General features: G+C 44.7%; 59 protein-coding genes, 1 tRNA gene and 1 pseudogene. 30 read left to right on the top strand and 31 right to left on the bottom strand.

Annotated features, from left to right (window positions below):
* Positions 1-260: 260 nt before the first annotated feature.
* From ACR0QN_RS04625 to ACR0QN_RS04645, 5 genes are all read right to left on the bottom strand, one after another.
* Entirely contained in the window at positions 261-983 is a 723-nt protein-coding gene (locus ACR0QN_RS04625; RefSeq protein ID WP_432650025.1) for an N-acetylmuramoyl-L-alanine amidase, read from the bottom strand.
* A 167-nt stretch (positions 984-1,150) separates the two neighbouring features.
* A complete protein-coding gene (gene gdhA / locus ACR0QN_RS04630; RefSeq protein WP_432650026.1) occupies positions 1,151-2,497 on the bottom strand; it encodes an NADP-specific glutamate dehydrogenase in 1,347 nt (448 codons plus the stop codon).
* Positions 2,498-2,694: 197 nt separating this feature from the next.
* Entirely contained in the window at positions 2,695-3,519 is an 825-nt protein-coding gene (rsmI, locus tag ACR0QN_RS04635) for a 16S rRNA (cytidine(1402)-2'-O)-methyltransferase (protein ID WP_432650027.1), read from the bottom strand.
* 3 nt (positions 3,520-3,522) lie between these two features.
* Entirely contained in the window at positions 3,523-4,263 is a 741-nt protein-coding gene (locus tag ACR0QN_RS04640; protein WP_432650028.1) for a tRNA1(Val) (adenine(37)-N6)-methyltransferase, read from the bottom strand.
* A gap of 21 nt (positions 4,264-4,284) precedes the next feature.
* Complete coding sequence (locus ACR0QN_RS04645; RefSeq protein WP_432650029.1) at positions 4,285-6,342, bottom strand: cellulase family glycosylhydrolase; 2,058 nt, start codon at positions 6,340-6,342, stop codon at positions 4,285-4,287.
* A 239-nt stretch (positions 6,343-6,581) separates the two neighbouring features.
* Here ACR0QN_RS04645 and ACR0QN_RS04650 point away from each other — a divergent pair, with 239 nt between their 5' ends.
* Genes ACR0QN_RS04650 through ACR0QN_RS04675 form a run of 6 tightly spaced genes read left to right on the top strand, consistent with a single transcriptional unit; the run spans position 6,582 to position 11,597 of the window.
* Entirely contained in the window at positions 6,582-6,950 is a 369-nt protein-coding gene (locus ACR0QN_RS04650; RefSeq protein ID WP_432650030.1) for a hypothetical protein, read from the top strand.
* Positions 6,951-6,961: 11 nt separating this feature from the next.
* Complete coding sequence (locus ACR0QN_RS04655; protein ID WP_432650031.1) at positions 6,962-7,909, top strand: D-2-hydroxyacid dehydrogenase; 948 nt, start codon at positions 6,962-6,964, stop codon at positions 7,907-7,909.
* A 19-nt stretch (positions 7,910-7,928) separates the two neighbouring features.
* Positions 7,929-8,720: a glutamate 5-kinase gene (gene proB / locus ACR0QN_RS04660; protein ID WP_432650032.1), complete on the top strand. Its 792-nt coding sequence runs from the start codon at positions 7,929-7,931 to the stop codon at positions 8,718-8,720.
* Between the two features lie 15 nt (positions 8,721-8,735).
* The gene (locus tag ACR0QN_RS04665; protein WP_432650033.1) at positions 8,736-9,983 is read left to right on the top strand and encodes a glutamate-5-semialdehyde dehydrogenase; all 1,248 of its coding nucleotides are present in this window, start codon (positions 8,736-8,738) and stop codon (positions 9,981-9,983) included.
* A 10-nt stretch (positions 9,984-9,993) separates the two neighbouring features.
* Positions 9,994-10,803, top strand: a complete 810-nt coding sequence (locus tag ACR0QN_RS04670; RefSeq protein WP_432650034.1) for a hypothetical protein — start codon at positions 9,994-9,996, stop codon at positions 10,801-10,803.
* A gap of 11 nt (positions 10,804-10,814) precedes the next feature.
* Entirely contained in the window at positions 10,815-11,597 is a 783-nt protein-coding gene (locus tag ACR0QN_RS04675; protein ID WP_432650035.1) for an MBL fold metallo-hydrolase, read from the top strand.
* 177 nt (positions 11,598-11,774) lie between these two features.
* On the opposite strand, the gene ACR0QN_RS04680 is transcribed toward ACR0QN_RS04675, so the two are convergent.
* The 3 genes from ACR0QN_RS04680 to ACR0QN_RS04690 are packed head-to-tail and all read right to left on the bottom strand — an operon-like array spanning position 11,775 to position 15,342.
* On the bottom strand, positions 11,775-12,764 hold the full coding sequence (locus tag ACR0QN_RS04680) for a hypothetical protein (RefSeq protein WP_432650036.1): 990 nt from the start codon (positions 12,762-12,764) through the stop codon (positions 11,775-11,777).
* Positions 12,761-13,801 (bottom strand): GerAB/ArcD/ProY family transporter, encoded by a 1,041-nt coding sequence (locus ACR0QN_RS04685; RefSeq protein WP_432650037.1) that lies wholly within the window; start codon positions 13,799-13,801, stop codon positions 12,761-12,763. The genes ACR0QN_RS04680 and ACR0QN_RS04685 overlap by 4 nt, the downstream gene beginning before the upstream one ends.
* The gene (locus ACR0QN_RS04690) at positions 13,798-15,342 is read right to left on the bottom strand and encodes a spore germination protein (protein ID WP_432650038.1); all 1,545 of its coding nucleotides are present in this window, start codon (positions 15,340-15,342) and stop codon (positions 13,798-13,800) included. Before ACR0QN_RS04690 ends, ACR0QN_RS04685 begins: the two co-directional genes overlap by 4 nt.
* Before the next feature lie 191 nt (positions 15,343-15,533).
* Here ACR0QN_RS04690 and ACR0QN_RS04695 point away from each other — a divergent pair, with 191 nt between their 5' ends.
* A complete protein-coding gene (locus tag ACR0QN_RS04695; RefSeq protein WP_432650039.1) occupies positions 15,534-16,505 on the top strand; it encodes a carbohydrate kinase family protein in 972 nt (323 codons plus the stop codon).
* Between the two features lie 55 nt (positions 16,506-16,560).
* Here ACR0QN_RS04695 and ACR0QN_RS04700 read toward each other — a convergent pair whose 3' ends face one another.
* The 4 genes from ACR0QN_RS04700 to ACR0QN_RS04715 are packed head-to-tail and all read right to left on the bottom strand — an operon-like array spanning position 16,561 to position 18,887.
* A complete protein-coding gene (locus ACR0QN_RS04700) occupies positions 16,561-17,001 on the bottom strand; it encodes a GNAT family N-acetyltransferase (protein ID WP_432650040.1) in 441 nt (146 codons plus the stop codon).
* Between the two features lies 1 nt (position 17,002).
* Positions 17,003-17,494 carry a Gx transporter family protein gene (locus tag ACR0QN_RS04705; RefSeq protein WP_432650041.1) on the bottom strand — a complete coding sequence of 164 codons (492 nt, stop codon included), beginning with the start codon at positions 17,492-17,494 and terminating at the stop codon, positions 17,003-17,005.
* Positions 17,495-17,499: 5 nt separating this feature from the next.
* Entirely contained in the window at positions 17,500-17,868 is a 369-nt protein-coding gene (locus ACR0QN_RS04710) for a NusG domain II-containing protein (protein WP_432650042.1), read from the bottom strand.
* Entirely contained in the window at positions 17,865-18,887 is a 1,023-nt protein-coding gene (locus tag ACR0QN_RS04715; protein WP_432650043.1) for an FAD:protein FMN transferase, read from the bottom strand. Before ACR0QN_RS04715 ends, ACR0QN_RS04710 begins: the two co-directional genes overlap by 4 nt.
* A gap of 91 nt (positions 18,888-18,978) precedes the next feature.
* Here ACR0QN_RS04715 and ACR0QN_RS04720 point away from each other — a divergent pair, with 91 nt between their 5' ends.
* On the top strand, positions 18,979-19,764 hold the full coding sequence (locus tag ACR0QN_RS04720; RefSeq protein WP_432650044.1) for a class I SAM-dependent methyltransferase: 786 nt from the start codon (positions 18,979-18,981) through the stop codon (positions 19,762-19,764).
* Here the strand turns inward: ACR0QN_RS04720 and ACR0QN_RS04725 are convergent.
* The gene (locus tag ACR0QN_RS04725) at positions 19,734-20,771 is read right to left on the bottom strand and encodes a LacI family DNA-binding transcriptional regulator (protein ID WP_432650045.1); all 1,038 of its coding nucleotides are present in this window, start codon (positions 20,769-20,771) and stop codon (positions 19,734-19,736) included. The two genes, ACR0QN_RS04720 and ACR0QN_RS04725, sit on opposite strands and share 31 nt — an antisense overlap.
* Before the next feature lie 653 nt (positions 20,772-21,424).
* Here ACR0QN_RS04725 and ACR0QN_RS04730 point away from each other — a divergent pair.
* Positions 21,425-21,676 (top strand): alpha/beta-type small acid-soluble spore protein, encoded by a 252-nt coding sequence (locus ACR0QN_RS04730; RefSeq protein ID WP_432650046.1) that lies wholly within the window; start codon positions 21,425-21,427, stop codon positions 21,674-21,676.
* 51 nt (positions 21,677-21,727) lie between these two features.
* Here the strand turns inward: ACR0QN_RS04730 and ACR0QN_RS04735 are convergent, their stop codons facing one another.
* Positions 21,728-23,293 (bottom strand): AAA family ATPase, encoded by a 1,566-nt coding sequence (locus ACR0QN_RS04735; protein WP_432650047.1) that lies wholly within the window; start codon positions 23,291-23,293, stop codon positions 21,728-21,730.
* Positions 23,294-23,478: 185 nt separating this feature from the next.
* On the opposite strand from ACR0QN_RS04735, the gene ACR0QN_RS04740 reads away from it, so the two are divergent.
* Positions 23,479-24,639, top strand: a complete 1,161-nt coding sequence (locus ACR0QN_RS04740) for an XRE family transcriptional regulator (RefSeq protein ID WP_432650048.1) — start codon at positions 23,479-23,481, stop codon at positions 24,637-24,639.
* A gap of 116 nt (positions 24,640-24,755) precedes the next feature.
* On the opposite strand, the gene ACR0QN_RS04745 is transcribed toward ACR0QN_RS04740, so the two are convergent.
* The 3 genes from ACR0QN_RS04745 to ACR0QN_RS04755 form a co-directional block, all read right to left on the bottom strand.
* Positions 24,756-25,406: a vWA domain-containing protein gene (locus tag ACR0QN_RS04745; protein WP_432650049.1), complete on the bottom strand. Its 651-nt coding sequence runs from the start codon at positions 25,404-25,406 to the stop codon at positions 24,756-24,758.
* Between the two features lie 79 nt (positions 25,407-25,485).
* Positions 25,486-26,490: an O-acetyl-ADP-ribose deacetylase gene (locus ACR0QN_RS04750; protein WP_432650050.1), complete on the bottom strand. Its 1,005-nt coding sequence runs from the start codon at positions 26,488-26,490 to the stop codon at positions 25,486-25,488.
* Between the two features lie 27 nt (positions 26,491-26,517).
* Positions 26,518-27,810 (bottom strand): ATP-binding protein, encoded by a 1,293-nt coding sequence (locus tag ACR0QN_RS04755; protein WP_432650051.1) that lies wholly within the window; start codon positions 27,808-27,810, stop codon positions 26,518-26,520.
* 242 nt (positions 27,811-28,052) lie between these two features.
* Between ACR0QN_RS04755 and ACR0QN_RS04760 the strand changes: the two genes are divergently transcribed.
* Together ACR0QN_RS04760 and ACR0QN_RS04765 are read left to right on the top strand one after the other, a co-directional pair.
* Entirely contained in the window at positions 28,053-28,910 is an 858-nt protein-coding gene (locus tag ACR0QN_RS04760; RefSeq protein WP_432650052.1) for a TerD family protein, read from the top strand.
* 15 nt (positions 28,911-28,925) lie between these two features.
* Positions 28,926-29,630 carry an AIM24 family protein gene (locus tag ACR0QN_RS04765; RefSeq protein WP_432650053.1) on the top strand — a complete coding sequence of 235 codons (705 nt, stop codon included), beginning with the start codon at positions 28,926-28,928 and terminating at the stop codon, positions 29,628-29,630.
* 86 nt (positions 29,631-29,716) lie between these two features.
* Here ACR0QN_RS04765 and ACR0QN_RS04770 read toward each other — a convergent pair whose 3' ends face one another.
* From ACR0QN_RS04770 to ACR0QN_RS04790, 5 genes are all read right to left on the bottom strand, one after another.
* On the bottom strand, positions 29,717-30,127 hold the full coding sequence (locus ACR0QN_RS04770) for an HI0074 family nucleotidyltransferase substrate-binding subunit (protein WP_432650054.1): 411 nt from the start codon (positions 30,125-30,127) through the stop codon (positions 29,717-29,719).
* Positions 30,114-30,404 carry a nucleotidyltransferase family protein gene (locus tag ACR0QN_RS04775; RefSeq protein WP_432650055.1) on the bottom strand — a complete coding sequence of 97 codons (291 nt, stop codon included), beginning with the start codon at positions 30,402-30,404 and terminating at the stop codon, positions 30,114-30,116. The genes ACR0QN_RS04770 and ACR0QN_RS04775 overlap by 14 nt, the downstream gene beginning before the upstream one ends.
* A gap of 122 nt (positions 30,405-30,526) precedes the next feature.
* Positions 30,527-30,799: an acylphosphatase gene (locus tag ACR0QN_RS04780; RefSeq protein WP_432650056.1), complete on the bottom strand. Its 273-nt coding sequence runs from the start codon at positions 30,797-30,799 to the stop codon at positions 30,527-30,529.
* 16 nt (positions 30,800-30,815) lie between these two features.
* On the bottom strand, positions 30,816-31,886 hold the full coding sequence (locus ACR0QN_RS04785; RefSeq protein ID WP_432650057.1) for a HipA protein: 1,071 nt from the start codon (positions 31,884-31,886) through the stop codon (positions 30,816-30,818).
* A gap of 330 nt (positions 31,887-32,216) precedes the next feature.
* Positions 32,217-32,351 (bottom strand): hypothetical protein, encoded by a 135-nt coding sequence (locus ACR0QN_RS04790; RefSeq protein WP_432650058.1) that lies wholly within the window; start codon positions 32,349-32,351, stop codon positions 32,217-32,219.
* Here ACR0QN_RS04790 and ACR0QN_RS04795 point away from each other — a divergent pair.
* The 5 genes and pseudogenes from ACR0QN_RS04795 to ACR0QN_RS04815 all read left to right on the top strand — a co-directional run.
* Positions 32,331-32,540, top strand: coding sequence for a hypothetical protein (locus tag ACR0QN_RS04795; RefSeq protein ID WP_432650059.1), 210 nt, complete (start codon positions 32,331-32,333; stop codon positions 32,538-32,540). The two genes, ACR0QN_RS04790 and ACR0QN_RS04795, sit on opposite strands and share 21 nt — an antisense overlap.
* 239 nt (positions 32,541-32,779) lie before the next feature.
* Entirely contained in the window at positions 32,780-33,244 is a 465-nt protein-coding gene (locus tag ACR0QN_RS04800) for a hypothetical protein (RefSeq protein WP_432650060.1), read from the top strand.
* Positions 33,245-33,261: 17 nt separating this feature from the next.
* Positions 33,262-33,570: a hypothetical protein gene (locus ACR0QN_RS04805; RefSeq protein ID WP_432650061.1), complete on the top strand. Its 309-nt coding sequence runs from the start codon at positions 33,262-33,264 to the stop codon at positions 33,568-33,570.
* A gap of 74 nt (positions 33,571-33,644) precedes the next feature.
* A complete protein-coding gene (locus ACR0QN_RS04810) occupies positions 33,645-33,839 on the top strand; it encodes a hypothetical protein (protein WP_432650062.1) in 195 nt (64 codons plus the stop codon).
* 589 nt (positions 33,840-34,428) lie between these two features.
* Positions 34,429-34,608: pseudogene (locus tag ACR0QN_RS04815) on the top strand (transposase); the annotation flags it as partial.
* Positions 34,609-34,670: 62 nt separating this feature from the next.
* Here ACR0QN_RS04815 and ACR0QN_RS04820 read toward each other — a convergent pair.
* Positions 34,671-35,090, bottom strand: a complete 420-nt coding sequence (locus ACR0QN_RS04820; protein WP_432650063.1) for a hypothetical protein — start codon at positions 35,088-35,090, stop codon at positions 34,671-34,673.
* A gap of 4 nt (positions 35,091-35,094) precedes the next feature.
* A complete protein-coding gene (locus tag ACR0QN_RS04825; RefSeq protein WP_432650064.1) occupies positions 35,095-35,856 on the bottom strand; it encodes a hypothetical protein in 762 nt (253 codons plus the stop codon).
* A 325-nt stretch (positions 35,857-36,181) separates the two neighbouring features.
* Here ACR0QN_RS04825 and ACR0QN_RS04830 point away from each other — a divergent pair, with 325 nt between their 5' ends.
* From ACR0QN_RS04830 to ACR0QN_RS04840, 3 genes are all read left to right on the top strand, one after another.
* Positions 36,182-36,952: a MobA/MobL family protein gene (locus ACR0QN_RS04830; protein ID WP_432650065.1), complete on the top strand. Its 771-nt coding sequence runs from the start codon at positions 36,182-36,184 to the stop codon at positions 36,950-36,952.
* Positions 36,953-37,172: 220 nt separating this feature from the next.
* A complete protein-coding gene (locus ACR0QN_RS04835) occupies positions 37,173-37,316 on the top strand; it encodes a hypothetical protein (protein WP_178726174.1) in 144 nt (47 codons plus the stop codon).
* Between the two features lie 116 nt (positions 37,317-37,432).
* Complete coding sequence (locus ACR0QN_RS04840) at positions 37,433-39,133, top strand: recombinase family protein (protein WP_432650066.1); 1,701 nt, start codon at positions 37,433-37,435, stop codon at positions 39,131-39,133.
* A 60-nt stretch (positions 39,134-39,193) separates the two neighbouring features.
* Here the strand turns inward: ACR0QN_RS04840 and ACR0QN_RS04845 are convergent, their stop codons facing one another.
* The 5 genes from ACR0QN_RS04845 to ACR0QN_RS04865 form a co-directional block, all read right to left on the bottom strand.
* Positions 39,194-41,224 (bottom strand): diguanylate cyclase domain-containing protein, encoded by a 2,031-nt coding sequence (locus tag ACR0QN_RS04845; RefSeq protein WP_432650067.1) that lies wholly within the window; start codon positions 41,222-41,224, stop codon positions 39,194-39,196.
* Between the two features lie 178 nt (positions 41,225-41,402).
* Complete coding sequence (locus ACR0QN_RS04850) at positions 41,403-42,662, bottom strand: M14 family zinc carboxypeptidase (RefSeq protein ID WP_432650068.1); 1,260 nt, start codon at positions 42,660-42,662, stop codon at positions 41,403-41,405.
* Entirely contained in the window at positions 42,632-43,429 is a 798-nt protein-coding gene (locus tag ACR0QN_RS04855) for a GNAT family N-acetyltransferase (RefSeq protein WP_432650069.1), read from the bottom strand. Before ACR0QN_RS04855 ends, ACR0QN_RS04850 begins: the two co-directional genes overlap by 31 nt.
* A 12-nt stretch (positions 43,430-43,441) precedes the next feature.
* Positions 43,442-44,791, bottom strand: coding sequence for an MATE family efflux transporter (locus ACR0QN_RS04860; protein WP_432650070.1), 1,350 nt, complete (start codon positions 44,789-44,791; stop codon positions 43,442-43,444).
* A gap of 140 nt (positions 44,792-44,931) precedes the next feature.
* Positions 44,932-45,237 carry a hypothetical protein gene (locus tag ACR0QN_RS04865; protein ID WP_432650071.1) on the bottom strand — a complete coding sequence of 102 codons (306 nt, stop codon included), beginning with the start codon at positions 45,235-45,237 and terminating at the stop codon, positions 44,932-44,934.
* 220 nt (positions 45,238-45,457) lie between these two features.
* On the opposite strand from ACR0QN_RS04865, the gene speD reads away from it, so the two are divergent.
* The 8 genes from speD to prfB all read left to right on the top strand — a co-directional run bounded on the left by speD (position 45,458) and on the right by prfB (position 53,152).
* Positions 45,458-46,267 (top strand): adenosylmethionine decarboxylase, encoded by an 810-nt coding sequence (speD, locus tag ACR0QN_RS04870; protein ID WP_432650072.1) that lies wholly within the window; start codon positions 45,458-45,460, stop codon positions 46,265-46,267.
* 17 nt (positions 46,268-46,284) lie between these two features.
* Entirely contained in the window at positions 46,285-47,751 is a 1,467-nt protein-coding gene (locus ACR0QN_RS04875; RefSeq protein WP_432650073.1) for an aminotransferase class I/II-fold pyridoxal phosphate-dependent enzyme, read from the top strand.
* 40 nt (positions 47,752-47,791) lie between these two features.
* Entirely contained in the window at positions 47,792-48,646 is an 855-nt protein-coding gene (gene speE / locus ACR0QN_RS04880) for a polyamine aminopropyltransferase (RefSeq protein WP_432650074.1), read from the top strand.
* Positions 48,630-49,496, top strand: coding sequence for an agmatinase (speB, locus tag ACR0QN_RS04885; protein ID WP_432650075.1), 867 nt, complete (start codon positions 48,630-48,632; stop codon positions 49,494-49,496). Before speE ends, speB begins: the two co-directional genes overlap by 17 nt.
* Positions 49,497-49,499: 3 nt before the next feature.
* The gene (locus ACR0QN_RS04890; protein ID WP_432650076.1) at positions 49,500-50,855 is read left to right on the top strand and encodes a chloride channel protein; all 1,356 of its coding nucleotides are present in this window, start codon (positions 49,500-49,502) and stop codon (positions 50,853-50,855) included.
* Positions 50,842-51,384 carry a nitroreductase family protein gene (locus tag ACR0QN_RS04895; protein ID WP_432650077.1) on the top strand — a complete coding sequence of 181 codons (543 nt, stop codon included), beginning with the start codon at positions 50,842-50,844 and terminating at the stop codon, positions 51,382-51,384. The genes ACR0QN_RS04890 and ACR0QN_RS04895 overlap by 14 nt, the downstream gene beginning before the upstream one ends.
* Positions 51,385-51,405: 21 nt before the next feature.
* A complete protein-coding gene (locus ACR0QN_RS04900) occupies positions 51,406-51,870 on the top strand; it encodes an NUDIX hydrolase (protein WP_432650078.1) in 465 nt (154 codons plus the stop codon).
* 154 nt (positions 51,871-52,024) lie between these two features.
* Positions 52,025-53,152: a peptide chain release factor 2 gene (gene prfB / locus ACR0QN_RS04905; RefSeq protein WP_432650079.1), complete on the top strand. Its 1,128-nt coding sequence runs from the start codon at positions 52,025-52,027 to the stop codon at positions 53,150-53,152.
* Between the two features lie 212 nt (positions 53,153-53,364).
* Here prfB and glmS read toward each other — a convergent pair whose 3' ends face one another.
* Entirely contained in the window at positions 53,365-55,203 is a 1,839-nt protein-coding gene (gene glmS / locus ACR0QN_RS04910; protein WP_432650080.1) for a glutamine--fructose-6-phosphate transaminase (isomerizing), read from the bottom strand.
* Positions 55,204-55,430: 227 nt separating this feature from the next.
* Between glmS and ACR0QN_RS04915 the strand changes: the two genes are divergently transcribed.
* A complete protein-coding gene (locus ACR0QN_RS04915) occupies positions 55,431-55,730 on the top strand; it encodes a hypothetical protein (RefSeq protein ID WP_432650081.1) in 300 nt (99 codons plus the stop codon).
* 331 nt (positions 55,731-56,061) lie between these two features.
* On the opposite strand, the gene ACR0QN_RS04920 is transcribed toward ACR0QN_RS04915, so the two are convergent.
* Positions 56,062-56,145, bottom strand: a tRNA-Leu gene (locus ACR0QN_RS04920).
* A gap of 172 nt (positions 56,146-56,317) precedes the next feature.
* Here ACR0QN_RS04920 and ACR0QN_RS04925 point away from each other — a divergent pair.
* Positions 56,318-56,905 carry a helix-turn-helix domain-containing protein gene (locus ACR0QN_RS04925; protein ID WP_432650082.1) on the top strand — a complete coding sequence of 196 codons (588 nt, stop codon included), beginning with the start codon at positions 56,318-56,320 and terminating at the stop codon, positions 56,903-56,905.
* Positions 56,906-56,978 lie beyond the last annotated feature (73 nt).

Genomic DNA, 56,978 nt, shown 5'->3' on the forward strand with positions numbered 1-56,978 from the left:
AGTTTCTCCAGCGGATCGCCTAATTCTGTTAATTTCTTGTATCGGTTCTCCTCATCAAAGAACCCTATCTGTCTTATTTTCATATCTCTATTTTACCACTTTTTTTCTTTTTTGTACAGGGGTTTTTAGATGTTACCTATATATTTTTATTATATCATAATGTCTCATTTTTTTCAATAGATAAAATGCAAATTATGCAAAAATGCGCCGCAGGTCAATGTCCCGCAGCGCATTTCACATTTTAAAAACACATTTTTTACTCAGTTTATAAATTCGTTCAGTCCCGAGAACAGGGTGTATGCCACCTGCTGCTGATAAGCTTCGTTTGTGAGCTTGGACGCTTCCTCGGGATTTGAGAGAAATCCGCATTCTGCCATCACCGCAGGGTTGTTGCAGAAATAGCACAGATACAGCTCTTTTCCGCAAAGCTTTGTCTCTCTCATATTTTCAGGCTGGAGATTTTGGACAAACTTGTTTTGCAGTATTAAGGCAAAGCGTTCGCTTTCCGGATTTGTAGCGGAATAAAACATCTGCGCACCGCTGAATTTAGGGTCGGTATATGTATTCTGATGAATGGACAGGCAAACAGCGTCGGGAAATTTATTGAAAAGCTCAAGCCTGTTTTCCATATCCGACACCTTCTGATTGCGCACTCCGGTAACCCCGCTGTCGTGAATGGAAATATCCCTGTCACGTGTTACGGCGGTGTCGTAGCCGTACAGCCTGCACATATCACGGACGGAAAGCATTATATTCAGGTTTATGCCCTTTTCCGTTATGCCGTCTGCGGTGGAGCAGCCGCCGTCCATTCCGCCGTGTCCGCAGTCAAGCACGATTATCCTGCCGCCCATATCAGCTTCTCCCGTATTTACGTACACAGCGCTGTCAATTTTTTCCACAGCATAATGTATCATAGCCGCCGAAGCCAGAACTGCCAGAGCAGAGAAAACCGCTGTCCTGTATCTTGAAAATTCAAATCCCATATAAAAGCCCTATCCTTTCCTATAATCAGCCTTGTTCCGGAATTTGTCCGGACTATCTTAATAATTATTATGACGGGACCGGTGAAATAATGCAAAAAATCCCTTTACAGCAGATGACCGCTGTAAAGGGATCTATCAGTTTATATTACAGAAAGCGTGATCTAAAATCAAACGCAGCCCTGAGCCTTCATAGCCTCAGCAACCTTGAGGAAGCCTGCAATGTTTGCGCCTGCCATATAGTTGCCTTCCATACCATACTCCTTAGCTGCGCTCTCGCAAGCCTTGAAGATGGAAACCATAATGCCGTGAAGCTTAGCGTCAACCTCTTCGAATGTCCAGGAAAGTCTCTCGCTGTTCTGGCTCATTTCGAGACCGGAAGTTGCAACACCGCCTGCATTAGCAGCCTTAGCGGGACCATAGAGGATACCATTTGCAAGGTAAGTATTGATAGCCTCGGGAGTAGAAGGCATATTAGCGCCCTCGGATACACACCAGCAGCCGTTCTTTACGAGGATCTCAGCGCTCTCGCCGTCGATCTCATTCTGAGTTGCGCAGGGAAGAGCGATATCGCACTTGATAGTCCAGATGCCCTTGCAGCCCTCAGTATATGTTGCCTTGGGATGAGTAGCAACGTACTCCTTGATCCTCTTTCTCTCAACTTCCTTAAGCTGCTTTACGCAAGCGAGATCAATTCCGTCGGGATCGTAGATGTAGCCGTTGGAGTCGGAAAGTGCAACTACCTTTGCGCCGAGAGCTGTAGCCTTCTCTGTAGCGTAGATAGCAACGTTTCCGGAACCGGAAATAACAACGGTCTTGCCCTGGAAGGACTTGCCGTTAGCCTTGAGCATTTCGTCTGTGAAGTAGCAGAGACCATAGCCTGTAGCCTCTGTTCTTGCGAGAGAACCGCCGTAGGTAAGTCCCTTACCTGTGAGAACGCCTGTGAACTCGTTGCGGAGTCTCTTGTACTGACCGAACATATAGCCTATCTCTCTTGCGCCGGTACCGATATCGCCTGCGGGAACGTCGGTGTCTGCGCCGATGTGCTTGCAGAGCTCAGTCATAAAGCTCTGGCAGAAACGCATAACCTCTCCGTCGCTCTTGCCCTTGGGGTCAAAGTCGGAACCGCCCTTGCCGCCGCCCATGGGAAGGGTGGTAAGGCTGTTCTTAAATACCTGCTCGAAGCCGAGGAACTTGATGATACCGATATATACGGAAGGGTGAAGTCTGATACCGCCCTTGTAAGGACCGATAGCAGAGTTGAACTGTACTCTGAAGCCACGGTTTACCTGAACCTTGCCGTTGTCGTCGACCCAGGGAACACGGAAAACGATCTGTCTCTCAGGCTCAACGAGTCTGTCGAGAACGCCTGCCTCAACGAGGTCGGGTCTTCTGTCGATAACAGGCTCAAGGGTTTCGATAACCTCTGTAACAGCCTGAATAAATTCGGGCTCGCCCTGATTGCGCTTCTTTACTGTCTCGAGTAAATCAATAAGATACTTGTTTTTTAACGCCATTGTTAAAAACCTCCCAAATAAATTCAACTTATGCCAAATCTCCCTTTCGCATAAAGCCTGAAACTATTATAACATTATTTTTTTCATTTTGCAAGATTAAAAATGCAATTTTGCAAAAAAATTCTTTCATATTTTTTGAGCATTTTCAACAAAAAATGCTGACAAAGCTTTATCTTTGCATTTATCCGCCCGAAAAATTACATCAGAGCGGAATATATATCGTTCTTTTTTATTCCCGTCACCGAGGCAGCTTCTTTGCACGCATCGGTAAGCTTTATGCCCTTTTCGGTAAGCTCCTTTGCAAGCTTTACTGCGTCCTCAAGGGTGTAATCTTTCTCCGAATTATCCTCCCCTGCGCCCTCTACTACAAGGACATATTCACCTCTGGGCGAATTTGTCTCATAGTAGCTTATAGCCTCGGAAAGGGTCGTCCGCATTACCTCCTCGTGAATTTTTGTAAGTTCTCTGCATATGGATATCCGCCTGTCTCCGAAGTATTTCAGCATATCCTCAAGAGTAGTTCTCAGCTTATGGGGAGCTTCGTAAAATATCAGGGTATGAGTGTCCTGCGCCACAGCTTTAAGATGTGCAAATCTCTGCTTCTTTGTGACGGAAAGAAAGCCTTCAAATGCAAAACGTGATGCGGGTATGCCGCATACTGCCGCCGCAGTTGCCATTGCGGTAGGCCCCGGTACCGCTTCTACGGGAATGTCAAGGTCACGACACATTCTCACCAAGTCCTCCCCAGGGTCGGAAATGCAGGGCATTCCTGCGTCTGTGACAACTGCGCAGCTTTCGCCGTTTTGGAGTCTTTCTATTATATTATCCGACACGTGTGCTGCGGAATGCTCGTGGTAGCTGAGAAGCGGCTTTTTTATCTCAAAATGATTGAGAAGCTTCACCGTTACTCTTGTGTCCTCGGCACAGATAAAATCCACCTCCGACAATATTCTCACCGCACGGTATGTTATATCTTCAAGGTTGCCGATAGGCGTACCCACAACATAAAGCTTTCCCGACACAGCTTACTCCCCTTTCACCGAATTTTCCGAATAATGACCGTATATCGCCGCCAGCTCGGGACTTACGCCGCCCGTACCGCTGATGTAAAGCTGAGGCATTACCTTCATAAATGCGCCGCCGCCCTTTCGCCCCTCAATAAGAAAAAGCCAGGGGGCGCTGTCGGGTGACTTGGACACGAACCTGAGATTTTTCGGCTCGATACCGTTTGAACGCATTGCCGCAATAACGTCCGCAAGACGTTCGGGGCGGTTGCATATGCACAGCCTGCCGCCGAATTTCAGAAGCCTTTTTGCAGCGGCGCAGACATCGTTTATATTGCAGAGTATCTCGTGCCTTGCTATCTTGTGAGCATCAAGCTCGCTTTCTATGCCTGCTTTGTACGCTTTATATGGCGGATTGCAGGTCACAAGGTCGCATATGTCAAGAGGGGCTTCCTTTGTGAGTGATCTCAGATCCATATGCAGAGGGTAAACGTCCTCAAGGGAGGAGCGCTCTACCGTCACTTTAAACTGCTGTATCGCCTGCTCCTGGATATCTATTCCGTAAACCTTTTTAGGCGCATATCTGAGCTTTTCAAGAACTGCGATTATCCCGCAGCCCGTGCCCAGATCGCAGACGATATCCTTGTGCCTTGCCCTTGCAAAATCCGCAAGGAGAAATGCGTCCGTTCCGAAGGTATGCTCCTCGGTAACGCATATCTCGCAGCCGTCTCCAAGCTTTTCAAATGTATCAAATCCGCTCATATGTGAAGCTCCCGAATTTTTTTATTTGCCCAAAGCCTTGCCGTTTGAGCCTAAGGGTATCTCGTGGTCGAGACCTACGAATTTGCCGTCCTCCTGCCAGAGAACTTCCTTTACAAATTCGTATTTTTCATTGTCCCATGTGGTGAAATCGTCCTTAACAAGTCCTCCCGTATCTCCCGAGTTGGCATTGAAGCACCAGAAGGTGTGATTGATACGATTTTCCTTGATAAACTGTCTGAGGTAGGTCATCCACTTGAGATTGGGCTGGGTCATAAATCCGCCCCATTCGCCGATAAGAAGAGGTGCGATATTCTCGTCCTGAATGTAGAACCAGTTGTCGTACCAAGCGTCCCTGTAAAGGGATTTATAGGTATAGTCCCCCTTGAACCACTCCTGCTGATATACAGCGGGACCGTAATCGTGGGGTGAGTAGACAAGCTTGTTCTGATATTTGCCAAGGTCGATGGGGTCATTCTTTACTCCACGAAGATTGCCGCCCCACCAGGTTGAATAATAATCTGACGGGTTTGTAGAACTGAAATCACCGTTGCTCATGATGTCGGAAGGATATATCTCAATGCCCTCAACCATTACGAGAACGTTGGGATTTTTGCTGAGAACTGCCTTTGCAGCCTTTTCTGCCACGTATTTCCAGTTATCGCTGTCCTTGCTGTTGTCCCACTTTGCTCGGGGGCTTTCGTTTGCCTTGCCGTGAGGTTCGTTTTTCAGGTCATATGCGATAATGGTATCATCGTTTTTATAACGCTCTGCCATCCAGGAAAGTGCGGCGAGGTAGTCTTTCTCAGTCACATTGCCCTCATACCACATATTTTTCATATGACCCATAGCGTCGGTCTTTGCGCTGTGGATATCTATCATTATCTTGATGCCGTTGGCTCTGCACTGACCTATGACATAGTCAAATATCTCAAGGCTGTTCATATCCACAAGATAAGAGTTTGTCGCATGATTGAAATTTGCGGTGGGATAATTTCCGTCAGCCCAGTTATTGATAAGCTCCGCAGAAATGGGCACTCTCAGAAGATTGAATCCGTGGTCGGCAATGGACTTTATAGATGTGTTGAGGTCGCAGGTCCACAAGCCGTCAAAGGTATTTGTGCCTGTATTGTAGCCGAACCAGTTCACACCTGTGAGCCATACCTCCCTGCCGCTGCTGTCAACTATTTTATTGCCCTTTACCGAAAGCCAGTCGTCGGTGGTGGGAGCAGGAACATCCTTTGCCTGTACTGGTGCGTCGAGAGGAGTACCGTTTGAATTTGAACCGCTGCTGCCGGATGATGATGCGGCAAATGCGCCCATTGAGCAAACAAGCTTAGCCTTGTCCGTATCAATGTCCCCGGGGTTTTTGAGTATCATTCCGAAGGTCCCTTCTCCTCCCGATGAAATTGTTTTGTTATGCTCAACGGGGGTGACGGTCATCTTGCCGCCTTTAAGCTCAATACCGCAGTTCCAGGACTGCTCAACTGTTGCCGATTTTCCCACATAAATTGTTGCTGTCCAGCCCTCAACGCTTCCCGAGGACTTGTTTTTAACGGAGCCGTCTATCTGAGAATAATCCGCTGTTCCGTCATTCCAGCCGTTGGGGACGGATATTACAAGCTCCACGTCCTCGGAAGCCTTTTCTTCCGAAGCAGACCCCGTCTCGGTCTTTGTGCTTTGTGTTGCAGAAGATGTTTCCGCAGGCGGCTTTGAGGTAGTATTTACAGCCGTTGTCTCGGCGGTCTGAGCAGGCTTGTCCGTTTCCTTATGTTTCTCTGTTGACTTTGTAGTCTGAGTTTGTTCGCTTTCGGCAATTTTTAAAGAATCGGCGGTAACTGTAGAGGCTCCTCCCCCTCCGTAGGGGTCGTAATCATCGGCAAATGGGTCGTAATCCTCACCGAAGAAGTCCTCTTTTTCGTCAGCTTCGCCGCTTGTTTCTGAGCTTTCGGATACTTCGGAAGCTGTGACTGTACTTGTTTCCGACAACTCGGGTATAGGTTCAGATTTTTCTCCGCAGGCGGTCAATGACAAACATATTATCATAGCCGCCGATATCCTTTTTAAGCTGAATTTATTCATACTGACGTCCCCCTTATACGGAAAATTTTATGTTAAAAATATTATATCACTTTTTTCTTTTTCCGTCAACCGTTTTTATTTTTGGAAGTATATTTTTATACGCTGCCGCTGTGAAGTATTTATGAAAAAATTTTCCAAACATCTATTTTTTTACATCAAGGCTATTGAAATGCCTCTCCGATTGTGCTATACTATAAATATTATTGCAAAATTGCATTTCTGAAAGGACGCTTGTTTTTATGATGCAACATTCTATAATATTCCCCCTGCCCCTCAGTATCCATATCGGCTTTGTAATTATCAGCGTTATCCTGCTGATACTCTGCTACAAAAAGCGGAAGTACACTTATGAGCTGTATATGCTGGTGGGTATAATCTCTACTCTGTTTGTATATGTATGCAAGGAAAAGCCATATTTCTACATTTTAGGGCTTGAGGAAATGATACTGCTGGTGCTTACGATAGTTGATATGGCAAAGGTATCAAAGGCTGCTGCGGCGGCGGAAAAGGCTCAGAATGAAGCCGCTGAAAAAGCGGAGGAAAGTGACGGGGAAAAAGCTGTTTCCGAGGAGACTGACAGCAATGACGATACCGATAAAAGTGAATAAGGAGAATTGCTGTGAAGATCATTCTGCTTGAAGAAAAGACCGTTTCTCAGGGCGATGTTTCTCTTGACGGGTTCAAGACTCTGGGTCAGGTGACCGGTTATCCTCTCACCCCTCAGGACAAGGTTGCCGAAAGGGTGGGTGACGCAGAGGCGGTCATTATCAACAAAACCGTTTTTACACGTGAGATCATGGAAAAATGCCCTAACCTCCGATACATCGGTCTGTGTGCTACGGGATTTAACAATGTGGATATAAAGGCGGCGGCAGAGCTTGGCATAACAGTCTGCAATGTTCCTGCATATTCCACCTCGGCGGTGGCTCAGCAGGTGTTTTCCTATGTGCTTCATTTTGCAAGCCGCACGGCTGATTACAATGCCGATGTTCAGAGCGGCGGCTGGGTGCGGTCGGACACATTTTCATACTTCACCATTCCCACCTTTGAGCTTTCCGGAATGACTATGGGAATTATTGGATTCGGCAGCATTGGCTCGGCGGTGGCTCGTATTGCAAGGGCATTCGGAATGAATGTAATTGCTTCGACCCGTACTCCAAAAACAGCGGAGGGCGTAAGCTTCGTTTCGACCGAGGAAGTATTTAAGTGCGCCGATTTCATATCGCTCCATTGTCCCCTTACCGAGGAAACAAAGGGGCTTGTGAATTTGGAAAGGTTACGTCTCTGCAAGCCGACCGCTTACATAATAAACACTTCAAGAGGTCCTGTGGTGAATGAAAATGACCTTGCAGAAGCGCTTAGCAGCGGCGTTATTGCGGGTGCGGGGCTGGACGTTGTGGAAACTGAGCCGATGAAAGCAGACAATCCCCTGCTTGGAGCTAAAAACTGCATTATCACTCCCCACGTGGCGTGGGCGCCTGTTCAGACAAGAGAACGTCTCATCGCCGCAGCTGTTGATAATCTTCGGAGCTTTATTGACGGTGCTCCCAAAAACAAAGTAAACTAACGAAAGACAGGTTTTATATATGTTTGATATCAGCACTAAAAAAAGAATAGTTATCAAGGTGGGTACTACCACCCTTACCCACAAAACGGGCAGGCTCAATATCCGCAGAATGGAGAGACTCGTCAAGACTCTTGCGGACATTCAGAACAGCGGTCGTGAGATAATTCTTGTATCCTCGGGAGCTATCGGTCTCGGAATGTCTAAAATGGGTCTGAGAGAAAGACCCACCGACACGCCTATGAAGCAGGCGTGTGCCGCTGTGGGTCAGTGCGAGCTTATGTATATGTATGACAAGCTTTTCGGTGAATATAATCTGAATGTGGCTCAGATACTGCTTACAAGATACATTCTTGAAACTCCCCGAAAGAATAATGTTGAGAACACATTCTACAAGCTTATCGAGCACAACATCATTCCCGTTGTAAACGAGAACGACACCGTTGCTATTGATGAGCTGGAGCTTGCGGTGGGCGAGAATGATTCCCTTGCGGCTCACGTTGGAATGTTCTGCCACGCAGACCTGCTTGTAATTATGTCGGACATTGACGGATTTTTTGACGGTGACCCACGCTCAAATCCTGACGCAAAGCTTATTCCAGTTGTTGAAAAAATCGATGATAAGATAAGGGCGCTGGCAGGTGACGCTGTTTCGGGTCTGGGCAGCGGAGGTATGATAACCAAGATAAATGCTGCCGAGATAGCTATGGAAGCAGGCTTTGATATGGCTATCGTCAACGGAAGGAACCCCGATATTCTTTACGATCTTTTTGACGGAAAATCCGTGGGAACGGTTTTCCTTGCAAACAAATAAGGGAGGACTAATGCTATGACTTACATTGAAACTTTAGGCGCAAATGCTGCCGCCGCAAAGAAGTCGCTTATCTCCGCAGATACCGTGAAAAAAAATGCTGCTCTTGCAAAAATTGCCGAGGCGCTTGTAAAGCGTTCGGACGAGATAATCGAGGCAAATGCCGCCGACCTTAAAGCTGCCCGTGAAAATGGTATGTCCGTTTCTATGCAGGACAGACTTATGCTCAACGAGGACAGGATAAAGGGCATTTCTTCGGCTATCGAGGAGCTTATCAAGCTTGAGGACCCCATCGGAAAGGTGGACAGCGGTTCTGTTCGTCCCAACGGTATGAGAATTACAAAGGTGAGAGTTCCAATGGGTGTTATAGGAATGATCTATGAGTCACGTCCCAATGTTACTGCTGACGCTGCAACTCTCTGCCTTAAAACAGGCAATGCGGTCATTCTCAGAGGCGGCAAGGAGGCGTACAACTCCAACAAATGCATATGCAACATTATGCGTGAAGCCGTTGCCGAAGCCGGCTTTCCCAAGGATATAATCCAGTTCGTGGACGACACCACAAGAGAGGTAACCACAGAGCTTATGAAATGCAGCAAGTATCTTGACCTGCTCATTCCCAGAGGCGGTGCGGGACTTATCAAGGCTGTTACTCAGAATGCCACGGTTCCCGTTATCGAAACGGGTACGGGCAACTGCCACATTTACATTGACAAGAGTGCAGACATAGAAATGGGCGTTAACATCACCGACAACGGAAAGACCCAGCGCCCTTCGGTATGCAATGCACTTGAGACCCTGCTTGTTCACAAGGATATTGCCGAAAAATTCCTCCCTGCGGTTAAGGCAAGGCTTGACCAGCATAATGTGGAGCTGAGAGGCTGTCCCGAAACTGTTCGTATTCTCGGTGACTGCGTTGTTCCTGCCACCGAGGAGGATTATGCGACGGAATTCGGCGATTACATTATGGCTGTTAAGGTCGTAAATGACATTGACGAGGCTATTGAACACATCGGAAAATACTCAACGGGTCACTCGGAATGTATCGTTACAAATGACCTTGCTAATGCGGAAAAATTCAAGACAGAAGTAGACTCCGCCTGCGTTTATGTAAATGCTTCAACAAGATTTACAGACGGCGGTATGTTCGGCTTCGGCGCTGAGATCGGCATTTCCACTCAGAAGCTTCACGCAAGAGGTCCTATGGGACTTTACGAGATAACATCAAACAAGTACCTGATCGACGGAAACGGTCAGATCAGATAAGGACAGGACTATGAAGAAAAAGGATAAACGCTCCGAGGAAAAGAAAAACGGCGATATCATTGATATGCTTGACTCCGCTCTTGACGAGGATATTTCAGAGATAAGCGAAATGTCCGAGCTGGAAGAAAGCAGCAACGAAGCTGTAAAGCCCAAAAACAAAAGCGCATTTCACTTTATCGTGGGACTAATTTTCATTATTCTTGCGGCGATAGGTCTTATTTCCACGGTTGGCTTTGTTTCGGACAAGGTAAAAAACATTATCGACAACACCGACCAGAAAAACGAGTTTGCAAAGTTCATATATCCCGTTGTTATCTGCGACCCGCCCTCATTTGACGCTACCACAAAGCTCAAGAACGAGACCATTATCTCGGCGGCGGTGTGGGATATCATTCTGTATGAGGACAAAAGCAAGTATGAGCTTGATTTTGATTATCTCATAGTTCCCGAGGTTGACATCGAGCAGCACGCCGCTAAGCTTTTCGGTTCGGGTCTTACCATAAACCATATGACCATCGCTTCGGCAGATATTTCATTCTACTATGACGGGGAGATAAGCTCTTACCGCATTCCCGAAAATCCCAAGTTTTTCACATACTCGCCTTACATCGAGTCAATAAGCAAGGTTGGAGAGAGCTACACTCTTACTGTTGGCTATGTTTCACCTACCCCTGCCTGGCTGACCCTGACCTCGGACGAGGCGCCATCTCCCGAGAAGTATGTGGATTATGTTGTTCAGAAGCGAGGCACAAGCTACACTCTTGTTGCCATAAAGCAATCTGAGAAGCAGGCGGAGAACAGTCACGAAAGCGGACTTTAAGGAGAATTTATATGCCAAGGATTTATCCCCTGTTTTCTTCAAGCAGCGGAAACTGTACATATGTAGGCTCGGGCAGCGAGGGCGTTCTTATCGACTGCGGTGCCTCGTTCACAAAGATAAAGAACGCATTGGCGCTGAACGCCCTTGATATAGGCTGCGTCAAGGCGGTGTTTATCACTCACGACCACAATGACCACGTTAAGGGACTTCGGGTGCTGACTAAGAAAACAGGTATACCCGTTTATTCACAGAGCGGCACTCTTGACACGCTTTACGATATGGGGCTTATTTCTTCAAGGGCTGAAGATATCAAGGAATATGTGGATCTGGGCGGAATTAGGGTCTCCTGTTTTCCAATTTCTCACGACGCTGTCCAGCCTTGCGGATTTCGTATCACATTTGAAGATAATGTGAGCTGTGCTGTATGCACAGATCTGGGATATGTGAGCGATGAGGTGAGAAACGGAATTAAGGGATGTTCGGCGGTGCTTATTGAGGCTAACTATGACCCGGTGATGCTCAGAAACGGCGGTTATCCTGCATATCTCAAGGCAAGGATACGCTCGGACAGAGGGCATCTATCAAACATCGACTGCGGCAGCTTCTGCGCTGAGCTTATCGGAAGCGGCACTACTCGCTTTATTCTCGGGCATCTGTCGAGAGAGAACAACACTCCCGAAACTGCGGAATATGCGGTGGAGTCGGAGATCGCTAAAATGGGTTATCAGCGAAACAAGGATTATCTTCTTTCCTGCGCTCCTGTGGAGACGACAGGCGGGTTTGTGGCGTTCTGATATTTTACGGCAATTTTTTCGGCTGTTCACGGAAATGATGAACAGCCAATTTTTTGTGCATTTGTGTCGCATTTTGTGTGGCACATTTGTGCAAGTATACAATATTGAACTTTTGTTCGATTTGTGCTTGACAAATCAGAGCGTTTGTGCTATAATATTAAATATCGGGAATATGAGTTAACGCTGAATTGTGGTGAGGGTCATTTCGGTATCGACAGAAAAAATCACGTTGTCAAAACCTGCGGCAAGAGAGTATTCCCTCGGAAATATTGCCGCAATAAAGCCGTCCTCAAAGGCTTTTTCGCATATGGCTTCGGCTGAACCCGAGATTATTTTTTCCGCTTCTTTTTGGTATTCATCAAGGCATTCGGTTTTTCCAAGCTCGGAAAGAACGCCTTCGGCTTTTATGGATATGTTATATTCTCCCGAATTATCTCCTTGTCTGAAATAAACGCTTTTATCTTTTACCCTAATGCTGAGACTTCCTCCGAGAACGCTCATACGAACGCCCTTTTCGCCCCGAAGGAGATTTAGTGCGGCGGTCTCGGACAGATCGAGGAGAGTGGTTTCGCCCGTTGTATTCACAGCCGCAGAGCCTGATATCCCTTTATCGGACAGGGGTAAAATTATTACGCCTTCTGTGCTGTCGGCGGCTATGACATCACGTAGAGTTACCTCGCTGTAAAGGCCCACGGCGGCGTATCTTTCAATTCCCGAGATTATTACATCTGAGCCTATAGGCTCATCGTTTTCGTCCTTTCTGTCCGCTTCTGCTCTCGGGTCGTTGGAATATATGACGGGACAGCCGGGAGATATCCTCTCCCCTGCAAGCATTTTCAGCTTTTCCTTGTCACGTATGACATCGTCGTCCGCAAATACACAGCTGCAATGGCCGAAAAAAAGATCTCTGCCGCTTTGGCGCATTATCATATCAGCTGCCTCGTAAAAGCTTCTGCCCGTTCCCGAATATACACGATACTCGGGAACTGGAGCTTCGGAATTTGTATCGGTACTGCTGTATGCCTGGATCGTGAGATAATAGAGTCCGTCGTCCTCCTCTATACCCATAAGTGAGACGAACATTCTCTCGTTTACCTGTACGGCTGTGCAGGCGGCAAGGCAGAGCATTATGAGCATTGCCGCAAAAAATAATATCACTTTTTTCATTTGCTTTTTCCTTTCCCGAATATGAGCAGCAGAAGGGGTACGGCGGCTGTGAGGATAAAGGGCGGCAGAGGATTTTCATATATCATTTTGCAGAATGTGAGGTCGAAATACAATTCGGAAAAAGCACATATTACTGCCGTTATGCCACCTATAAGACCCTCGACTTTTACAGCCGGAATTGCTTGTCTCAGCGAATGTCCTCCGCAGGCGCAGAGAAGTGATATGACTGCCGCACACATTACTGTCCAGAGGCTGAAAAACAGTCCGTCATTGCGGAATGTTCTATCCCTTGCAGCGTATATCACGCTGTCCGCAAGAGGGTATTCGGAAACGCTGACATATCCGCCTAAGGTCATATATACGGCGGCTGTTATAAGAACGGCAGCGGCAAGCATTGCGGCTATCCCCCCAAATGCCCCGCTTCGGGTGCGCTTTCCCATTCCGCCGCACATTACACATAGGCAGGTACAGCCTGCGGCTCCTATGGTGAATAATCCGCCGAATCCCCTTTGCAGAGAAAGCTTCGGGACGGTGACGCTTGTGCAGTCAAAAGCGAGGATATCTTTCCACGCTCCGAGGAGAAATATGACCGACAGGACACAGAGCATAAATAAAAGCACCGTACTCATTCGGCAGACCGTTTCTACTCCCGTATGAGCGATATAGATACAGACTGCACCAAGCATCAGTATGCAGACTGCAGTATTTGCTTCGGGGAAATATCGCTCGGAGACAAATTCGCTGAACCGTTTCAGGATATCGGCGGCGGCGGTAATGAAATAGATGAAAAAGAGGATATTTACTACTCGTCCGATAAAGCCGAACTTTTCTGCACACATTTCGGGGACGCTTTTTTCTCCGCTCATTGACAAAATTGCAAGGGGGATAATCATTACCGCAAGTATCATTACCGAGACGGATATATCTGCAAGTGATGTTCCCATATCGGGCAGCGATGTGTTCAGCACGCAGAATATGACTCCAAAAAGGGTGAGCATTACTGCTGTTTGTCCTCTTCCGATGTAGGTCATTTTCATTTATCCGTCACCTCGCCGTCTTTTTTCAGTTCATTTTCTGCCGCAGCTTCCATATCTGCGCCGTTTAGCTGTTCAATTGTAAATCCACGCTTTCCAAGACGTTTAAAGCCAAGGCGGACTGCCACATCTCCCATTGCTTTTGGTGAAAAGGGAGACAGGGGCGCCATTACGGGAAGTCCGTAATTCTCGGCGGCGCAGATATTTGCAAGCATAAGGGCTGAAAGGAGGGCTATGCCGAACAGTCCCGAAAGTCCGCCAATAATGACTGCCGCAAGACGGAATAGTGTTACCTGCTGGTCAAGGCTGGGTATTACAAAGGATGCGGTCACGGATATGGCACAGACAAGGAGCATCGGGTTTGATATTATTCCTGCGGACACGGCGGCGTCTCCGATGATAAGTCCCCCCACTATGGAGACGGCTCCGCCCACGCTTTGCGGCAGGCGAACGCCCGCTTCTCTGATTATTTCGTAGAATATTAGGGTTATGAGTGCCTCCCACATAAGATTTAAAGGTGCTGCTTCCTGTGCCGCCGCTAAATTTAACAGAAGGCGGCTGTTGAACATTTCCGGGTGGAATAGGGCTGCTGCCACGTAAATGCCCGGGAAGAACACGGCGAGGAAAAAGGCGATATATCTGATATATCGTAGAAATACGGCGTAAAAGGGGCGAAAGTTATAATCGTCAAGGGTCTGGAAATGCTCGGTGAAAAGTGCGGGTATTACTATGGCAAAGGGGGTGCCTTCTATCATTACTCCCACACGTCCTTCAAGAAGCTTGGCGCACATCACATCGGGGCGCTCGGTTATGCTTAGTCCCGAAAATACGGAGGGTCTGCCGCTGTCAAGGAAGGGTTCGATATATCCGCTGCCGAGAATGGTCTCAAGCTTTAAGTCCTTGAGCTTCTTTTTTATGCTTTTTACAAGGGCAGGCGGCACTCTGTCTGCCATATAGCAGACGATAACGTCTGTATTGCTTCGGGGAGATACGGGGAAAAGCTCAAAGCGCAGGAGGGGCGTTTTCATCCGGCGGCGGACAAGGGACATATTAGTACGCACCGTTTCCACAAAGCCTTCGTGGGAACCTCGGATATTTCCTTCGGAGGAAGGCTCGTCCACTCCCCTTTTATCATAGCCCTGAATTCCGCAGCATATAGCTTTGGCTTCGCCGTCTACGAATATTACTGCAAAGCCGCTCATAAGCCTTCGGATAATATCCCCGTATTCCTCGGAAACGGCGGTATCTACGGAAAGTATCATATTGTCCCGGATATGGCTGAAAAGCTTTTTTCCCGTACAGTTTTCGATGGAGATATTCATAAGGGGGGCTATGACCATATGGGCGGTGCTCAGTCCCGAGACCATTCCCTCAAAGCAGATAACTGCCGCTTTTGTGCCGCAGATGATTATGGGGCTTATGAGCAGATCGCTTGTGTTGCCGAGGATATTTTTTATATTCCGTATATTTTCATCAAGCCCCGATGATACAGGGACATTTTCAAAATTATATTCATCAGGGTTACGGGTGTCCTTTTTTTTCAAACTGTACCGCCTGCTTTCCGCATAATACATATTTTTCTATGCAAAGATATTTTTGCCCTCGGTGCTAAATTTATGCAATGGCTTTACAGTTCATAATTATTTTATACATATGTAATTATTTTTCGTCATATATTTCCATTATCCAATGGTATAATTATTTTATAACATTTGAAACGGAGAGATAATATAATATGGCTGATATTGTTGCTGTGGGAGAGCTTTTGGTGGATTTCACCTGCTCCCTGCTTGACGGAGAAACGATCTACAAACAGAATGCAGGCGGCGCTCCTGCAAATGTGGTTTGTATGGCTTCAAAATTAGGAGCAAGCACGGGTTTTATCGGTAAGATCGGCAGGGATATGTTCGGATTTTATCTTAAAAAAGTATTGTTTGACAACAAGGTGGATACAAAGGGTCTTATCCTTGACCCCAATTATTCCACTACCCTTGCATTTATTCACAATGACGAGGAGGGCGACAGGGATTTTGTTTTTTACCGCAGCCCTCAGACTGCGGCGGACCTTAATCTGAGATACGGTGAAGTTAACAGGGAGCTTATTGACGAATGCAAGATCTTTCATTTCGGCGCTCTTTCCCTGACCTCGGAACCTGCAAGAACGGCTACTGTAAATGCGGTGGAATATGCTAAAATGCAGGGAAAGCTTATTTCTTACGACCCCAACTGGAGACCTCTTCTGTGGGAGTCAAAGGAAGCAGGCATAAGGGCGATGAAAAGTGCGGCTCAGTATGCGGACATCATCAAGGTCTCGGAAAAGGAGTTACAGCTTCTTACCGACTGCGGCGCTCTTATTCCGGGAGTGGCTAAGCTTCTTGAAACGGGAGTGAAGATAATCTGCATCACTCAAGGGGCAAAGGGCTGTATCATTGCTACAGCAAAGGGCATTGAGAGATATCCTGCTTACAAGGTCAAGTCTATTGACACTCTGGGTTCCGGTGACAGCTTTTTCGGCGCTTTCCTCTACAAAATGCTGGAGCTTGAAAAGTCTCCCGAAGAGCTTGATGGGGAGGATATTCTCGAGATGGCTATGTTCTCAAATGCCTGCGGTGCTTTATGCTCCACTAAGCAGGGAGCTATTCCTGCTATGCCTTCCAAGGAGGATATTATTAAGCTTATGGAGACGGTGAAGCCTGAGAGAAACTAACGAATAAATATATAAAAATACTGTCTCCATATGATTTGGAAACAGTATTTTTTGTTTATGTATCTATCCTTACCATATCCACAAGCGCCTTGTTTCTGTAAACAAGGTCGTTTCTTGCGGTAAATCCCATACTCTCCCAAAAAGCATTGCCCGTTTCGTTGCGGTCAAAAACTACAAGGGCGGTCTTGGTTATACCAAGGCATTTTAATGCTTCAAGTGCGGCGTTTACAAGGGCTGTGCCTATTCCCCTGCCCCGACAGTCGGGTAATACTGCGGTGTGGTATATAAAACCTCTTCTGCCGTCATTTCCTGCAAGGATAACTCCTATGATATCGTCGTTTTCACAGGCGGCAAAGCAGGTCTCGGGATTGCGGTCAAGGAAACGCTTTATGCCCTCCTTTGAGTCGTCTGTACCGTTCAGTCCCATTCCCTTGCAGGAAAGCCAGAGAGCATACATTTTTTCGTAGTCGTCTATGGTTATTTTTCTTATTGTCATTTTACTTCACTCCTATTCTGTTTATTGCGATCTGAGCGCATATTCCCGTAAACAGCCCTGCGATACAGCCCGAGACTGTGAGGACGGGCAGATAGGCGAATACGGACATTGTTCCCGTTACTGCCGCCGCTGCGGTGACCTGACCCATATTATGGAGAACTGCGCCGATGATACTGCTGAGATAGATATGCTTTTCGTCTATGAAACGTTTCAGAAATATCATTCCGAAAAGGCAGAGTATCCCGCCGCTGATACTGAAAAGCAGGGCTGAGGGATTTCCCGAAAATATTGAGCCGAGAATTATTCTTGCGGCGAGAATGAGTGCCGCTTCTTTCGGGGTATATCGGTAAACGGCATAAACTGTGACGATATTTGCAAGCCCCAGCTTCATTCCCGGTACGGGAACGGGCAGAGGTATCTGCATTTCCACTACGAATATTATAAGGGATATGCAGGTGAGAAGTCCCATTTGGGCTAAGCGTTTTTTATCCATATCCGTCACCTCGTTCTGCTGTCGGAGGTATCGTCCGCAGGCTCGATAACAAGACGGTTGGGCAGGCAGACTATGGGTGCTGCGCTGTTTTCTCCGCCTATCCAGCCTGTTTTTATGCATATTCCGTCGGGGCAGTCTGCTTCTTTCACGTGTATCTTATGATCTTTTATTTCAATAGTGTTCACGCCGCCGTTATACTCGATATCAAACTCGCTGTCGGCGGCTTCGGAAAGGTCTATGGTGTAAATTATTTCGCCGCCGCTTCTGATATTCACCACATTTCCCCGGGGCTTACCCCATATCGGCGGGCTGCATATCAAGGCTGCCCCGAATATTACGGCAATGACAATTATAAATATTTTGGTTTTATTCACTTTATCACTTCCGCTTTTTGGCTGAGAGTATTATCGGTAAATTCGGCATTTTCGTAAAGGCTTTCCGTTATAATTATCCTGCCGTCCTCGGTCATTATGAGCATTTCAAAGTCACGATGTTCTTTCCAGAATTCTATGGCTTTTTCTTCGCCCATTACGAAAAGTGCAGTTGATAAACCGTCGCAGTATGTGCCGCTGTCGCCTGTTACTGTTACAGCGGCAAGTCCGTTGTCAACGGGATATCCCGTTTTGGGGTCTATTATATGGCAGTATTTTTTTCCGTCCTCGGAGACAAAATATCGCTGATAATTTCCCGAGGTTACGACTGCTTTATCACGAACAGAGAGCGTACAGATCATATCCGAGGGGGAAAATGGGTCGGTCACAGCCACACGCCAGGGGGTGCTGTCGGGCTTTTCGCCTATGGTCTGAACATTGCCGCCAAGGCTCAGTATTGCAGAGGAAACGCCCTCATTTTTGAGAATTTCCGCTGCCTGTTCTCCTGCATAACCCTTTGCCACAGAGCCGAGATCAAGCTGATAACTTTCGGGTAATGTGACCTTGTTATCGCTTATTGAAATGTTAAAATAGCCTGTTGCGTCCAGAAGTTCATTTATCCTTTTATCGGTGGGTACTGCGTAATTTCCCGTTGTAAAGCCCCACTCACGTACAAGAGGATAAACGGTGATATCCAGCGCTCTGTCTGTCAGTTCGGAAAAGTCGATGGAGCGGGAGATAAGCTGGGCGGTATCAGCGCTTATTTCCACAGGCTGTCCCCGGGAGCTGTTTATCCTTCCGATATCGCTGCTTGTATCGGTTACGGAAAAAAGTCCCTCAAGCCTTGTAATTTCACTGCAAGCCTTGTCAAGTGCTCCTTCGGCATTTTCTCCGTATGCTGTCATTGTCATATAGGTATCCATTGCGAAAAAATCTTTTTTGGCGCAGGGTTCTTCAAAAATTCCGCAGCCGCAGAGCAGGCTTAATATAGATATGCCGAAAAGTACGGCTGCTTTTTTCAAAATTATCATCTCACTTTAAAACAAGTTGACGTTTATCTGCAAATATGTTATAATTTGGATAAACTTATATCAAAAAGCGGAGGACAAAGATATGAACGAGGTCAACAAAACGCTTTATATCCCACTTTACGGTAAATCGGAAATAAGCCGCAGAGGCATTATTATAAGCGACAAAATGGCTGAGGAAATTTGGGAAAAAGAGGGCTTTGAGCTTAAAGGAAAAGCTCGCTCAAAGTGGCTCGCTCTCTTTATGTCAATGCGTGCGGCGGTGTTTGACGAGTGGACAGTCCGCACTCTTTCAAAATATCCACAAGCTGTCGTTCTGCACATCGGCTGCGGTCTTGACAGCCGAATTTTACGGGTGGGAAACAGCACCAATTTATGGTTTGACATTGATTTCTCCGATGTTATCAAGGAACGTAGAAAGTATTTTTCCGAAAATGAGAAATATACTATGCTTGAAGCGGACGCTTCAAAGACAGAATGGATAGACGCTCTCCCCGACGCTCCCGAAGCGGTGGTCGTTATGGAGGGGATATCTATGTATCTCGGAAGTGAAAAATGCCGCAGGCTTTTTGAAGCTCTTTCTCGGAAATACGGCAGGCTGTTTATTTTAGCGGACGTTTACACCGTTTTTGCCGCCAAAGCCATAAAGTATAAAAATCCCATAAACGATGTTGGCGTTACCGAGGTTTACGGAATTGACAGTCCAGATGAACTTGAAACAGAGGAAGTACGCTTTAAAGCGGAACATTCTATGACGCCGCAAAAACTTGTAGACAAGCTTCAAGGCTTTGAAAGGACTTTTTTCAATACTGTTTTTGCGGGAAAGGCAACTAAAAAAATTTACCGCCTGTTTGAATTTGAAAAGATCTGATCCGTTTCCGCTTTTATGGCTCTGACGGAGTTTTTGTAGATTATCCTGCCGCCGACGGGCATACGTCCGATGGAATAGGCGGGATTTTCGATTTTTTTCAGAATTGTCTCCACCGCAAGAGCGGACATCTGCTCGGTATTTACCTCGATTGTGGTTATTTTCGGGTCGGACATTTCCGAGTAGACCGAATTGTCAAAGCCTGTCACGGAAATATCCTGTGGGACACGATAGCCCTCTTTTTTTAGCTGATTTATAAGCTGATAGGCTGTGCCGTCACAGTTGCAGACAAAGGCGGTGGGCATATCCACAGGCAGGGCTATGGGCTTCATAAGTCCGTCCTCACCTCTGTCCTCGAGAACGTAATTAGAGCTTACGTGGATATTATGCTCCATAAGGGATTTGATATAGCCTAAATATCTGTCCTGAATGGAGCTTGTTGCTTTGACAGAACCAACAAAGGCAAGCTTTCGGTGACCTATATTTATAAGGAAATTGGTGATATCATAGGAAGCATAAAAGCTGTCGCTGATAATGCAGTCGATGTCCTTGCGGTCATCGTAAAAGTCAAGGAATACAACGGGAATATTTTCCGAAGTGATAAGGTCGATATAGCTTTTTGAAAGCTGTCCCAGGATAATTGCGCCGTCTGCTTTGCCCTGCATTGCAGAGGGATATATTAGCTTTTCCTCGCTTTCGGGAGTAACGGTATGAAAGAAAGCACACCGTCCCCTGCTTTGAAGCTGAGCTGAGATATGCTTGTAGTACTTTAGATAAAATGAATCCTCGTCGATAAAACGTGAGGAAGCAAGGACGCAGATATTTCCCGTAAGACTGCTCTGCTGCTTTCGTCTGACGGTATAGGAATAGCCAAGCTCCTTGGCGGTTCGGCGCACCTCTTCTCTTAGAGCGTCGCTGACTCCGCTTTTTCCGCTGAGAGCCTTTGAAACAGCTACAACACTCACTCCAAGGCGGTCGGCGATATCCTGCATTTTAACATTTTTTGTCAAAGTGCTCACTTCCTTTTCTGCTTATCAACAGATTTATTATACTACAGAACATAGGCAAAAGTCAACACACCTGCATAAAAAACGCTCATCTATGCTCCCAGGGAACGGAGCATAGATGAGCCTATGTTCTGTTATTTTGTTATGTTAATGATGCAGCTTATCTGCCGCAGCCTGTAAAGCAGTTTTTAAGGATGTCGATTACGCAGGATATATCTGCGCAGAAGAAATTAAAGTTGCACATAATGTTACCTCCATAGATTAACTTGTTCGTTTCTTTCAGACTGCTTCATTTTATCTACCGCAGCTTGTGAAGCAATTTCTGATTATTTCTATAATGCAGGAGAAATCAAATCCGCACATCATTCTCGCCTCCCTTTTTTTATTTCCGCAAGGGATTTTTCCCTCTCGGATCAACTTAATTATAGCATTAAATCAGCCTTTTTTCAAGCTGTAAGTATTGGTAAGTATTCTGCACAAAAATGCAGGAAATACTGTCAGCTTTATGCAGAAAAGATATGTGCATTTTCTGCCTTACGTGCAAAACATTTCCGATAATAAAAACTGTCTCCCGTAATATAATATTACTGCAAACCCAAAAGAGAAACGAAAAACGCTTCTCAAATTTAACTCAATCATAAAAGGAGATTACTACTATGAAAAGCGATAAGCTCACTGCCCAGGGCAGAGAAACTATGGAAAGATTTAAGATGGAAGCTGCCAACGAAGTCGGCGTTAACCTCAAGAACGGTTACAACGGCGACATTACTGCAAGAGAAGCAGGCTCTGTAGGCGGTATGATGGTCAATATGATGACTCCCGAACAGCAATGGTGCTTTACTCGCAACAATGTACGTAAATTCGGACATTCGCAGGATCTTACATTTTTGGTGCAGAGTGGGATATGATACATATTTATCGGACACGCAAACAGCCGGGGATTTTCCCTCGGCTGTTACTTATTTTACTATCTTCTCGATAATGCAGGAATGACCCTTGCTCTCATCATAGCTGATACCCACAAGCAGTATCTCTCCGCTGAAAGCAGCCAGCTTTTCGGTATAATGCTTTTCTTTTATCTGTTCAAGTGCATTTGAAGCGGTTTTGTTGTATTTCAGTTCAATGACCATTGCAGGTGAATCAACGTCCTTGCGTGGAATAAATGTGAGATCGGCAAAGCCTTTTCCGCTTGGCAGCTCTCTGAAAATCTCGTAGCTGTTTCTTGCCGAATAGTAGGCAAGTGCAAGCGTTACCGACAGGGACATTTCATTGTTGTACGCAATAATGGAAGTGTTTTTTCTGTGCACTTCCTCAAGTATTTCAGCAACCTTATCAGCGTCGCAGGCAAGTGTAGCAGTAAGCAGTTCGTCCGACTGACGGAGCGAGTTCATGACCTCTTCCCAGCCGCCGTCCTCTATGCAGTTGATAAACTCCTGTTGAACCTCTTTATTGGGTATCCATGCAGTTTTGGTATCAAAATCATATGTGAGATAGCCGAGATGGATAAGAAGCGTGAGTACATCATCGGCGGAATGGAGCGATACCATATCATTCTGGAATTTGCCCGTATTTACGGGAATATGTTCTCCTGCGATCATTCTGATGACCGACTGTCTCAGACCGTCCATATCTATTTTGATATACATCTGCAGTGCTTCAAAGGTTTCGGTTTTTGTCCAGAAATTATCAAAACAATGTTCCGTGACAGCCTGAACAACAGACTGAGGATTATATATTTCAAAACCATTGACCATATATCCGTCATACCACTTTTTCATATCGGTTATTGACATATCTTGATTTTTGCAAAGTGATACAACCTCGTCAGCTGTAAAGCCTGTGAACTCTGCAAATCTTTTCTGATTAGCCATTGAGTATTCACGATACATATTTAGCGCAGAATGTTCACCGTATTTCTTGACAGGAAGAATACCCGTTGCATAGTCAAGCGCCACATATGGCTGCTCTTTTAGCAAAGTTCGGAGATAATTAAGATACAGCTGCTGTCCTTCGGAATCATTCTTATAAACTCTGAAAATGCAGTCCCATTCGTCGATTATAAAAACAAAGGGTATGCCTGTTGTTTTATAAATCTCAAGCAGCATTTCATCAGAGGTATAATCATCGGGCAAGTCAAGATCTGCATATTCACGTTTAAGGTCACGAATAATTGCTTTCTCAAGCCTGTCTATCATAAATTTGATATTATCGGATTTTGAAGCGAAACCTCTTATATCAAAACGAAAAACGTTATACTTGTTAAGGTGTTTTTCAAAGCTGTCGGACCTTGAAATTTTTAGTTTACTAAAAAGATCTCTTGAATTACAATCTCTGCTGTAATATGCTAAGAGCATATTTGCAGCCATTGATTTACCGAAGCGGCGTGGACGGCTAATGCAGATGTGTTTATCGGATGTATCCAACAAGCTGTTTGTGGCTTCTATCAGCATTGATTTATCCACATATATTTTTGAGTTTACTGCCTGTCTGAAAAGATCGTTGCCGGGGTTAAGGTATATTCCCATTTTCACTCCTCCCGATATTATTTCAAGCTATTATAATTTATTATACCACATATTCCCGCCCATTTCAATACTCGGGGATAAATTATTCAAGCTGAGCTGTTAGTTCACCGGCTAACACTACAAGCATAATTCTTGACAATCCTGTCCATACTTAGTATAATATAATAAAGGAAGAAGGTGTTCGTATGTCATATGTTCGTACATATTATCTCAAGCATTTTGATACTCCATTAGTATTGTTTTCTGCTTGCTTACATACTGCTGATCCGAATATTGAGATCATAGAAGTATATGATGAACATAGTGAGCTTCTCCCTTACGGATTTACTCCGACTAATGATGGGCTTTATAAATGGATAAAGCGAAGGACTATCCCTCACAACAGAGCATATGTTGACAGCTTTCTTGCAAAGTGCGGTCTTTCTCCAAATCGTCCTATGGATATTATTTCCGTAAGCAAGGCGCTGTCTCTGACTGATTGCTACTGGGTGACTGAAGAAGATTCCGATGACACTTTTGCAAGCCTTAATCTCTATGATAATCCTTTTAATACAACACTTGCACATACAGCATTCTCAGGTATCGGAAGCTTGCAGCACAGTGACAGGATAACCAGCCCTGAATTTACCACTAACGGTGCTTTAAGGAAATGCTGGCGACGTGATAAAAACAATATCACAAGACTTTACAAAGGCGGGACCGAAGGAGCAAGCAACACAGGCTTTGAGCCTTACTCCGAATACTATGCATCCAAAATTGCACATGTAATGGGTATCAATGCCATTGACTATAACATTGTCAGCTGGAAAAAGAATATCTGCTCTACCTGTGAAATGTTCACAAGCAAAGAAGTTTCATTCGTTCCCATAGGAAATGTTATAGAAAAATCATTTTACGAAAACATACGTGATTATTATGCCTCCCTCGGAAGTGATTTTCTTGAAGAGTTCTATGATATGATACTGTTTGATGCAGTGATCTATAACACAGACCGACATCTCGGCAATTTCGGATTGCTCGTTGATTCAGCGACCAACAAGATCATCCGTCCTGCACCTATTTTCGATAACGGAAACTCCCTGTTCAATACCGCAAGCCTTGACTCTTTTAACGATATAAAGGATATGACATTGATAAGAGAATTTGCTTCAAGCAGATTTCCGGCATTTTACAATGATTTCGTTCAGACTGCTAAGGAAGTGCTTGATGAACGCAGAACAGAAATGCTGGGCAAAGTGCTTGATATGGATCTGTGGAAATATCAGCCGAGACATAACCTTCCCTTCAAACGTGTCAAGATCATCGAAGCTATGGTCAAAGAGAGGGTAAGAGATCTTCTTAAATAGTTTATAGGGTATAACAGGCATAAGCCTGCTGTACCCTTTTCATTTTTTCTCAAATTTCCCCGAAGCAAAAACAGAGCTGAGGTCGGGAGAAACCTCAGGCTCTGTTATGAAAAAAATTATCCTCTTCTCTTATGATCCGCATCGACTTTTTTTCTCCAGAAAGCGGATTCAGACAGCTTTTTGCCCTTTCTAACGCCGGAAACTGCCATGCACATTGCGTCATACTGTACAGCACAGCCTTCGTGATCGCAGCAGTAATCCACCGCTGTTGCACGACATATTCCCATGCTTTCCGCTGTTTCTGCCGCATCAATGTTTGCACCGAGAAATACAAATTCCCAGCCGTACTTTTCCTGTTGCCTCTTTATCATTTTCTTCACCTTGTCGGCAGTATAACGTCTGCTTGAGTTTTCCATGCCGTCTGTGGTAATTACAAACAGAGTATGTTCGGGCACATCTTCGGAACGGGCATATTTGTGGATATTACCGATATGCTTCACGGCATCTCCCACCGCATCAAGAAGTGCAGTTCCTCCACTCGGACAATAATCCTTGCCTGTAAGCTTTTTAACCTGCTCAACAGGCACTCTGTCAAGCAGAATACGGCTCTCGGTACTGAAAAGTACAGCCGATACCACAGCTTCACCTTCCTCGTTCTTCTGCTTTTCGATAAGGCTGTTAAAGCCGCCCACAGTATCACTTTTCAATGCTTCCATTGAACCGCTCTCGTCAAGGATAAAAACGATCTCTGTTAAATTCTTTTTCATAAGAAATCCCTCCGTATGTTTTATTGTATCTTTATGATACATCATACAGAGGGATAATTGGTCGCATTTCAAGCGACAATTATACGCCTATCAGGCTCTGGTCAAAAGTAAACAGGGTTTCGTTTATTTCCATAATATTATACTTTTTATTTTCAATGAAATATTTTATGATAACATCGAATTTCAGGCTGTTTGAAAGGGTATATCCTGCTTTTTCAAGCAGCTTCTGCGTTTCAAAAATATCAAGCTCAAGAGCAATAGCAAGTGCAACAGCCGTCTGTTTCTTCGGCTTATAATTCACATCACTTCGTATCTTTGAAAAAAGCCTGCGGTCGATATTCGCCTTTTTATATACCTGAACATCGGTCATTCCCTTTTCGTCTATCATACGAAGAAGTGCTTGTGAAAAGGACTCGTCCAATGTATCAAAGTCAAAGGGCAAAGCGTCACAGCACTCAGGTTCCATAGCCTTCGAAAGCTTTTTTCCTTTGGACAATTCAGTCCTTTTGAAATTACTTTGTATGAATGGACTGCGGCTTGCAAAGTCGGAATGTTCTTCTGCGTAATTGTCATCAATATATTTCCTGACATCAGCGATCAGCTTTTCACTGACAGATACGGCACTTTTATCGAATACTACCATAGTAATATCCATTTCATTTTCTTCAAGGAAGTCTGTGATAGCCGATACTGCTACCTCAAGAGCCTTGTCCTTCGGATAACCGTACACTCCCGATGAGATAAGCGGGAATGCTATCGACTCACATTTATAGTCTTTCGCAAGCTGCAATGACTTTTCGTAACAGGAATAAAGCTGTTCTTTTTCACTGTTTTTACCGCCCTGCCATATGGGTCCTACTGTGTGGATTATGTATTTGCAGGGCATTTTATATCCCTTTGTGATCTTGGCATCACCCGTTTCACAGCCGCCGAGGGTACGGCACTCCTTGAGAAGCTCGGGTCCCGCAGCACGGTGAATGGCTCCGTCAACTCCTCCTCCGCCAAGCAGAGAATTATTTGCGGCATTCACAACCGCATCAACCTCTATCTTTGTTATATCATTTCTTATTATTCGAAACGGCATATGATCCACTCCTCATGAAATAATTTTTTAAAGCATAAACGCCGCATAAAGAGGTATTGAAATAACGTCTTCGGTCTTACCGAAATTCTTTTGAGAAAACCTTATTGCGTAGTCGGGAGAGTATTTCTGCCTGAACACACTCAGGCTTCTTGAACGAACGTGGTCACCCTTTTTGACCTCAACAGCATAGATCTTATCGTCCTTTTGAAGAACAAAATTAAGTTCAGCCTGTGAATTGGCTACTGTCCAGTAGTATAGCGGATAGTTTTTTGCCGCAAGCTGCTGGGCAATGTAGTTTTCTGTTACAGCACCCATAAAAATGTTTGATTCACCTGTGATGATCGTATTTACAGACATATGAGATTTGTTTACAAGCAGTCCCACGTCCGACATATATATCTTAAATGAGGTCTGATCTGCATATACGGGCAGCGGCATTGTTCCCTGATCCACACGCTGACATTCCAGAGTAACACCTGCCTGTTTGAGCCATTCAAGCGATGCTCCGAAAATTGTTGAAGAACCGCCTTTCTGAACAACTTTATACTGAAACTTCTTGTTATCCTTAGCAAGCTGTGCGGGAATGGAGTTATAACAAGCACGGATCTTGACTGCTTCGGAATTGTTTGCGTACTTTGTCATATCTGCTGTGTAGCTGTCAATAATGCTGCTCTGAACAAGTCCGGCATCAATATATGAGTTGGTTTCAATATAGGATTTGACAGCTTCGGGCATTCCTCCTACGATAAGGTAATCGTGGTAGAGATCAAGTGCTTTGCGGTGCAGCCCCTCATTCATAGGTGACATTTTAGTATAGCACTCGGTTATCTCATCAATAAGAAAATCATTTCCCGTTGCTGTAAGAAACTCCTCAAAATCCAGAGGGTAAAGCCTTAGAACCATAACCTTTCCTACAGGAAATGAAGTCTGATTTCTGTTTATTGCAACACCGAGCAGACTTCCTGCAGCAGCAATATGATATTCGGGAGCTTCCTCACAGAAGTATTTCAGCGATGTCACAGCACGTTCACAGGACTGTATTTCATCAAGGATAATAAGTGTTTCATTTGGCAGAATACGTTCTCCTGTTTCTGCTTCAAGATACTTTATCAGCTTTGACGGTGATATATCATCATTGAAAATTGAAGCGACCGTACCGTTGCTTTCAAGATTGATATAAACAGTGTTTTTATAGTTTTCCCTTCCGAATTCACGGAGAATAAAGGTTTTTCCAACCTGTCTTGCACCGTTGAGGATAAGCGGCTTTCTGGTCTGCGATTTTTTCCATTCCATAAGCTGCTGTGTGATCTTTCGCTTCATTCTATCATTCCTTCCGGATATAGTCTGCTCTTTTCTTGATAATATTATACCATCATCAAGCTGTTAAGTCAATAAAAATCTGAAAAAACAAGAATAAAATTGAGTTATCTTTATTATCCATGCAGTAAATACATATCCATCGAAAAAATCCTGACAATGAATTTTCTAATCTGTTTTTCATTGACATACAGGAAAAATCTATGTATAATTATTATAACGAAAAAAGTGAAAGGGAGGATTTTGTGTTAAAGATTCCCGAAAAAATACATCAGCCATATACATCACGGGATATTTCGGAACTGAACAAAGTGTACAGCAGCTGCATTGTAAATTCATCTAATGTAAATAGCCTTAACAGAATAACCTCTGACCCGTCCGCACAGAATACGGGAAATGCCATTCGGAATACGCCCCGTCAGAGTGTTCCGCAGAATACGGGAAATGTCGCTCAGACTGTACCCCGTCAGAGTGTTCCGCAGAATACGGGAAATACCGCTCAGAATGTACCCCGTCAGACAGCACCGCTGCCTGTGAACAAGCCTATACCGTCATTCTCCAAGCCGCTGAAAAAAGGCATGAAGGTACCGCTGTTCCCACAGGGAAATGTTTCTCCCATCAAAGCGGGTATCGGCTGGAAGGTCAATGACAGTCGATGTGATGTTGATGCTTCGGCTTTTCTTCTTGGCGTGAATGAAAAAGTCATTTCCGAGGACTGGTTTGTGTTTTACAGTCAGCCTCAGAGTCCCGACAGGAGTATCGTTTACAATATGAGCGATCCCGTTTATCAGAAATCCTTTGATATTGATCTTCATAAGCTTAACAGTGACGTTCAGAAAATCGTTTTTGTTGTGACAATAGATGAAGCACTGAAAAAAGCCTTGAATTTCGGTATGCTAAGCGATGTTTACCTGAAGATGACCGATATTTCGGGCAATGAACTGCTGAGCTTCTGCCTGACCGAATATTACAGCAATGTCACATCAATGATGATAGGTGAGATATATAACAATAAGGGGCAATGGAAATTCAGTGCCATTGGCAACGGTATTGCCCGTGATCTTGAAGGATTATGCAATTTTTACGGAATAGAAGTAATATGATATGGAGGAAATAAAATGATCACATTTGATGTAGTTAATGAGCTTACACTACGGGTAACTTGTAAGGGAACGGATTCCCTGTTTGTCAAAAAAGGCGCTTTTATCGCCGGAGAGTGCATGGGTCAGAAGAATTACACATTTGAAAAGGTACTGCTCGGTCCTCAGCAGGATCTTGGAGCTGCGATTCTCGGCTCCCTTGTGAGAAGAGTGACGGGTGAAAATATCCCTCTTATGAAGGTAAATCTGAACGGAAATTCAGTTACATACTATGCCAGCTACAGTCAGCACGTTATAGTGTACAAGCTTGAACAGGGCGAAACTATATCGGTGGAGTCGGAAAATATCCTTGCATTTACTCCCGACTGTGATTACAGTGTCAGATTCATAGGTGTAGGTGTTCTCTCACAGAAGGGTCTTGCAACAACAACACTCACAGCAAGAGGACCCAATTCCTGCGTTGCTGTACTTTCAAACGGAAATCCTCTCATTATCAGCAATGTGGAAACAGGTGCTTCCTTAGCGGCTGACCCCGATGCGGTCATCTGCTGGGTGGGCAGAGGACATTGCGATCCTTCTGTTACAGTTGATGTGTCATGGAAAAATCTGATAGGTCAGCATTCGGGCGAATCCTATCAGTTTGAGTGGAACCCCGGAAACAGAGTTACCGTAATGATACAGCCCTCGGAAAGAAGCGGCGGTATCAGCGTCAGCATGGACTGATACCAAGGCTTGCGAAAATATCTTCCATTGACACAAAAGCCCTCTGCCTTATGGCAGAGGGTCATATTTTTTGCAGGCAAAAGAGATTATGTCCAATCACTTTCAGCTTCACTAAGTTTTTTCCGTAATGTGTTCTCCAGAACAATAAAAGCAGGGATAAAGCTGTCACGGATAAGAAGAATCATTTCATCAACTTCATCTTCATTATAAACGTGAACTGAGGTGTTACGTTTCTTTAACATCAGTAACCATACAGCAGAGTCATCAACAAACCCCAGCCTATAACCGAGCTGAAGTATCTCTCTGGGCGAGCCTGTTGACGCTTCCTCTGCGCCGTGGAGCTTTAGTACCTCCTGCAAAGCTTTCCACGCAAGTTCAAATGTAAGATTAAACTGACCGATAACGCCTGTCCTGTATATCTCATTATTATCAGCAAGCTTAAAATCTGCATTTTTAAGCACGTTAAGGCAATTTGAAAAATTATCAAGCTTTTTCATAGATCACAATGCCGTACCTTTCTATTTCTTCTTTAAGATCATTGGAAATTCCATGGTCAACATCAACAACGTCAAAGGATAAAAGTGAATGGGTCTTCTCTTTAATATCCCAATAGAATGAATCAAAATCTCCGCCATAAACAGCAATATCTACATCGCTTCTATCCGTATTAGTTCCTTTCGCACGGGAACCGAAAAGAATTACCTTATCAACAGAGTTTTTCAGGGCAAATGCAGTTATATCTTTGAAAACTCTATCCGGAAGATCATATTTCATATACTATTGCCCCCTGTTTCCATTTGAAAAATAAAGTACTTAAATAGCAGAAGATTGTTTATTTCATTATATCATCAATAAAAAATAAAGTCAATAATAATGTATTCATCAGTCAGCATTCTTTATTCGATAATCTCAAATTCATAATCTCCGTGAACGGGAATATTCTTCGATTCGATACGATCAACAGAACCCCATCTGAGACTTTCAAGTGAATCGACAAGGGCATCAATATCCTTTGCCCTTCCCTCAGCCTCCATCTCAACAGAGCCGTCATCAAGATTTCTTACCCAGCCGGATATGCCATAATTTCTTGCAATATAACAGGCTGTGTATCTGAAGCCTACTCCCTGTACATAGCCATGAAAGATAATATACCTGCGTACTTTCTCCATAATGCTCGTCCTTTCCCTATGCGAGAATGCTGTCTATCTGCCTGTATACTATCCTGCTAAGAAGGTCAAGTCGTTCCTGATCGACAGATATTTTTGGATGCTGTGAGAAAGTGAAGCCTTTTAGATTTTTGAGCTCCTGTCGGATATCATCAGTCAACAGTCCCCTTGCGGTGAAAATAAAGTCAGAGCCAATGGACGGTTTTATCTTTTTCAGGTACCAATCAATATTTTTAAGCTGATCATTATCGAGGTCAAAACATAAGGAGCGGTTATTATCAAACACAGGAGCCATTCTTATGACTTCCATAGAGTCATTATCCATAAGCACTCCGAAATTGCCCAAATGTCTGTCGATATTCAGAATAAGGCTGTCGAATATACACATACGTCTGAAAGCATTGCCACTGCCGATACGCTCAAAGTAATCGAGTAATGAAGCTATTGATTTCCCCCCCGTAACTACTCGTCCTGCCTTGACAAGTCCGAAATGCTCATCTGTGAAGAGTCGGCACTTGCTGACAAGCTTATGGTGAAGGAAATCCATATCATAAGATACATACTCATTACAGATGATCTCTGCAAGCTGTGAGGCGAGATATTCCGATAACGGCTCAAGCTCAAATGTGGCACTTCCGCTTTTACAGAGGTAGATCCCGTCAGATTCCCTTACCCAGCATTTTGCGTATGAGCCGTCCGTTCCGAATTCGGGTGAAGTTGATGAAAGATCGGTATCACTTATAGCTCCATCGAATGCGGCATTTGCTATCATTTCATCAAATGAATTGCTGTAAAGGGATACATCTGCCCATTTAAGGCTGCTCCCTTCTTCCTTTACCCAGAAGGTATCGTTGAGAGAAACTGCGTGAGTGACCCGAATAAATCCATCGATATCAGTACAGCCGTATCTTTCAAGCAGCTGCTCAATGTGCTTTCGGTGCTTGGGAGCTTTTCGTCTGTCAAGGAAAGTGAAAAGATCGACATAGCCTAAAGGTCTTAGGTCAGTGAACCACTCAAGCTCGGAAAGCTGAACTTCATCGTATTCATCACGTTCACAGCTGAACAGGAGCCAGGGGGTGTCTTTATTCATAAGAACATATGTCATTTTCTCACTTCCTTAGAATGGATTTATATTGTTATGATTATACCACATATATTTGTGACTGTCAAATATGGCTGATATGAAGCAATCGAATTTCATAATGTTTCATTTATATATTTTTATTATGTATCAATGCTTAATCACATCATACCATTCTGCCGATTGGCGGAACGGTATGATGTGTTCTTTTATTTCCATAAATATATCCTTTTTAAGGAACTAAAAAAGGAACCTTTTATGGGGTGGAATAAGAATTGATATATTCTGCCGAATTATGTAAAATTATGTTGAAGGGAGTGAACGACCACGAATATCGATTTAGACAACCTTGATGAAACCGGTATCTATGAAGCACTTGGCGTTGAAGGTCACGAAGATGATGCGCTTAATGACAGCTATCTCGATCTTTACGAACTTCTGGGCAAAGAAGCTATGCTGAAGCTGTTCAAGCATTTCCGAGGGGACAAGATTGAATGTCCTATGAGAATGTACCGTGCGGAATACATAGCCGACCTTGCCAAGCAGACAACCGACAGACGTGAACGTGCTAAGATTGCCCGTGCGGGTGGATATACCATTAAATTCATTGAGGGTATACTCAGCAAGCGTAAAAATGAAAATGATGGTAAAGGAGAAATGTGAAATGTCAAAGATGAGATTACATCCCAAAAATCATAAAAATTGTATTTTCTGTACGAATTGGATGGGAAATACAGAATTAAGGTTTATAAGTACTATGGTTGGTTATGAATTTGAAGCATCCGCTAAGGGCAAATGTTTACATGGTTCTGAGCACCCTGCTTCTTATGGTTGCACAAGATTTTTTGAGCCAAATAGCCAAGCCAAAAAACTTATGTAAGTGAGTTGTGGTGATATAAAGTATGGGACTATTTGATATACTAGAAAAAGCATATTCCAAATTTGAAGAATATTCCCCACAAGTAATGGATGCAATGATGAAAGAAATGGAAAATATAGAAAAGAAACGAGAAAAAACTGAAAGGAAGATTGATGAAAAAAAAGAAACATATGAGGGATTCACATTAAGGCAGCTAAATAAAAAACTTTCTCTGCTTAAGCCCAAAAATGATCCCAATTACAGTTTGAAAAAAACAGCAATTTCCAGAATAGTCCGAGAACGTGAATGTCAAATTAATCACTATATGAGCGAATACTCTGGATTACCAAGTTCTATCTTGAAATTGGAACGCACGAATGTTATTAATGGCAGAGCCAATTATGGGAATGAGTCCTTCAGATGTCAGGAATTAACTGAAGTTGAAGCTGAAATCAGGTTAATTGCAATAGACAAAATACTTAGTGAAAGAAAAAACGGAGAATATTAATTAAGGAGATGTTAGATATGTTATTTGGTCCAAAGAAACTTCCGAGAATTCCCGGTGATCTTGTTTCCTACATTCAGATTGAAACAGAGGCTATCAAGGATTACAACGATAAGCAGATGATATCCAGCTATTGCCTCAGCAAGCTTAAAACTGTTGAATGGTATATTGATCTGCTTAGACATGGTTCTGAAAAGTATATTGTTCCGCATAGGCGTGAAGAGCTGGAGTATATCCGTGACCAGCTCCGTGCTTGTCACAGAGAGATCATGGCTGTAAAGATCAAAAAAACTAATAGCAGTCCATATCCTAAAGGCTATGAAGGGTGACAGAGCAAACTTTGAATGGGAGAGCACCTGCTCTCCCATTCATGCTATATTTATTCAATAGAGGTGAAACATAAATGAAAAATATTCCTCCTTGCAACAAGTGTCCATATAAACTTGGACTAATCCAGACACTAAAGAATCCATGCCCGCAGTGTAAAATTGAAGGGTATAAAATGATTGATGTATTCAGAAGTCAGACAGGATATTTTGGCTCAGAAGAAATTATACATGAATCAAATAAAAGCAAAAGAATGAAAAATGGGATCTGAAAACGAAACCGTGTAAATGCACTACAAATCTCTGATGACCAAACTAGATTAACTTTGTATGTTTTGGTTCGCCGAAATTATCAATTTAAGTTAATGCCTTGAAACCCTGTTGTATGCAGGGTTTCGGGCATTTTTCTTTTTATTGGGATTTTGATTTTTTTTAGCTGAAATGGCAGTTTTTATTATGGTAAGCATCAAACAACATATCAATATGATTTGCTTTGCCTTCATAGTTTCTTCATACGTAATAAAAAAACAGTAACGCCAACCATAGTATTGTTGCCCATACCGAAATCACATTTTTCTGTGTATCTTACTATAATCATTCATAGCGTTAAAGCGTCTATTCTACGTTGTTTCAGATTTGGGAGACAAATGGGAGACAAATCCATGTCCTTATATCATACTATCTCAAATTCATAATCTCCGTGAACGGGTATATTCTTCGACTCGATACGGTCAACAGAACCCCATCTGAGGTTTTCAAGGAGGCTGAATATCCAACTGTGTAAATGCCAATAATACCCACAAAGAAATTTGGAGGTAAAGAATTATGGCAAACAGAAATCACGGTTTAAGCGAAAAGGAAATGGAGCTTGTAAAGCTTCTCATGGCAGATTGCGAAAGCACAGGAGATATTCAGGCAAAATTAAAGCGATTATTCGCCGGAACTATCGAGCAGATGCTTGAAGCAGAGATGGACGAGCATCTCGGTTATGAGAAAAATTCTGTCCTCGAAAACAACTCCGGCAACAGCAGAAATGGTTACGGTATTATACCATTTTTCTCCTGCTTTGTATAGGGGTTTTTAGAGGTTGCCATATACCTTTTTTAAACAAACTCGTCCATCATCTCAATCAAAGCAAACATAAACTCTTCCTCGTCATATTTATTGAAATCGGGAATCATCTGCTTAATTATTTCAAATCCCGTGTTTGCATATTCTTCTGCAATACCATATACAACATTTGTATCGGTGATCTGATTTTCCTGACCGCTTTTGCGAAGTTCATCAACAGCCACGGAATAAATGAACGACATTAACGAATCCTTGCCTTTGGCAGAGTTTTCAAGGATAAATCCAAGTTTTGCCTTTGAAGGTGTTCTCTCTCCCTTGTTCACTCCGAGAGCAAGAGCTATCATAAAAATATCCGCTCTTTCTCCGTTTGTTTTCATATTAAGCAGATCCACCCTGTCAAAATCTTCTATCAGATCCTTGTACTGAGTTCCGATTGAAAGTCTGTCAGCCATCAGATCACCTCATTTCTGTAGTTATCTCGTCTGTAACAAGCTTTGATACAGTCGATGCTGTACTGTCATTCAGTACCGATTTTATTTCATCCGAATACTCAGAGGGTGTAAACGCAAGAATAATCTGCTTTTTCTTGCTTATATCAAGCAGCACCCGAGCAAAATTCTCTCTGTTTTCATCAGATACACGTCCAACGGGAGTGTCAATGAAAAGGAGATTATCATAACCCGAAACCTCGTGAACAGCAAGAGTAAAAGCAAGTGCAAGTAGTTCCTTTTCCGCTGCCGAACAGCTGTTAAGGCACGATGACATTGTAATCTTATGATACAGCTTCAATCTGAAATTTGCATCAAGTTCTACCCTGCCGTATGTACCCTTTTTCCATATCAGCGCATCAAACAGCTCCATTGTCTTGCCCTCAAGCTGTGTTGTTATATCGGTTACTATTCCATTTTTGATTTTTACAAGCAGATCCTTTGCTCTCTGAACAAATTCGTATTTTTCTCTGATTTCCTTGCACGCTTGATTTGCTGCCAGAGCATCGGAATACTCCTTGTTTTTCTCCTGCAGCTTTTTCCTCATAGACTCCAGCTGTTCCTTATACTTGCCTATCTTTTCACGGTTGGAATCTCTGAGTTTTTCGTTATCTTCTCTCTGATGTGTAGCAGCTTCAATTTCTTCAATGCCTGTTACGGTAGATATTCTCTTGAAAAGGGTATCATTTTCTTCCTGAAGCTTCCCGATTTTTTCATTTGTCTTGTTCAACCTGTCAAACAATGCTTTTTTCGCAGACTCATATGGTGATGGAACTCTGCCCAAGGGATACAAGTGATGGGAAACCTCACAAAATTGATCCTTTAGATACTTTTCTGTCAGCCTTGTCGGTTGAAAGTGAATTTCTTGACAAGATTTCAGAGAAGATCCATCTGGACGAATTGGTGGCGGAATTTTTTGAGTCCTCACCTGAATGTGTAGATGGACAATAACTGATTTGAGAGGTGCCGACCAAATCGGAAGCAGCACGAATACTAAACTGTTTTTAAGATTTGGTCACCGCCTTCCAATATATCTACAGAAAGGAATGATTACAATGGCAAACTACTACTTTGATGCAAGTATCATCAACCGAAAAAATGGATCAGTGACCAGACGGTGCAGCTACATAAGCGGAAAGCGGTTATACGACAGCTACAAAGGAGAGCACTGCTACAACGAAAGGCATGATGTGGTCTATTCCAACATATACCTGCCGCATGGTGTTCCCGATGAGTATAACGACATGCAGACCATATGTACAAAGCTTGAAGAGGCAGAACACCGCAGAGATGCCCGTACTGCCCGCTGCTTTATCGGTTCTCTGCCCAATGAATTATCAATTGGCGATTGGATACGTATTGTAAGCGAATTCGTAAAACCAAATTTTACGGAACACAATCTATGTTCAATTGCCGCAATTCATAGGGGTGAGGATATCTTTGACCCATCGAGGAATAATCCGCATGTACACATTGTTGTATCAACCAGAACAATTGATGCTGACGGTTTCAGCAAAAAGAAGTTCCGTGAATATGACAAGCCCATTTACATAATGCACTGGCGTGAGCATTGGGCTGATGTACAAAACAGAGCCTATGAGCGAAATGGTCTGGACATACGTGTCAGCCACGAAACGCTTGAAAAGCAAGGTATCGACCGTGAACCTGTAAAACACCTTTCCTTAATTGACTGGCAGAAGGAACTGCGTGGAGAACATACAGAAGCAGGCGATGAAAATCGTTTAATAAGGAAACGAAATCAGGAACGTTCTCGTCAGGCGGAGCTGCAGCGTGAGCTTGAATCTGAAATTGATATATATCGTTAATTTTGGCAGTCTATGCCGTATATAAGAGTTTCGATTCCATTATGAGCTGCAACGAGATTACGATTTAAAGATAGCAGATTTTTATTCTTGCTTTCGTATTAAGTAAAGATATATTTATATATTATCAGATTGAGGTGAGGAAAAATGTTCAAAATATATTACTCTGAATCCCGGAATATATTTTCCAAAACAGAGAAAAATAACCTCAGGAGGTATATTTATGACAACAGAAGAAAAAGCGGATAAGCTCTATCTGAAAAAGCTTACCCTCAAAGCCTGGACGATGATACTCCACAAGCAGGGTAAAATCAGTCTCGCCAAATGCAACAAAATGATCGCAATGATCGAAAAGCTGGCGGCGTAATAATGGGCAGGAGCTATCCTGCCCTTTTTTCACAAAAACATACGAAACGTCTTGACAAAAAGCGTTTGGTATGGTAACATCAAAATATAACCTATGATACATACAGGAGGTTCCTTATGGATATATACGAAGCCGCCAACAAAATGAAATACGAGCAGAAAAACATCTTTGACCTTAAACTGAGAGTGACCTTTTACGCCCGTGTTTCCACCACAAAAGAGGAACAGGAAAACTCTATAGAAAATCAGATAACCTATTTCACGGATTTTATAAAGAATAACAAAAACTGGACCTATGTCGAGGGCTATGTTGACCGTGTACGAGGAGAGTACGCCGTAAACCGAGTCAACTTTATGCGAATGATCGAGGACGGCAAGGCAGGAGTGTTTGACCTTGTTCTTACCAAAGAGGTCAGCCGATTTGCCCGTAACACTATCGACAGCTTGACATATACCCGTGAGCTGCTCCGAGCAGGAGTCGGCGTTTTCTTTCAGAACGATAATATCTGCACCATCGACACCGACAGCGAGCTGCGTCTCACAATAATGTCAAGTATCGCCGCAGATGAAGTCCGCAAGCTGTCCGAGCGTGTCCGCTGGGGGCATAAGCGTGCTATTGAGAGCGGCAATGTTATGGGAAATAACCGCATTTTCGGCTATGACAAAAAGGACTGCAAGCTTGTCATAAACGAAAGCGAAGCCGAAATGGTACGCCTGATATTCGAGGAATATGCCACAGGCAAATACAGCGTCCGCAAGATAGAGGATATATTGTACAACAAAGGCTACCGTGGACGAAACGGCACACGGATACACCACAACACCATTTCGGGCATAATCCAGAATCCCAAATACAAAGGCTACTACTGCGGCAACAAGGTAAAAATAATCGACTACCGCACCAAGGAGCAGCGTTTTCTCCCCGAGGACGAATGGGTAATGTACAAGGACGAAACGGGCGAGATAGTCCCCGCAATCGTCAGCGAGGAGCTTTGGGATAAATGCAACGAGATATTTAAGGCAAGAAGTGCCGTAGTAAAATCCCGTGAGCGTTCCCTGAAAGACAAGAGCGTTTTTACGGGGAAAATATTCTGTGCCGCCGATGACAAAGCCTACTGGCGGACAAGCTATTCAAACAGCGTTTCCAAGGGCAAGCCCATATATCAGTGGATATGCAGCGAAAAACGCCGCTTTGGTGCAAAAGCCTGTGCCTCCTTTTCAATTCTGGAATCAGACCTTTATCAGATGCTTTCCGAGCATTTCAAGGACATTGCCGAAAATATCGAGGACTATGTTGATACCTTCCTCAAAATCTATCGTGAAGCTGACACATCTTCAACCACACAAAAAGAGCTTGACTCCCTCAGAGCAAGGCTTGAAAAGGAAAAAGCCAAGCGAGAAAAGCTCCTTGACGCATACACCGAGGATCTTATCACCAAGGCGGAGTTCAAAGAGAGAAACGACGCTTCCAATATCACTATCAACGATCTTGAAGAAGAAATATATGCCATAGAGAAAAAGGCAGCCGAATCGGACGATTATGTCCGTGAGCTTGAAAAAATCGAGAAATACTTCAAGGAAATGTACAGCCCCGACAGAGATATGACACGTGAAGAAGTGGACGAAATGGTGCTCACGATAATCGACAGGATAAACGTCATTCCCCGGAATGAGGAATGTATGAAGCTGGAAATCAAGCTGAAAACAGGCGCAAACCGTGATGTTACCTATGTCAGGGGACGTAATATAAACGGTTGTCGTTCGGGACACATCTGTAAGAAAATGATCGACAACTACAAGCAGGGTCTCAACGGCTAAGCTTTAGCCTATAAAAAAACGGAGTCATTCTTTGTGAATGGCTCCGTTTTGTATTATAGTTTAAAATGTGCTGTCAAAGGTGGCATTAGTTTCCACAATGTCGATCCTTGTCTCGCTGCCCGCATAAGCGAAATTTGATTTTCCGCTCTTTTTGATCTTATACATAGCCCCGTCTGCCGCTTCAAGAAGCTCAGCGGAATTAGAACCGTTTTCACGGAAAAATGCAATTCCAATACTGCAATGGATATTGAAATGCAGCTCGGTAGACTCGGAAACAAATCCCTCGTTCAGAATACTGATAACCTCTGCCGCAGCCTTTCCAGCGTCTCCGATAAGGGTAAGATTTGTGAGACACATAACAAATTCGTCACCGCCCAGACGTCCTCCGAAGCCTCGCTCGTAGGTGACCTCCTTAATGGTATCAGCCACAAATTTAAGCACCTCATCGCCGCACTTATGACCATACTCATCATTAAAATGCTTGAAATCATCCAGGTCTATGAACATAAGTGCGTCAAGACTTCTTCGTGAAAAGGACTCGTTCATCTCCTCGTCAAGAGTACGCAGGAACGTAGGACGGTTATAAAGCTGGGTAAGAGCGTCAAAACTTGCCTTCTGAATAAGAGTGATAGCGCTCTTTTTCTCCTTGTCGATATCCACAAGCAGACCGATTATCTTTGAAGGAGCGCCTGTCCTGTCAAAGAATTTTTTTCCCTTGACTCTTATCCACGAGAAATCCCCGTAGAGATTTTTCATACGGTACTCGCCTTCCCACTTGTCTCCCTGAGAAGAAACAATGGCGTCAAGATCGTCCTTGTAACGCTTCATATCGTCCTTGTGAATTTTCATTTTGTAGAGGAAGCTCTCTCCTATGGAATCGTCCTTTGCACGGTAGCTGAACTTCTGATTGAAATTATCTGATACATAGACCTTGAAGGTCTTGAGGTTTATCTCAAAAACCACGTTATCCATCATCGAAACAACGGTCCTGTAACGCTGCTCGCTCTCGAAAATGCTGTCAAACATTGCATTGAACTCGGTGCTAATCTGACCGAATTCATCATTGGAGTCAAGATCAAGGCGAACGTTTACATCGCCCTTGTTTTTCTGAGAAATTACGCTGATAAGCTTTTTGATAGGTTCGGTAAATACATAGCAGACAAAGATTATCGCTGCCGCCGCAATTATTGTAATGGCAATGACTGCCGCCTGAACGCCGGATATGGAAGAAGCAGCAGCCTTTTCGGCGACCTCAGACTCAAACATACTTACAACACTCCAGCCCCCGTTGTAAATCGGAGTTCCGAAAACGTAGCAGCCCTCTGTTTCCTTTACCACCGTAGCGCTGCCGTTTGTTTCGCCGTAATACGGTATTGCTTCAGGAATACTTTCGGCTATTGTACGGTATTCCACAACGTCCTCAAGCTTTCTGGGATTGCTTACGCTGCCCGAAATATATTTTCCGCTTGAATCCACAATAAGCGAAACAGCAAAATTGCTGTAGCCTGTGATCTTCAGCATATCTGCCGCTTCCTCAAGGCTCACCTTCTGGACCGCCACACCGACCTTTTTATTTTTGGGCGTATATACCCGGCGGCAGGCATAAAAATAGCATTTATCTGCAGCAGAGGGAGGATATATAGCCGATATTCCGCTGTTTGTGCCCGAGAATGAGATATAGTCGGCAGCATTTTCATCAAACTGACCGATCTTATCCTTGTTGTAAGCTGCAAGTATCGTTCCGTTGTCGCTTACAACAAACATATCGGTAACAGCGCTGTTCCGGAGGACAGTATCTCGGATAAGCTCATTTACATAGTCAAGTTCTTCATCTGAGTGTGCGCCGTAATATTCGTGCTCCGCAAATTCCCTTACACCGTTGTCGGAGGTGAAGCCTTTCTGGGATATGATGAGATTTCCGAGAAATTCATTCAGATATGCAGCCCTGTCCCCGTTTATTATCTCGAGAGAGCTTATCTGACTGTTGACTACCGCCTTTGCAGACCTTGAAGAGTATACCGCAGAAACCACGATCATTGGTATGATAAGTATAATAAGCATAAACCCTGCAAGCTTAAATCTTATCTTCATTTCGGCGGACATTCCCTTCTTCTGCGGATTGAACAAAGCTTTGCCGTGTCCCTGCATAGTTATAGTTTAATTTTACCACAAGTCCAAAAAATTGTAAATATCTTTTAGCATTTTTTCATACATCAAATCATTTTTCGTTATTTGTCACAAATATTTTAAGATATTTTCGGCATAATGATTATTCGTACATATCCATCAGCACAGGAACAAGCCTGTAATTTTTCCTGAATATCTCGGGATATTCGGAAATATCAAGGGGGCACTCGCCCTTGCCTATCTCAATAAGGATAGGAACTGTTTTTCCGCCGCCCTTTGCGATTATCCTGTCACAAAGCCCCGCACATGAGGTCTTGTCATAAGGATTAAGCTTGTACCCCGTCATATCGGATATAAGCTTTGCTTCGGCATAGCACCTGCTTCGGAAATTTCCCTGCTGAGCGTAATCCCACCATACTAACGAGCCTGTTGCGTGATAGCTTATCACCGTTACGGGATCTGAGAGCGAACCGATAAGCTTTGTTATTGCCTTGCTTTCAGCCTCGGACTCGGGCGATTTTCCCTTATATCCCCAGCCCGAGGCGCATTTAAGCTCCTCTGCTATTCCCCATTTTCCGTTAAAGTTGCGATTGATGTCAACACCGTGAGCATTGGCTTTCCATCTTTCATAGTATAGTTCTTCGGAATAAGCGGTATAACCGTATGTCACCGCATTTTTGTACATTACAGCCACATTTTTTCTCAGCTGCGGATTTCTCAGTCCCTTTGCGCCGAACTGGCTTATAGTTACTCCGTCGGGATTTAGCATTGGGACAATATGTACCTGAAAGTCCTCAAAATAATCGGAGAAAAGCTTTCCATTATAAGATTTTCTGTTATATCCCTGCAAATAATACTCCGCCATATCCATCACCAGCAGACAGGTCATATATTCCCTTCCGTGGCAGCCTGCCTGGATAACGATCTGCTTGTCAGCCTTATCGCTGCCTATAATAATATCGTAAATCTTTCTCTTATCTGCGGTAGTTCCGATGACTTCTGCTCTCACAAGCTTGGGATAAGCCACAATAAGCTTGTCTATATCCTCACACATATCATTATAGGAATATTCCGGGTCGGTGTTGTCAACTATCTTTTCGGATTTTTTCTTTTTGTTATCCGAATGCTGCTTTTCGTTTTTTTCAGACTTATCTGCACCGTCTCCGGAGACGCTCAGGGGTGACACATATCCTGCAGGAGTTGTCTGCTCCGCTGTAATATTTTTCTGAACAGGCTCTGTTTCGGCAGCAGGCGCTTCGGTCTCTTGAGGAACTTCCTCGTCCTCAAGGATATTCCCCGTATTTCCCCAAACTCCGCCATAGCCGTAAACAGTACAACCCGCCGAAATAACTGCAATGACCGACAAAACCGTCAGAGCGGCTTTTCCGAAAAAATTTCCCATAAAAAGACCTCGCACCCTAATTTCGCATACCAGTTATATAAATGTGTATAGTGAATAAAGCAGCCTTCACAGCCTCTATTTTTTAGCTCTTCCATTGCAAGAGCCACCATTTTAAGTCCTATGCCCTGTTTTCTGAACTTCGGAACTGTACCCACACAGCCCACGCTGCCCGTTCTTCTGCCGTCCGAAATAAGACAGGTCTCATCATCTCCTAAAATGCAGAACGAAGCAATTTCACCGTTTAGATAACCGCAGAAGACCTCGCAACCGTCAAAATACTGCACCCAGTCCACGTCAACAGCCGTCACCGCCGCTTTCAGCTCTGGACATACCGGACATATACGAAATTCCACACCCTCGGGAACGGGAATATCGTAATCTGCGGAGCAAAAATCCGAAAGACTCCTCTTCATTTCCGCACAGCCACCCGTTTTTAAATATCCAAGCCTTTCCCAGAAGGGACAGGGAGCGTCAATACTCTCTGTGGGAACACCGATAAAAAGCCCCGAAGAAAACCCGCCCGCAAAAATTCTGTCATATCCCCTGCTTTGAATTATCTCCTCCGCTCTGCGGACAAGTCCCGTTCCTATTCCCTGCCTGCGAAAATTTTCCGGAACGCATACAAGCCGAAGCTCGTTTTCCTTTATCAAAGCAAATCCCCTGTCCCCGTCCTCTATAGCTTCACAGCCGCCGCAAAGCTTCTCAAATGCGTCACGGCAAAGAGGTATCTGAGGAAAACATTCTTTAAATAACAAATATCTGTCCATAGCACGTCTCCTTTAAATCAAAGCATTTTTCTCCTTCTCCGAAAGCTCCCTTGACACCATAACAGCAATGGGTATGGAGACCGCCGCACTCAGCACATCTGCCGCCGCCTGAGTTATCTGTATGCCGAAGAAGCCGAAAGCCGCCGACAGTATATACAATAGAGGGATAAAGAAAAGCCCCTGTCTTGCAATTGCAAGTATAGTTGCACGCACCGTCCTGCCCATATTCTGCATTATCATATTTGTCATAACACATACGCCCTGCAGCGGAGCCGTAAGACATTGAAAACGCAGTATATCAGTTCCTGCCTGAACTACTTCAGGGTCGTCTCTGAAAAAACGGATAAGCTGAGGCGCAAATGCATACACCACCGCACCGAACACCGCCATAAACAATGTAGAGACCTTTATGCAGAAAAGATAGACCTTTCTGACCCGTCCGAACTGACCTGCGCCGCTGTTAAATCCGCAAACGGGCTGAAATCCCTGCCCGAAGCCGATGACCACCGATCCGCCCAGCATAACTATCCTGTTCACCACCGAAATAGCTGCGATCGCAGCAGGACCGTACACTACCGCCGCACGGCTCAGACATACGGAAGCAACGCTCATTATGCCCTGCCTGAAAAGTGAGGGCGAGCCGAATCTGAACAAAGCCTTGATTATCTCCTCAGAGGGCTTGAAAAGGGGCATTTTAAGCTGAAGCCTGCCGCTCATTTTAAGAAGTATAACAAAGGAGACCATCTGACTTATGACCGTAGCAAGCGCCGCCCCCCGAACCTTCATTCCCAGAACAGAAATGAAAATGGGGTCAAGAATAACATTCAGCACCGAGCCGCCTGCCATACCTATCATACCGTAAAAAGCGCTGCCTTGAAAACGAAGCTGATTGTTCATAGTAAATGAAGCCATCTGAAAGGGCACACCTATAAGCAGTACGGAAATGTATTCAAGAGTGCTTTCCATAAGTATCTCGTCCGCCCCGAGAAAAGCCGCCAGCTCTCTGTCAAAAATAAGACCGAATACCGCAATGACCGTTCCCGTCAGCAGAGAAAGCACCGCCGCCGTATCGCCCATTACCGCCGCAGAACGTGTGTCCCCCGCTCCAAGCTTTCCGGACATATAGTTGCCCGAGCCGTGACCGTAGAAAAATCCAAGCGCCTGTATGATGTTCATAAGGGGCAGAGCAATGCCCACAGCCGCCGTAGAAACGGTGTCAAGCCTGCCCACGAAAAAGGTGTCCGCCATATTGTAAAAGGCGGTTATCATCATTGTAATAATAGTCGGAACGGCAAGCCGGCACACCAGAAGTTCAACAGGGTCGCAGAGCATCTGCCGTCTTTTTTCCTCCGCAGAGATCAAAGCTGTCCTCTCCCTTGATTTTACATATTTATATAATTATAACATTTTTTCGTATTTTGATAAACGGAAAATTTATTAACTTAAAAATAAAATTTATGTAAACAATACGGGACAGACAAAAACATCTGCCCCGCAAAAAATCACATATCCTGCAGATCCGCTGCCGTAATGTCGTTTTCCAGATTATCCCTTGCAAGATCGTTGTCTATCGTAGAATAAACCGAGGAAATGGGCTTCTCAGCCTTTTTTTTCGAGTAAGGAACATTGTTCCTCGAGTGAGGAACAGTGTGGTATACCTTAAGCTCGGGGGAATGAGTTCCCGCAATTATTGGATTTGCCCTTTCCCTGCCGCTTTTCGCCTTGCCCGAAAGCTCCGGAACGGGCGGAGTGCCGTTTTTATGCTCCGTTTCATTACTGCTGTACCGTCTCATACCTTGCTTTGCCATATTTTATTCCAGCCTTTACCAAAAATTTTCGGCTTAAAATAAGCCGTGTATGCAGTATTTCCGAAAGACATTTATATATTCCGTTTGAGAAGTCACAAAACTTTTTTTGCAATTCTCTTGACTTTTTTGACGAATAAGGTTATTATATATAATGTGTAATAGTGTACAAACTTTTGTTATCCCATTTTTGGAATAACGGGAGAATATTTCCGAAAGGAACGTGATGTTAGGGTTGAACGATAAGCTCAAGCTTTATGGGTTTAATAACCTTACCAAAACTTTAAGCTTTAATATATATGATATCTGCTATGCCAAGAGTCCGAGGGAGCAGCAGGATTATATCAAGTATATCGACGAGCAGTATAATTCCGACCGTCTCACAAAGATACTCTGTGATGTTACCGAAGCCATCGGCGCACACGTGCTGAATATATCCAAGCAGGACTACGAGCCGCAGGGTGCGTCGGTAACTCTCCTTATCTCCGAGGAACACATCTCCAAGGAGGATATGGACGAGTCCTGCAATATGAGAGGCGTTCCCCAGAAACAGGATATTGCAGGCCATCTTGACAAGAGCCATCTTACCGTTCATACCTATCCCGAATTTCACCCCGATAACGCAATAACCACCTTCAGAGTGGATATTGACGTTTCCACCTGCGGAGAGATCACCCCTCTGAAATCTCTCGATTATCTTATCGGCAGCTTTGATTCGGATATCATCACCATAGATTACAGAGTAAGAGGCTTTACCCGTGACGAAAAGGGCAAAAAGCTCTTTATCGACCACGATATCACCTCTATCCAGGACTATATCGCCAAGGAGACCCTTGAAAGGTACGACGCTATAGATATAAACGTTTATCAGGCGAATATCTTCCACACAAAGATGATGATAAAGGAAATTTTCCTGCAGAATTACCTTTTCAACACCGACACCTACGAGCTTGCCCCTAAGCGCAGGCTTGAGATAAACGACCTTCTGAGACGTGAAATGATAGAGATATTCAGCGGAATGAATATCTTCTGATCATTGGTATTTTATGAATGGGGGTAATCACCTTGGATCAGAACAGAGCTCCTATTTACGAAGCACTTAACAGATACAACGAAGCGAGAGTGGTTCCCTTTGACGTGCCGGGACACAAGCACGGCAAGGGAAACCCAATGCTTACAGAGTTTCTCGGGCAGACCTGTATGAACGTTGACGTAAACTCAATGAAGCCCCTTGATAATCTCTGCCACCCCGTTTCGGTGATAAGAGACGCAGAGCGGCTTGCCGCCGAAGCATTCGGGGCAGGTCTCTGCTTTTTTATGGTAAACGGCACCACTTCCTCGGTGCAGTCAATGGTGCTTTCGGTCTGCAAGGAGGGGGATAAGATAATCATTCCCCGAAACGTCCACCGAAGCGCAATAAACGCAATGATAATAAGCGGCGTAAAGCCCGTTTATGTAAATCCCGGAGTAAACCGCCGTCTCGGCATACCCCTCGGTATGGGCGTAAAGGACGTGGAAAAGGCAATTCTCGAAAATCCCGATGCAAAGGCGGTTTTTGTCAACAATCCCACCTATTACGGAATATGCTCCGACCTTAAAAGCATAGTAAAGCTTGCTCATTCCCACGGAATGAAGGTGCTTGCGGACGAGGCACACGGCACACACCTTTATTTCGGTGAAAATATGCCCATATCCGCAATGGCTGCAGGGGCTGATATGGCGGCTGTGTCTATGCATAAAACAGGCGGCTCTCTCACCCAGAGCAGCTTTCTTCTTGTGGGCAAGAACACCGACCTTACCGAGGGTCACGTAAGAGCCATAATCAACCTTACCCAGACCACCAGCGGCTCATATCTCCTGCTTTCCTCCCTTGATATCGCAAGAAAATACTATGCCACTCAGGGCAAGGAGCTTTGCGCACAGATAATCAAATCTGCGGAATACGCAAGAGAAGAAATAAACAAGATAGGCGGCTATTACGCCTACTCCGACGAGCTTGTAAACGGAGACGATATCTACGCCTTTGACAAAACAAAGCTGTCAATATATACCCGTGATATCGGACTTGCAGGCATTGAAGTATACGACCGTCTCCGAGACTCCTACGATATTCAGATGGAGCTTGGCGATATCGGCAATGTCCTTGCCATAATCTCCCCCGGCGACCGCTGGAAGGACATCGAGCGCCTTGTTTCAGCCCTTTCAGAGATAAAAAGACGCTTCGGCAAGGACAGCGCAGGACGAATTGACCACGAATACATAAATCCTCAGATAATCCTCTCCCCCAAGGAAGCCTTTTACGGCGAGCAGGAGGTGCTGCCCATAATGGAAAGCGCAGGGCGGATATCCTGTGAGTTTGTAATGTGTTATCCCCCGGGCATACCCATAATCGCCCCAGGCGAGCTGCTAACCCCCGAAATACTCGAAAATATCGACTACAGCAAGAAACGGGGCTGCTTTATGACGGGTACCGAGGATATGAATATCGAGAAGATAAGAGTTATCAGGCAGGATTAAAAGTAATCAGGCAGGATTATAAAGAAAGGCGGAATATTTTATGGAGCTGTGGTTCAGCGAATATCATTCAAAAGGCGCAAAAATGTCCATCAGAATAGACAAGCAGCTTTACAGCGGACAGAGTGAATTTCAGAGAATAGACGTCTTTGACAGCCCCGAGTTCGGCAGATTTCTAACCCTTGACGGACTAATGATGCTGACCGAAAAGGACGAATTTATGTACCACGAGATGATAACCCACGTGGCAATGGCTTCAAATCCCGACATAAAAAAGATTCTCGTTATCGGAGCAGGCGACGGCGGCACCGTAAGGGAGCTCACCCGCTATAAGACTGTGGAGCACATTGATATGGTTGAAATTGACGAGGAAGTTGTTACCGTATGCAAGGAATATCTTCCTCAGACCGCCTGCAAACTTGATGACCCCAGAGTACACCTCTATTTTGAGGACGGACTCAGATATGTCCGCACCAAAGAAAATACCTATGACCTGATAATCGTTGACAGCACCGACCCCTTCGGCCCCGGCGAAGGACTTTTCACCAGCGAATTCTACGGCAACTGTTATAATGCACTTACCGAAAACGGCATTCTCGTAAATCAGCACGAAAGCCCCTATTACGAGGAGGACGCCAAAGCAATGCAGAGAGCCCATAAGCGCATAAGAGAATTTTTCCCCATATGCAAGGTATATCAGGTTCATATTCCCACCTACCCCTCGGGTCATTGGCTCTTTGGCTTTGCCTCAAAGACTGTTGACCCCTTGAGCTTTGACGCCGATAAATGGAACGAGCTGGGAATAAAAACAAAATATTACAACACCGACCTGCATAAGGGCTGTTTTGCCATTCCAAACTATGTAAAGGAGCTTCTCGAGGATGCTTGCACAAACTAATTCATTCATTGCCTGCGATACGCCTTTTGAGGAGGCAAAAGCGGTAATATTCGGCGCACCCTTTGACAGCACAACGTCATTTCGTCCCGGAACACGCTTCGGACCCTCCGCAATGCGTTCCGAAAGCTTCGGGATAGAAACATATTCCCCCTATCAGGATAAAGACCTTCTTGACTTAAAGGTGTTCGACTCGGGAGACCTTGAGCTTTGCTTCGGCTCACCCGAAAAAGCCCTTGAGGATATCGAAGAGCGAACAAAGGAGATACTTGACGCCGGAAAGCTCCCCGTAATGCTTGGCGGCGAACACCTTGTGACCTTAGGCTCATTCAGAGCAGTTCAAAAAAAATATAACGACCTCTATCTTCTCCACTTTGACGCCCACTGCGACCTGAGAGAAGACTACCTCGGACAGAAGCTCTCTCACGCCTGCGTTATCCGCCGCTGCCACGATATCGTGGGAGACGGAAGGATATTCCAGTTCGGCATAAGAAGCGGCGACAGGGACGAGTTCCGCTTTGCAGCGGAGGGTCACACCGAAATGTACAAAACAGGCATAAAAGGCGTGTCCTTTGAAGCGCTCCCCTCGGTCATAGAAAAGCTTAAAGGCAAAAACGTCTACCTCACCATAGATATGGACGTTCTCGACCCTGCATATTTCTGCGGAACAGGCACTCCCGAAGCAGGAGGAGCCACCTACAATCAGCTTCTTGAAGCGATCATTATGATAGGCGAAAGCCTTAATATCGTGGGAGCAGACTTAAACGAGCTTTCCCCCCATTACGACCAGAGCGGAGCCTCAACTGCGATCGCCTGCAAGCTTCTCAGAGAGCTGCTTTTAGCGGTGCTTTAAGCTATGAAAAACAAGATTAAAAGCATATTTTCGGATAATGAAAATATATTATATCAAAACGCCGTATTCTTAAAATGGCTTGTCATCGCCATACTCTCGGGAATTGTAATAGGAGCCGTAGGAGCGGTCTTTCACGAACTTTTAAGCTATGTAACAAACCTGAGACAGGATAACAGCTTTCTTATACTGCTTCTCCCAATAGGCGGCGTAATTATCGTATGGCTATATAAGATATGCGGAATGGATAAGGACGGCGGCACCAACAGCATTATCAGAGGTGCAAGAGGCGAGGAAACTGTCTCACCCAAAACTGCCCCCCTTATAATCATCGCCACACTTCTTACACATCTTCTCGGCGGCTCCGCAGGACGTGAGGGAGCGGCACTCCAGCTTGGAGGAAGCCTTATCTCTCCTCTCAGAAAGCCCTTGAAGCTAAGCGACGAGGATTATTCCGTACTCATAATGTGCGGAATGGCGGCAGGCTTTTCTGCCTTGTTCGGTACACCCGTAGCATCTGCAGTATTTGCCATTGAGGTAACTGTAGTGGGAATAGTCCACTACAGCGCAATAGTCCCCTGCCTTATATCCTCTGTAACTGCTGCAATAACCGCCTCGGCTATCGGTGTTCACCCAACATCATTCCGTGTGGAAAGAGTTCCCGTTTTCGACTCAGGCTCGGCTGTAACCGCTTTGCAGGTGTTGCTTATGGGAATAGCCTGCGCCCTGGTGAGCGTTCTTTTCTGCGCCGTGATACCGGGAATATCAAAAGCGTATAAAAAATATATCCCCAATCCCTACCTCAGAGCCGCTGCGGGAGGACTTATAGTTGCCACAATTTCCTACGGACTTTACTTTGCCACAGGGACATTTGACTATAATGGCGCAGGCACAGATGTGATCGTAAAAGCCTTTTCGGGAGAATGTCGTCCCGAAGCCTTTCTGATAAAAATACTTCTTACCGCCCTCACTTTAGGCGCAGGATTTAAAGGCGGCGAGATAGTCCCCACAATGTTTACGGGAGCCACCTTCGGCTGCTTTTTCGGAAGTCTGATAGGTCTCCCGCCCTCATTCGGAGCAGCACTTGGACTTGTCTCCGTTTTCTGCGGAGTAACAAACTGTCCATTTTCCGCAATAATACTGAGCATTGAGCTTTACAGCACCAAAGGAGTGCCCTATTTTGCCCTTGCCATCGGACTTTCCTATATGCTCTCAGGATATACGGGACTTTACAGCGCACAGAAATTCTACGACAGCAAGCTTAACCGCAAAAAATTCAAGCGTTTCCGCACATATCAGGAGATCAAGGAAAGCCTGAAAAATCAAGATACAAAGGAAGATAATAACAATGGAACTGATTGAATGTATAAAGACCCGCCGCACCGTCCGCAAATTCACGGATAAGCCCGTATCACGGGAAACCCTTACGGAAATAATCTCAGCAGCGGCATACGTCCCTTCCTGGAAAAACTCCCAGACAGCAAGGTGGAACATCATTACCGACAGGGCAATGATCGACAAGATAGCACTTGAAGCCACCTTCGGCTTTGAGCATAACAAGGAAATTATTCTCGGCTGTCCCTGCCTTGTTGTCCAGAGCGCAGTCACCAAAAGGTGCGGCTATGAAAAAGACGGCAGCTTCACCACCTCAAAGGGCGACAGCTGGGAGATGTACGACAGCGGGATTGCCGCACAGACCTTTTCTCTTGCGGCTCACAACGCAGGCCTCGGTTCGGTGATAATGGGTATAATCGACGATAAAAGGATAGCCGAGATAATTGACCTCCCCGACACCGAACGAATAACCGCCGCCATTGCCGTAGGCTATCCTGCTGAAGAGCCGAACTGCCCTCCCAAAAAATCAGCGGAGGAAATTGCAAGATTTATCTGAACCAAGGAAAGGAACATACATATGGGCTATATATCCGATATAAGAAAATATGTGGGACATATGCCCATTCAACACACCACCGCCAGCATAATAGTTGAAAACGAAAAAGGCGAGATACTTCTCCAGAAGCGAAAGGACAACGGCACTTGGAGCTACTGCGGAGGATCGGTGGAGCTTTTTGAACGTGTTGAGGACGCCGCCGCAAGGGAACTTCTTGAGGAAACGGGACTTAAAGCCTTGAGCCTTGAGCTTTTTGGGATATTCTCGGGTGAGGAGCAGCATTACATTTACCCCAACGGCGACGAGGTAAGCACCATCGACATCTTATACATCTGCCGCAGCTTTACGGGAGCGCTTAAATGCCAGCCCGAAGAAGTAGAGTCCCTTAATTTTTTTGACATCAGCGATATCCCCGAAAGTATCAGTCCTCCCACCCGGGAGCCGCTTCGCCAATATATCGAATACCGCCGGGGAGCGATGTTCTGACGATACTGAAATATTTCAGCACATCCAAACAATACGATACGGAGGAATAAGTTTGAAAATCAAAGATTTTCAAACTTACGAGTTTTGTTTCTTCGGCTGATGCCGAAGATTTCCTGACGGGAAACACAAAACTCAGAAAGGAATGATCAAACAAATGCTTTTACTTGACGAACTCAGACTGGAGCTTGAGGGCTACAGAAAGGATATGAAGGAGCTTTATGTTATTCTTAACATTGACAAGCTCAAGGAAGAAATTTCTCAGTTACAGGAACAGTCTGCAGCAGACGGCTTCTGGGACGACCTTGAAAACTCTCAGAAGGTAATGCAGACCATCAAGCAGAACGAAGCCACCATCGAAAACTACAAGAAGCTCAACGATATGCTTGAGGACACACTCACAATGATCGAGCTTACCGTAGAAGAGGGTCAGGACGAGGACGAGGACACCATAAACGAGCTGAGAGCCGAGGCTGACAAATTCAAAGCGGAGCTTGAGACCACTAAGCTCACCACTCTTCTCACAGGCGAATACGACAGCAAAAACGCAATTCTCACCTTCCACGCAGGCGCAGGCGGAACGGAAGCGCAGGACTGGGCAGAAATGCTTTTCAGAATGTACAACCGCTGGGCAGAGCGTCACAACTTCAAGGTGACCACCCTTGATTATCTTGACGGCGACGAAGCAGGCATAAAATCCGCTTCAATACTTGTTGAAGGACTTAACGCATACGGCTTCCTGAAGTCGGAAAACGGCGTTCACCGTCTTGTCCGCATCTCCCCCTTTGACTCCTCGGGAAGACGTCAGACCTCTTTTGCTTCTCTTGAAGTAATGCCCGAAATGGACGGAGCAAATCTCAATATCGAAATACGCCCCGAGGATCTTGAGATCGACTTCTACCGTGCCAGCGGCGCAGGCGGACAGAAGGTCAATAAGACCAGCTCCGCAGTACGTCTCACACATAAGCCTACAGGAATTGTTGTGTCCTGCCAGACCCAGCGAAGCCAGTATCAGAACAAGGACTACGCAATGAAAATGCTTGTCTCCAAGCTTGCGGAGATAAAGGAAAGAGAGCACCTTGACAAGATCGAGGATATCAAGGGCGTTAAGAAGGAAATTGCCTGGGGCGCACAGATACGCTCCTACGTATTTATGCCCTACACCCTCGCCAAGGACACCCGCACAGGCTTTGAAAACGGCAATATAAACGCTGTTATGGACGGCGACCTTGACGGCTTTATAAACGCATATCTCACCGCCCTTTCTCACGGCGACCTGAACTAATAATATCACAGCGGAGCAGCCCAAATCGGGCTGTTCCGCTTTTTATTATAGCACATCTGTATCAATTTGTCAATAGCTTTAGGAACATTTGTTGCATATAATATCTTTTTCGTATAACTTAACAAATCCAAATGCCCTCGCATGTAAGAAATAGCACATATACATCAAAAATGGCTGCCGCTTAAAAAGCAACAGCCATTTTTATTTTTATATCATTCCACCGTAACACTCTTAGCCAGATTTCTGGGCTTGTCAGCGTCAAGACCCTTTGCAAGACTAACATAATACGCCATAAGCTGTAAGGGTATCACCGCAAGACTTGGAGTAAAATGCTCATCGGTCTGAGGAGAATAAACCGTAAAGTCCACCGTATCCTCCACATTGTAGTGACCGTAGGTGGTAAGCCCCATCAGGTACGCTCCCCTGCTCTTGACCTCCACCAGATTGCTGATGGTCTTCTCAAAAAGGTCATTCTGGGTAAGAACGCCCACCACAAGAGTGCCGTCCTCAATAAGTGAAATGGTTCCGTGTTTAAGCTCACCTGCGGCATATGCCTCGGAATGGATATAGCTTATCTCCTTCAGCTTCAGACTGCCCTCAAGGCAGATAGCATAATCAACTCCCCTGCCGATAAAGAAAATATCTTTGGCATTGGAGAATTTTGAAGCAAACCATTGAATACGCTCCTTGTCATCAAGCAGCTTCTGCATTTTATCGGGCAGGCTCATAAGCTCGGCAATAAGAGCAGCATATTTCTCCTCGTCTATCTCCCCTCTCACCATCGCAAACTGCACCGCAAGCAGATATGAAACGATAAGCTGAGTGCTGTACGCCTTTGTGGTGGCAACGGCTATCTCGGGGCCTGCAAGAGTGTAGAAAACATTGTCAGCCTCTCTTGCAATGGAGCTGCCAACCACGTTTACAATGGCAAGGGTCCTTATGCCCTTTTCCTTAACATCTCTGAGAGCCGCAAGGGTGTCCGCAGTCTCTCCCGACTGGCTGATGAATACAACCATATCATCTTTTCTGAGAATAGGACTGCGGTATCTGAACTCGGAGGCAAGCTCCACACGTACAGGTATGCGTGCAAGGTCCTCAATGACATACTGCGCCGCCATTCCCACGTGATAGGAAGAACCGCAGGCAACGATAACTATCTGTCCTATACCCTTGATGTCCTCGTCGGAAAGTCCCACAGCGGAAAGGTCTATCCTGCCGTCCTTGACAGCAGAAGCAAGGGTGTCGGAAACCGCCTTGGGCTGCTCGTGAATCTCCTTGAGCATAAAATGAGCATAGCCGCCCTTTTCCGCAGCCTCGGCATCCCACTTTATCTCGGTAGGCTGCTTTTCGATAATGTCGCCGTCAATGTTATAAAACTCTGCGCCGTCGCAGGAAAGCTTTGCAAGCTCAAGATTGCCTATGTAATAAACATTTCTTGTGTGTTTAAGAATTGCGGGAACGTCCGAAGCAAGATATGCCTCGCCGTTCTCCACACCGATTATCATCGGGCTGTCCTTGCGTGCGGCATATATCTCCCCGGGATAGTCCTTGAACATCACCGCAAGGGCATAAGAACCACGTACACGAACCATAGCCTTTGAAATAGCGTCCACAGGACCTGCGTTATATTTCTTGTAATAATAGTCTATAAGCTTAACGATCGCTTCCGTGTCGGTCTGGGAATAGAAAACGTAGCCGTTCTTGGCAAGCTTTTCCTTTATCTCCTGATAATTCTCGATAATGCCGTTGTGAACAGCCACAACATTTAAATCATCGCTTATATGAGGGTGAGCGTTCTCCTCGGAAGGCTCGCCGTGAGTAGCCCAGCGGGTGTGACCGATACCGCAGCAGCCCTTTAAAGCGTTGCCGCTGTCGGTTTTCTCCTCAAGAGCCTTGAGACGTCCCTTTGCCTTGACAACTTCTGTCTTTCCGTCACCGTCACGCACCGCAAGACCTGCCGAGTCGTAGCCTCTGTATTCAAGCTTTGACAGACCCTCCAGCAAAATAGGCGCCGCCTGTCTCCTGCCTGTAAATCCCACAATTCCGCACATATGATATCCTCCTTTAAAACTCTTTCAGATAATCATTACTCTCTCCATAAAAGAATTATAACATATTACTCCGATAAAATCAACCTTAACGGCAAAAAAATAAAGCCTGCAAAGGCAACTCAAAATGTATATTTTTATCATACATTCTGTTGACACATCTGATTAAAAATGATATAATAATTTCAGATTTCAATACATAGCTTACATATGAAAAAAGGTGACATAAAATGACCGGATTAAGAACGAAGGAAAATGATAAATTTATTATATTTTTTTCTTATGTTCAGAATGAAGCTTCTAAACTCGGCTGTACTTTCTTTCTTGACACAGGCGAAGGACATTTTTATTCCGATGATAAAATGGAAGGAATGGATCTGAGCGGCTGGCTTATTCCGAATAATTTGGCACAGGCATTTGAAAAAGAATACATTCAAAATATCAATCTTGATAAATGGGATGAATTCTATCAATTCGCAGAATGGAAACTTAACGGAACCGATATTTCAATTTATTTTGTAAAATATTAAAAATTAAAAAAAATAACGCACAAGTATTTAGTAGGTAAAGTAAGTGATAAACTATGACATTATATTGTCCAATTTCTCAACGTGAAATAGAAGATGTCGAGTGTGCCATTATAAATGATATTGTTAATGGTATGATTAAAGAAACATATATCAATCCCGTACTTATCAACAATCCTGATTATGTGAACATCTGCAAAAAATGTCAGAAAGAAAGCGGATGTATAATTCACAAATAAAAGAAGCTAACCTCTCATAACCGAGCAGTATTTTTCTGTCCAAACAACCGCATACAAAAAACGGTTCAAGCCCAAAAGCCTGAACCGCTTAAAACTGGTGCGAGAGATGGGACTTGAACCCACACGTCAAAGACACACGCACCTCAAACGTGCCTGTCTGCCTATTCCAGCACTCTCGCATATCATCTGACTTGTCTCAGTCAGCTTTTATATTATATCACAATAAAACAGGTTTGTCAATACCTTTTTGAAAATTTTCCCGAAAAATCTGAAAAGCCAAAAATCTACGGAGCGTTTATTGCAATTTACCGTCGGATAGGTTAAAATATAGCTTGAAAGGAGATGAATACTATGAACTGCTCAGAAGCAGGAGCGCTCATAAAAAAGCGCCGCACCGAGCTGGGGCTTACACAGAAAGCCTTGGCAGACAAAATGAACATAAGCGACAAGACCGTCTCCAAATGGGAGAGGGGTCTTGGTTTTCCCGATGTTAACCTAATATCGGAGCTTTCGGAGATACTTTCCGTAAGCATCGAAAGCCTTATCTTAGGAAAATGCGAACAAAATGAATTTAAGGAGATCAATATGAAAAACAACGTCTATTACATCTGCCGTCAATGCGGCAGCATAACCGTCAGCACAGGCAAGGCGGAGATAACCTGCTGCGGAGAAAAGCTTGAGCCTGCAGAAGCCCAAAAAGCCACCGAGGAGCAGAAACTCAAAGTCACCCCTGTGGAAAACGAGTGGCTCGTCACAGGCGACTGCCCTATGACAAAGGAGGATTACGTCTCCTTTGCCGCATTCGTTACCGCCGAAACTATGTATATGATAAAGCTTTATCCAGAGTGGGATCTTTGCTTCCGTCTTCCCTGCCGCACAAGCGGAAAGCTTATATGGTACAGCAAAAAACAGGGGCTTCTGTTTCAGTACGTCCGCTGAGCTGAAATAAAGCCAGCTTTGCCGTTTCGTTCATCTAATAACTCCATTGTACCAATTGACTGAGCTGCCAATC

Source organism: Huintestinicola sp., from assembly GCF_050874005.1.
Taxonomy (GTDB): Bacteria; Bacillota; Clostridia; order Oscillospirales; family Ruminococcaceae; genus Huintestinicola.

Excerpts from the sequence above, each read along its gene's own strand:
- ACR0QN_RS04625 (WP_432650025.1), bottom strand. The coding sequence starts at position 983 with ATGGGATTTGAATTTTCAAGATACAGGACAGCGGTTTTCTCTGCTCTG.
- gdhA (WP_432650026.1), bottom strand. The coding sequence starts at position 2,497 with ATGGCGTTAAAAAACAAGTATCTTATTGATTTACTCGAGACAGTAAAG.
- ACR0QN_RS04640 (WP_432650028.1), bottom strand. The coding sequence starts at position 4,263 with ATGAGCGGATTTGATACATTTGAAAAGCTTGGAGACGGCTGCGAGATA.
- ACR0QN_RS04645 (WP_432650029.1), bottom strand. The coding sequence starts at position 6,342 with ATGAATAAATTCAGCTTAAAAAGGATATCGGCGGCTATGATAATATGT.
- ACR0QN_RS04650 (WP_432650030.1), top strand. The coding sequence starts at position 6,582 with ATGATGCAACATTCTATAATATTCCCCCTGCCCCTCAGTATCCATATC.
- proB (WP_432650032.1), top strand. The coding sequence starts at position 7,929 with ATGTTTGATATCAGCACTAAAAAAAGAATAGTTATCAAGGTGGGTACT.
- ACR0QN_RS04665 (WP_432650033.1), top strand. The coding sequence starts at position 8,736 with ATGACTTACATTGAAACTTTAGGCGCAAATGCTGCCGCCGCAAAGAAG.
- ACR0QN_RS04670 (WP_432650034.1), top strand. The coding sequence starts at position 9,994 with ATGAAGAAAAAGGATAAACGCTCCGAGGAAAAGAAAAACGGCGATATC.
- ACR0QN_RS04675 (WP_432650035.1), top strand. The coding sequence starts at position 10,815 with ATGCCAAGGATTTATCCCCTGTTTTCTTCAAGCAGCGGAAACTGTACA.
- ACR0QN_RS04680 (WP_432650036.1), bottom strand. The coding sequence starts at position 12,764 with ATGAAAAAAGTGATATTATTTTTTGCGGCAATGCTCATAATGCTCTGC.
- ACR0QN_RS04685 (WP_432650037.1), bottom strand. The coding sequence starts at position 13,801 with ATGAAAATGACCTACATCGGAAGAGGACAAACAGCAGTAATGCTCACC.
- ACR0QN_RS04695 (WP_432650039.1), top strand. The coding sequence starts at position 15,534 with ATGGCTGATATTGTTGCTGTGGGAGAGCTTTTGGTGGATTTCACCTGC.
- ACR0QN_RS04700 (WP_432650040.1), bottom strand. The coding sequence starts at position 17,001 with ATGACAATAAGAAAAATAACCATAGACGACTACGAAAAAATGTATGCT.
- ACR0QN_RS04705 (WP_432650041.1), bottom strand. The coding sequence starts at position 17,494 with ATGGATAAAAAACGCTTAGCCCAAATGGGACTTCTCACCTGCATATCC.
- ACR0QN_RS04720 (WP_432650044.1), top strand. The coding sequence starts at position 18,979 with ATGAACGAGGTCAACAAAACGCTTTATATCCCACTTTACGGTAAATCG.
- ACR0QN_RS04730 (WP_432650046.1), top strand. The coding sequence starts at position 21,425 with ATGAAAAGCGATAAGCTCACTGCCCAGGGCAGAGAAACTATGGAAAGA.
- ACR0QN_RS04735 (WP_432650047.1), bottom strand. The coding sequence starts at position 23,293 with ATGGGAATATACCTTAACCCCGGCAACGATCTTTTCAGACAGGCAGTA.
- ACR0QN_RS04740 (WP_432650048.1), top strand. The coding sequence starts at position 23,479 with ATGTCATATGTTCGTACATATTATCTCAAGCATTTTGATACTCCATTA.
- ACR0QN_RS04745 (WP_432650049.1), bottom strand. The coding sequence starts at position 25,406 with ATGAAAAAGAATTTAACAGAGATCGTTTTTATCCTTGACGAGAGCGGT.
- ACR0QN_RS04750 (WP_432650050.1), bottom strand. The coding sequence starts at position 26,490 with ATGCCGTTTCGAATAATAAGAAATGATATAACAAAGATAGAGGTTGAT.
- ACR0QN_RS04755 (WP_432650051.1), bottom strand. The coding sequence starts at position 27,810 with ATGAAGCGAAAGATCACACAGCAGCTTATGGAATGGAAAAAATCGCAG.
- ACR0QN_RS04765 (WP_432650053.1), top strand. The coding sequence starts at position 28,926 with ATGATCACATTTGATGTAGTTAATGAGCTTACACTACGGGTAACTTGT.
- ACR0QN_RS04770 (WP_432650054.1), bottom strand. The coding sequence starts at position 30,127 with ATGAAAAAGCTTGATAATTTTTCAAATTGCCTTAACGTGCTTAAAAAT.
- ACR0QN_RS04775 (WP_432650055.1), bottom strand. The coding sequence starts at position 30,404 with ATGAAATATGATCTTCCGGATAGAGTTTTCAAAGATATAACTGCATTT.
- ACR0QN_RS04780 (WP_432650056.1), bottom strand. The coding sequence starts at position 30,799 with ATGGAGAAAGTACGCAGGTATATTATCTTTCATGGCTATGTACAGGGA.
- ACR0QN_RS04785 (WP_432650057.1), bottom strand. The coding sequence starts at position 31,886 with ATGAATAAAGACACCCCCTGGCTCCTGTTCAGCTGTGAACGTGATGAA.
- ACR0QN_RS04795 (WP_432650059.1), top strand. The coding sequence starts at position 32,331 with ATGCTGAAGCTGTTCAAGCATTTCCGAGGGGACAAGATTGAATGTCCT.
- ACR0QN_RS04790 (WP_432650058.1), bottom strand. The coding sequence starts at position 32,351 with ATGCTTGAACAGCTTCAGCATAGCTTCTTTGCCCAGAAGTTCGTAAAG.
- ACR0QN_RS04800 (WP_432650060.1), top strand. The coding sequence starts at position 32,780 with ATGGGACTATTTGATATACTAGAAAAAGCATATTCCAAATTTGAAGAA.
- ACR0QN_RS04805 (WP_432650061.1), top strand. The coding sequence starts at position 33,262 with ATGTTATTTGGTCCAAAGAAACTTCCGAGAATTCCCGGTGATCTTGTT.
- ACR0QN_RS04810 (WP_432650062.1), top strand. The coding sequence starts at position 33,645 with ATGAAAAATATTCCTCCTTGCAACAAGTGTCCATATAAACTTGGACTA.
- ACR0QN_RS04820 (WP_432650063.1), bottom strand. The coding sequence starts at position 35,090 with ATGGCTGACAGACTTTCAATCGGAACTCAGTACAAGGATCTGATAGAA.
- ACR0QN_RS04830 (WP_432650065.1), top strand. The coding sequence starts at position 36,182 with ATGGCAAACTACTACTTTGATGCAAGTATCATCAACCGAAAAAATGGA.
- ACR0QN_RS04835 (WP_178726174.1), top strand. The coding sequence starts at position 37,173 with ATGACAACAGAAGAAAAAGCGGATAAGCTCTATCTGAAAAAGCTTACC.
- ACR0QN_RS04840 (WP_432650066.1), top strand. The coding sequence starts at position 37,433 with ATGGATATATACGAAGCCGCCAACAAAATGAAATACGAGCAGAAAAAC.
- ACR0QN_RS04845 (WP_432650067.1), bottom strand. The coding sequence starts at position 41,224 with ATGAAGATAAGATTTAAGCTTGCAGGGTTTATGCTTATTATACTTATC.
- ACR0QN_RS04850 (WP_432650068.1), bottom strand. The coding sequence starts at position 42,662 with ATGGGAAATTTTTTCGGAAAAGCCGCTCTGACGGTTTTGTCGGTCATT.
- ACR0QN_RS04855 (WP_432650069.1), bottom strand. The coding sequence starts at position 43,429 with ATGGACAGATATTTGTTATTTAAAGAATGTTTTCCTCAGATACCTCTT.
- ACR0QN_RS04865 (WP_432650071.1), bottom strand. The coding sequence starts at position 45,237 with ATGGCAAAGCAAGGTATGAGACGGTACAGCAGTAATGAAACGGAGCAT.
- ACR0QN_RS04875 (WP_432650073.1), top strand. The coding sequence starts at position 46,285 with ATGGGGGTAATCACCTTGGATCAGAACAGAGCTCCTATTTACGAAGCA.
- speE (WP_432650074.1), top strand. The coding sequence starts at position 47,792 with ATGGAGCTGTGGTTCAGCGAATATCATTCAAAAGGCGCAAAAATGTCC.
- speB (WP_432650075.1), top strand. The coding sequence starts at position 48,630 with ATGCTTGCACAAACTAATTCATTCATTGCCTGCGATACGCCTTTTGAG.
- ACR0QN_RS04890 (WP_432650076.1), top strand. The coding sequence starts at position 49,500 with ATGAAAAACAAGATTAAAAGCATATTTTCGGATAATGAAAATATATTA.
- ACR0QN_RS04895 (WP_432650077.1), top strand. The coding sequence starts at position 50,842 with ATGGAACTGATTGAATGTATAAAGACCCGCCGCACCGTCCGCAAATTC.
- ACR0QN_RS04900 (WP_432650078.1), top strand. The coding sequence starts at position 51,406 with ATGGGCTATATATCCGATATAAGAAAATATGTGGGACATATGCCCATT.
- prfB (WP_432650079.1), top strand. The coding sequence starts at position 52,025 with ATGCTTTTACTTGACGAACTCAGACTGGAGCTTGAGGGCTACAGAAAG.
- glmS (WP_432650080.1), bottom strand. The coding sequence starts at position 55,203 with ATGTGCGGAATTGTGGGATTTACAGGCAGGAGACAGGCGGCGCCTATT.
- ACR0QN_RS04915 (WP_432650081.1), top strand. The coding sequence starts at position 55,431 with ATGACCGGATTAAGAACGAAGGAAAATGATAAATTTATTATATTTTTT.
- ACR0QN_RS04925 (WP_432650082.1), top strand. The coding sequence starts at position 56,318 with ATGAACTGCTCAGAAGCAGGAGCGCTCATAAAAAAGCGCCGCACCGAG.